We start from the raw sequence: 57,671 nt of genomic DNA, 5'->3' as shown, positions 1-57,671 counted from the left end.
AGTTGGTAGGGGTTCATGTCGGCGGTCGGCACGCCATTGTCGATGCCCGACCACATCGACATCATGATCTGGCCACCAAGCGCGCGGCTGCGGAAGATGTCGCGCTGCGAAGTCCGGATGAACAGGGCGATGCCGATCTTGCGCCAGTGATCGGTGATGAGCTCGAGCGCGTCCGTTTCCAGCGTGCTTTCGCCGGCCGTTTCCACTACGAGCTGCGCCGGGCGTCCGTCGGGGAGTATCCGCAGGCCGTCATCGTCACGCGCCTGAAGCCCGACCTCGTCGAGCAGGGCATTGGCCTGGTCGGGATCATGGGCGACCCAGGCTTTCGCGAATTCCGGCCGGTAGAGCGGGCTCTCCGGCAGGACCGTATCGGCACTTTCCTGCGCCAATCCGTAGAACACAGCCAAATTGATCTCGCGCCTGTCCACAGCGAGCGAAAGTGCGCGGCGCACGCGCACGTCACGAAAAAGGCCACGCCACACCTGGTCGGCACAATTCAGATTGGGCAGCAGCGCCAGCCGCGAACCTTGTGTGCGTTTCCAGAGATGCATCTTCACCGGGTAGCGCTTCTCCGCATCCTTCAGGAAGGAGTAATCGGTGAAGTCAATTCCCATGCCTTGCAGGTCGCTCTCGCCCGCACCGGTCTTGGCGGAAATGATCGCCGACGAGCTGACATTCATGACAATCCGGTCGACATAAGGCAGTTGCCGGCCATTCTCGTCTATTCGATGAAAGAACGGGTTCCGCTCGAAGACGAACTGCTCAGCCGGCGGCTTGGTCCGGTTCTGCCAGGGATCGAGCGTCGGCAGTTCCGGGTTCTCCGGGCGATACTGCCGCGACATGCGGATATGCAAGAGCGTCCATTTCTGGGCCCGGTTCTCCTTCATTAGGCCGGCGAGCCGGAATGGATCTTGGTATTTCTTGTGGAACTGCTTGAGATAGGCGGCCGGCAGAACAAGCGATAGGGGCGAAGCAGCGGCGAGCTTGGGCAGGAAGTCGGGATTGGGCGCATCCCAACTATAGCGGACCGTCAACGGATCGACGATCTCGAAGCGTGGCGGCTTGCCGTCCGCCAGCAGGGCCGGGGCGAGCCCGCCTTGCGAAAGCTCATCGTTAAGCCAGACATCTTCCCAGCAATAGCGAAAATCCTCCGACGTCAGCAGGCTACCGTCAGACCATTTATGTCCTTCTCGTATCTTGAAAGTGAAGACACGATCATCCGCTACATCGAAACTTTCGAGAATGTCGGCTTGCAGGTTAAGCTTTTCGTCATAGCCGACCAGGCGAGCGTACCCGTAGATTGTCATCATCCGGATGTCTTTCTGGCTGCCGATGATCGTGCGCAGCGTGCCGCCATATTGGCCGGGCTGCCGGCCCATCGCGGCGAGATTCAACGCGCGAGGGCGCTTGGGCAGGCGTTCGGCGAGTGCCGGCAGCGCTCTGGCCTTCAGCTGCGGCTCAAGAAATTCCGGCTCCAGATCGCCGGCGCGCAACGCGCCCGGCAGAAATGCCGAAGCCATGAGTCCAAGGACGGTGCGCCGGCTGATCAATGGCGTAGCTCGCTGACATCGGCCGAACGTCGGGCCAGCACCAGGTGGCCGCCGCCAAGATCGAGCGGCGACAGCATATCCTCGTCGCCCTCGTCGCGGAATTGCGGTCCCCATGCGCTGGTGTCGGAAGCGCCGCTGAGCTTCAGCGTCTTGAAATCCATCGGCCTGTCGAGATCGGGGAAAGGAACTGCGGCGACCAGTGAGCGCGTGTAGGGGTGGATAGGTTTCCTAAGCAGAATTTCGCGCGGCGCGAGCTCGACGATACGCCCGCCGCACATCACCGCGATGCGGTCTGCCATGTAGTCCACCACCGCCAGGTTGTGGGAAATGAACAGGTAGGTCAGGCCCAGTTCCTTCTGCAGGTCCTTAAGAAGGTTCAGGATCTGCGCCTGGACAGAGACGTCGAGTGCCGAAACCGGCTCGTCGCAGATCAGGAGTTCAGGTCCCAGCGCCAACGCGCGCGCGATGCCGATACGCTGACGCTGCCCGCCGGAGAAACTATGCGGATAACGCTTTATGAAGCGCGGGTCGAGCCCGATTGCCTGCATCAGGCTCTTGACCGTGGCGAGTCGGGACGCGGCATTGCCACGTCGATGGATTTCCAGCGGCTCGCTCAAAATGTTCTCCACCGTCATGCGGGGTGAAAGCGACGAAACCGGATCCTGGAATACCATCTGGATTTTCGCGCGCAGCATGCGCAGGGCGTCTCCCTCGGCTTCCAAGACGTCGATCGGACCATCGCGGCCATTGAAGATCACAGAGCCGCCGGTAGGGGTGACAGCCCGCATGAGGATCTTGCTGACGGTGGTTTTGCCGGAGCCGCTTTCGCCGACAAGACCCAGGCACTCACCCCGCCTGATATCAAAGCTCACGCCGTCCACGGCGCGAACAGAGGTTTGATGATCTCCGCCGAACCATCCGGACTTGCGGATCGTGAAGGTCTTTGTCAGATCGCTGACCGATAGCAGGAGGTCGTTCGGCCCCTTCGATGCCGGCGCCGTCTGCTTGCCGAGCAGGTTCCCGACATTCACCGGCACCTCGCGGAGCGCCTTTAGCCTTTCGCCGGGCTTCAGGTCGAAATGCGGAACGGCTGCCATCAGGCCCTTCAGGTAAGGGTGGCCCGGCCGGCGGAATATCGCCTCCACGGGTCCCGCTTCCATGATTTCGCCATGGTACATGACCACCACCTCGTCGGCGACATTGGCGACTACGCCAAGGTCGTGCGTGATCAGCAGCATCGCCATGTTCAGCTTCGTCTGAAGCTCGCGCAGCAATTGCAGGATTTGCGCCTGGATGGTCACGTCCAACGCCGTCGTCGGCTCGTCGGCGATCAACAGGGCGGGCCGGCAGATAAGCGCCATGGCGATCATGGCGCGTTGACGCAATCCTCCCGAAAGTTCAAAGGGATACATGTCATAGGCGCGCTTGGGGTTGGGAAAGCCGACAAGGCCGAGCATTTCCTCGGTCCGCGCCTTGCGCTCCACCCGGGCCATGGGCGTATGAATCTGCAGGGATTCGCTGACCTGGTTGCCGATCGTATGCAGCGGCGACAGCGATGTCATCGGCTCCTGAAATATCTTGCCGATGCGGCTGCCTCTCAACGCCCGGATTTCGGTTCCGTCACGCGGCATCTGCAGGATATCCTGCGTCGTACCGGGCTTTTTTGGATCGGAAAACAGGATACGGCCGCGAACATGGGCTGTGTTCGGCAAAATGCCCATCACTGCCTGGCTGAGAACCGATTTTCCGGAACCGGACTCGCCCACAAGCGCGGTAACCTTGCCGGGCAGGACGCGAAGATTTGCACGCCTGACAGCATGCAACGGTCCCCCTATAATGGCAAAAGAGATGCCAACATCCTCGATCCGCAGCAGATCAACGCCCAAATTCATTCTCACACCAGCCCCCACTCTGGCACGTCCAGAAGGCGAGACTAACGCATTGCCAGCCTAGAGCAACTTGGATTCGAACAGTCGCCAGTTCCCTGGCGGAACCGGCGACCGGACTGCATACCAAACGCGTTCGGATCAGATCGTGGCGGTTACTGGAGCTTCCTCGGGTCGCCCGCGGACGGCCGCGCGGCATTGCGATGAAGCAGCATGACCTGCTCGGCGTCCGATATGCGGTCGTAAATCGGCTCCAGCGCACCGTCTTCATCGAGTGCGAGAGCACCCGACAAATCGGGTGAAAGCACCGTTAGCTTCTGCCTGATGCCCGCCAGTTCCTCCATGCCGAGCGCCAGCCAGTTGTTGGCGCCGCAATAGCTGGCGAAGTCTTTGCTGGCGAGAACGCTGTGCGGATATTTCTTGGTCAGGGTCTGGAGGCGCTGGACCTCGTTTACAGCCGAGCCGAAGACAGAGAATGTGAGCCGGTCGGTAAGCCCGACATTGCCGAACATCACATTGCCGACATGCAGGCCGATACCATAGTTTATGTCGCTCAATCCCTGCTGCTTTCTGCGCAGATTGAGATCCATCATGCGCGCGGTGGCCTTGTGCGCTGCCGCAAGAGCAGCCTGGCAGGCGATCTCGGACTGTGAACGGTGCCTTGCGCAAGGGTAGACGGCAATGAAGCCATCACCTATGAAACTCATGATCTGCCCGCCCTTGCGATTGAACGGTGCAGCAGCGGCGTCGAAAAACTGGTTCAGCGTATCGATATAGACTTCGCGGCCGGAGGTTTCGGCAAGTCTTGACGACCCGCGCATGTCGCCCATGACCAGTGCCGCCCGGATTGTATCACCCTCGCCGCGCTTGATCTGGCCTTCGAGCACGCGCCTGCCGGCGTCGCCGCCGAGATAAGTGGTCATCATGTTGTCGGCAAGCTTGGTGAGCACCGCCATCTTGGTTGCGATAGCGAGATGGTTCTGGATACGCAGCAGCGCCGAAATCATGCTGTCGCTGAAGCCTGCAGCACTGTCGGTGGACCAAGACCCGATCATGCCCTGACTGGTGTTGCCGCTGAAGGGATGGACAAAAGCCATGTAATCGGTGACGCCCATCAGCTTGAGGTCATCGAAAACAGGAAATTCCGACGGCACCGACGGGTCGAGCCGGCGCCGCAGATGGTCGAGCTTATGGCTAAGCAGATGGTAGTATGGGCTGGTCAGGAATCTGTCGGAATGAACGCCGTTCTCCTTGCGGAAGCCTTCCACTTCCAGGCCCTGGCCGCGGAGCCAGGTGAAGCCGAGCGCGTCATAAAGCGGATGAAGCATCGAAAAGCTCAAATGCACCCGCTTCAACGGCAGGCCGGCAGCAGCCAGCCGTTCACAAAAGCCCCTTACCAATGTTTCCAGGTCGTTGCCCGCCAACGCCGATTGGGTCAGCCAATCGGCAACCTTATCCATGAGAATGGCAGAAATTTCTGCTTGCGCTGTGCTCATGCTATCTCGAAATCTCCCTGATCTGCCACAAATTCGCCGGCTCGGACGCCGTCAGGCCTTCACCACCGTCTCTCGGGCTAGCCCGAGGCGGCCAAAAACATTGCGTGTGTCGACGATCAGTAGAGCGTGATCCGCGATCGCCTGATAGTCGATCGCGTCGTGGTCGGTTGCAACGACGACAGCGTCGAAATCCTTCAAGGCCGCCTCGGTCAATTCGACCGAGCGACGCCCCTTGATCGCCATATGCTCCCGTGTGGCCGGGATTTCGGTAACATGCGGATCGTGGAATTCCGTCTTGCCGCCCCATTCCTCGATGAGTTCAATGAGCCGCAATGAGGGGCTTTCGCGGATGTCGGGCACATTCTTCTTATAGGCGAGCCCGATGATGAGAATGCGCGAGCGGCTGAGCGCCTTGCCGCAGCGCCGGTCCAGCGCCTTCGCCAGTTCATCGACCACATGACGCGGCATGGCCGTGTTGATCTCTGCCGCCAGCTCGATGAAGCGGGTCGGCAGTTCGTATTCGCGAGCCTTCCACGTCAGGTAGAAGGGATCGATCGGAACGCAGTGCCCGCCAAGTCCAGGGCCGGGATAGAAAGGCATGTAGCCGAAGGGCTTGGTCTTTGCCGCCTCGATCACCTCCCAGATGTCGATTCCCATCGCACCGAGCACGATCTTCAACTCGTTGACGAGGGCTACGTTGACCGAGCGGAAGATGTTTTCCGTCAGCTTGACCGCCTCGGCGGTCGCCGTGGTGGAAACCGGAACGACGGTCTTGACCACGCCATGGTAGAAAGCCTGCACGAGCGTCGCCGCTTCAATGCCGTCACCTGCCACGACCTTGGGGATCGTCGCGACTTCAAAGCTGCGGTTGCCGGGATCCTCGCGTTCGGGCGAGAAGCCGAGGAAGAAATCTATTCTCGACTGCAAGCCGGTTTTTTCCAGGATGGGCTTGATCACGTCGTCGGTGGTGCCGGGATAGGTGGTCGATTCCAGCACGATCAGCTGGCCGAGACGCAGATGCTTCGCGATGGTGCCTGCGGTGTTCCTGACAAAGGAGAGATCCGGCTCGCGGTGTTTCGTCAGTGGTGTCGGAACGCAGATGATGATGACATCGCAGACGGCCAGTTCGGCAAAATCCGCAGTGGCGCGGAACCGTCCGCTTGCCACCTGGCCGGCAAGAGCTGTCGACGTCACCGCCTCGATGTAGGATTGTCCGTTGTTCAGGCTCTCGACCTTCTGGCCTTCGATGTCGAAGCCGGAAACCGGGAAGCCGGCGCGTGCGATCGCAACCGCCAACGGCAACCCGACATAGCCCAGTCCGATCACGCCGACTTGCGCGGCGCGCGTCGAAATCCGGGTCAGAAGACGGTCATATATCGATCGTGAGGCGTCCAACAATCTGCTTTCTGTTAATTCGGACAGGCCGTCCGCTTCCATGGTGAGGTTCACCGCTCACAAGAGCCCCGAGGCATATTGCGGAAAATCGATGTCCGCAAGCGTCAGACCGGCACCTTCGCCTTAAGGCTTGCGGCAGCCATCGCATAGCCGCCGGCGGCGCCATCGATGAAATGAACGTGATCGCGCTGCAGCGGCGATGCGACGAGGCATGTCATCAAGGCCGATTTCTGGCGGTGCAGGCCATAGTTGCAGATGCCCGCCTCTTCCGCCTGTTTCAGCCGGTCCTCGATCCGTTGCAACACATCCGCGTCAACGTCGATGGTCATCTTCAAGCCATCGTCGAACTTCCGGAAATCCGAATTGCTGGCCACTTCGCGTTTGTAGATCTTCGGATCGAATCTGCCGATCGTCCAGCCATATCTATCCGTAACAGCCGTAAGCGTCATCAGGAACACTATCCACAGCTTCGACAGCCACCGCCGTCCTGCCGGCGCCGTGGCCCGCGCCTCGATATCGAGGCCGGCGGGCAGCAAACTGTAGTCCGGCCCGTTCACCGGCACCGGGTGGCCATCGCGTTCCTGCCTGCCGGCAAGGGCGATGATGTCGGAAACCAGAAACTGAAAACCGCGCAAGTCGCGCGACGCCCCCGGTATGGCTATGATCGAGACGATTTCGCCATGCCGGGCTTCGATCGGGTTCCAGCGACACGAGAGGCCGGTCAGGTCCGGCCGCGCGCCGGCCGGCGCAGGATCGATGCGGTAGCGCCCCGCTTTCATCTCGGCTTCCGCCCAACTGCCGCCACCTCCGGCGAACATGGCATAGAAGACCGCATCGGAGGCCTGGAATCTCGCCACGCGAACGTCGAGGCCTTGCGCTCTTATATCCTTTATCGGCACGATTGCGGCACGCAAGGTCAGGTCCAGTTCGTCCGCCACCCATCTCTGGACAGCCGCCAGCGCGTTGCGGGTGATCTCCAGCGCCGAGCCGGGAAACGCCACGAGCGCACCGTCGCCGCCGAAGACAAAGGGAAGATCTTGCCTACCCAGCGCATTGAGCAGCGCCGAAATGACGCTGGCACCGGCCATATTGACGGTTTTATAGCGCCCCGCCTCGATCGCCTTGGTCGAGCCGACGATGTCTGCGGTGGCCAGCGCCCAGCCATCGGGGAGAGGCCGATAGTTATCGATATCGGCAACGCTTTCGAACTTTGCGAAGACCGGCAGAGAAGCAACAAACGGATCGGACGCGGCAGCTGTTTCCATGAGCATCAGATAGCACATTCCAGTGCTTGAGGGTGAAGTCGATCATGCTTCGAAATTGACTTGCGCAGGCTTTCCGATGATAGGGTCCGGCGATGCGAATTGCCTTCTATGCGCCGCTGAAGTCGCCCAATCATCCCGTTGCCTCCGGCGACCGCCAGATGGCACGGATGCTGGTCAAGGCACTGGAGCATGGAAGGCATAGCGTCGAATTGGCATCCGAATTGCGCTTTTATCTACGCGAACCGGATTCGAAAAGTTTCGATGCGCTCAAGATCGAGGCCCGGGAGGAAGCCGCGCGGCTGGCAAGGCTTTGGGATCGTGACGGCAAGCCCGATCTGTGGTTCACCTATCATCCCTATTACAAGGCACCCGACCTGATCGGGCCCGAACTGGCGTTGGCCTTTGGTGTCCCCTATGTGACAGCGGAAGCCTCCTATTCGAGGCGGCGCAACACCGGTTTGTGGGCCGATACGCAAGCGTTGGTGGCGCGAGCCGTCGAACAGGCGGCGCTGAACATCTGCTTCACGCAAAGGGATCGTCAGGGACTGGCAGATGCGGTACCCGACGCCGCTTTCGGCATGCTTTCGCCCTTCATCGACACATCGCCATTCCGGGAAACGCCGGCACGGGGTTGTCCGTCGCGCCTCGTTACGGTCGCCATGATGCGCCCGGGCGACAAAGTCGAAAGCTATGGCATGCTGGCGCAGGCGCTCGGTTCGATCGGTCACCTGCCCTGGACGATGTCGGTCGTCGGGGACGGACCTGCCCGCGAGGAGATCAAAGCGCAATTCGCCAGCTTGCCCGCCGACCGTATCAAATGGCTTGGCGCGATTGAGCCAGCCGCCGTGCCGGATGTCCTCTACAGTGGGGGAATTTACGTCTGGCCGGGTTTCGGCGAGGCCTATGGCGTTGCCTATCTTGAAGCACAGGCCGCCGGCCTTCCGGTTGTGGCTCAGGACATCGCCGGCGTGCCGGAGGTCGTGCGGGATGGCCAGACCGGGTTTCTCACCCCGCCGGGCGATGTGGCGGCGTTCGCTTCTGCCATTGAAAGGCTTCTGGCCCGTAACGACGAAAGATCCATCATGGCCGCAGAAGCCAGACGTTTCATCCTCGAAGAACGTTCTATCGGTGCTGCGGCGGCGCGTCTGGCCGAACTTCTTGCAAAGATCCCGGTCTCATGACATCCGATCAGATCTGGCAACCCTTGGTGGAGGAACTGGCGAGCCGGCAACGGGCGGACCGTAAGGCAGAGTTCTGGCTGCGCGACGATGACGCCGTGGATCCGACGCCTGCGCTTGATCGGTTGCTCGACCTCACCGGTGAATTCGCGGTTCCGGTGACTCTGGCCGTCATTCCCGCCCTGACTGACGAGAAGCTTGTCGTTCGGCTTGACGAGGCGCCGCATGCCACGGTCGCCATCCATGGCTGGGCGCACCGAAATCATGCGCCCGAGGGCCAGAAGAAGCAGGAGCTCGGCGCGCATCGGCCACGCGAGGCGGTGCTCGATGATCTGGCTCGCGGGCTGGCGCACGTAACCGGCCTGCACGGCGCACGTGCCGTTCCGATGCTGGTGCCACCCTGGAACAGGATCGACGCCGGCTTGGTATCCGACCTTGGATCGATAGGATTTTCGGCATTGTCGGTCTATGGGCCGCCAACGCCGGCTTCACTTGCGGTCATCAACAGCAATGTCGACATCATGGATTGGCATGGCACGCGCGGCTGCCGCGATCATGGCCTATTGGTTCAGGCTATCATCGCGCAATTGCAGCATGCATTCGATGGGGGCGAACCGGTGGGCCTGCTCACCCACCATCTCGTACATGATGAATCGGCCTGGCTCTTCCTCGAACGGCTGTTCACAGTCACCGCAAAGACTGAAGCCTGCGCATGGCTTCCGATCAGGACATTGATCGGGCGCAGCGCCGGTGGAACAATTCCAGGAAAGTGTGAACGGTTTCCGTCCGGAATTGCGTCAAGACAAAGAGATAGAGGAAAATAGCTCAGCGCTTTTTGCGCAATGAGACTGGAATGTTGAGCGTCTGGCCATCCCGCGCGGCAAAAGCGCCGGTAAACCTGTACTTGGCCAGTTTCTGGATCTTGTCCAGTTCCTTGTCGGTGCGTGTCGGATCGTGGTGAAACAGCGCAAGCCTCCGCGCACCTGCCGCCTCACAGAGTTTGACGCCCTGTTGCCACGTCGAGTGCCCGTAACCGCGGCGGCGTTCCATTTCCTCCTCGGTGTAGGTGCAATCGTAGATGACAAGGTCGGCATCTTCGATCAGGCCGAGCACCGTCTGATCGAGTTTGTCCGGGTCGTGCTCAGTGTCTGTGATCACCGCCACGACGCCGCCACCCCATTCGACCCGGTAGCCTATGCAGCCGCCCGGATGCATAAGACTGCCGGTTCGGACCACCACCCCTTCGCGCGGGCGAAGCACGTCTCCGGATACGAAATCGCGATAGTCGAGGCTTGCCTTGCAGGCCTCCAGTTTCACCGGAAACCACGGCGGCCGCATGAACACATCGACCATCTGCCGGGTCGTCATGTGTCCTGCAAGATGCCCGGACCAAAGCGTAACCTTGGCGCCCCGATCATAGATCGGCGCAAAAGACGGCAGCCCGATGATGTGATCGTAATGGCAATGGGTGAAAAGCAGGTCGAAATCGGTCACGCCCAACGCCTGAAGCGCCGCGCCGGCAGGCCGTAGGCCAGAGCCTGCGTCGAACAGAAGCGTGTGCTTACCGCATCGCATCTCGACGCAGATTGAGTTGCCGCCATAGCGAGAGAATTCTGGGCCTGATACCGAAATGCTGCCGCGGACACCCCAAAACCTGACCAGGAAAACGTTGTCGTCCATGCTACCCCTTCGCCCATCATATCCAAACAACTGCTGCTAGGCGAGACAGACAGGCTTTCTCCGGGTGATCTTCTCAGCGAGAGGACAGTGCCGTCACGACGGCGAGGATCGAGCGCACGTCCTTCGTTATTTGGCGCTTCGTGCGTCGATCAGATCCGCGGTCGTATGGCTTAGGCGATCGGCAAGAACCCGCAATATCTCGATGGTCATTTCCGGGAACTCCCTCATAAGCCTCAGGAAATGATCCTTGCGGATTCTCAGGGCTTCCAGCGGACTTGCCGCTCTGACGGTGGCAGTGCGGGAGCTGTTGCACAATATGGCGATCTCGCCAACGATCGAATTTGGCTCCAGTTCGGCAACTTTTATCGGTCCGCTGTCGGAATCGACAAGAATATCCGCTCTGCCTGAAAGGATGACATAGGCGGCGTCTCCCTCGTCGCCCTGCCGGAAAAGGATCTGGCCGGCGCTGTAGCTCACACGATCGGATGTGAACGCAAGCAGCTTGAGCTTTGTCGGCTCGATGGCAGAGAACAAGGGAACGCGTTGCAGCATTCCAACTTCATCCTTGAGCAGCATTGTCGCAAACCTTCCAAAATTCGCGTTTGCCAGACTAGAGCAACGGACGCCCCGATGGAATCAATTCTCTTTCCGGGATGGCGAGACAAACCACGCGAAAGGTGGCGAGCCCGATGTCGTGCACCGGCAGAATGATCCCATCTGAATATCCGTTGCTCTATGACAACAGTTCCTTGAAGATACCGTTCCCTGCCAAAAGTGTCTCGTGTGTTCCGTCTTCCGCCAATTGACCCGAGTCGAAGACGATAACGCGATCGAACATCATCGCCATTGCCGGACTCGTCACGACCCACACAATTGCCGGCGAATGGCCGTCGCGCCTGGCTTCCTCGAGCACATTTCGCAGCACCTTATCCTGCATGCGCTGATCGAGCGCCGACAGCGGCCGGTTGAGAATGAGAAAATCGGGACGCTTGAGCAAGGCTCGGGCAACATCGAGCTTCTGTCGCTGTCCACCGGTCAGCCGCCTGCCGCCGGAGCCGACGTTGAAGTCCAGGCCGACATCCAGAAGTTCGCCATAAAGCCCCAGTTCGTCAAGAATGTCATAGACGATGGAGCGTATGCGGTCGGGCGCGTCGGGATGATTGTTGCCCACACGCCCGAACAGGACATTATCCATGACGGTGGCCGCGGCAATGTATTTGGCAGGATCATACCGTTCGACCGCATTGTGCAGCTCGGGCGGCAGGTCTTCATAGAACCGGTTGCGTGCAGCGACGATCTTGCTCATCAGCTCGTCGCTCAGCAGGCCGAAGCGGTGCCGGGGCTCGATGTAGGCAAAGCTCAAGGTAACGATCATGGCGCGATCGTTTTCCGAAACCGCCTCGTAGGGACGGTTCTTGAGCCGTTGCAGCAAGGTTTCGTAGGCGGGTATCTCCTCCGCGCTCATGAAGGCGAGCTGCTGGAAGAACTGGTGATCGGGCGGCAGGTCGGCAAACAGCTCGATCGCCTGTTTGGCGATCTCCAAGCCCATTTCGTAGAGCGTTCGGTCGAGGCCGGCTTGCCTCAGCACGGAAGCAAAATAGGGATTGGCCGCCAGGGCCCTGTCGGCCAGTTCAGGGCCGGCGGCAGCGCCGAAGAGCAGGTTTTGGCCGATCGTTGCTTCCTTGTTGTAGGCGCCCGGTTCGAAAGGAACCACCAGTCCGCTCAGCCCCTCTTGTTCCAGCCGGGTCCGCAGCGCCGCACGCAGTTCGACGATCCGCCTGGCAAGCTCCGTGTGACGCGTGAGGTCGGCCGAAGAGCGCAAGCCGAGATCCAGAATGTCACGCGACAGAACAACCGCGTCGAGCACCCGGCGCACGGCTTCAAAGAGGTCGTGCGGGCCGGTAGCGCCAGCGGAAGCATAGTTGATCCAGTCGCTGTGGATATCAAGATCCGGATTGCCCGACCGGCGCGCCTCGTGAATGTTCCAGCGTTGCTGATCTGCCGCAGCACCGTCATAAGGCACCGATGTCAGCGGCGCATGCTTCAACCCGTAGAGCAGGTTGTCGCGGAGGCTTGCCTGGAACAGGAAAACATCCGACGAGGCATAGGACATGCGCCGGCCGGTTACTGCTTCGGGGAGTTCAAGCAGGTCGTCGGTGCCCGAAGCGACCCTTCCGCTGTCCGGCCAGGTCAGCCGCGCGAAGGCTTCTGCAAGCGCCTCCGCTCCACCTGTTGCGGTACTGACCAGTGCCACCGTCTCACCCGGCTTGACCTGGAGGGAGATACGGTTGAGGAGCATTGCACCGCCATCGTCTGCTACGGACAGATTGATCGCCGACAGCGGCTTGGTCATCGGATCGGGATCGTCGATCGTCAATGCCCCGATTTTCGGCGCGATGAGACCTTCGACGGTGAACTGTTCAACGACCTGTTGATATTTGACCTGGACATCCTGCCGATCCTGATCCCAGTCGATCAGTTCCTTCATCGGTCCGGGCAGGTCCTTGTAGGCGCCGATCACAGCCACGAGCTGGCCGACGTCCAGCCGCCCCTCGAGGACCAGATACCCGCCGATCATGTAAAACAGAAAGGGCGTGAGCTGCGCGAGAAAATTGTTGAGGAACTTCACCATGAATTTCCATTGGTAAAGATCGAAGCGGATCTTGAAGATGAGCCCGAGCCGGGCAGCTATGTCGGCGCGCTCGTAGTTTGATGTATCGTGGACGTGAACCGCGCCGATGCCGTCGACGATTTCGCCAACCCGGCCCGAAAGCGCGCGCGCGGTCAACTGCCGTTGGCGCCCGAGCACGATCAGCCGCCGCCGCATTCGCGGGATGAGCACGATCTGGATCGCCACGATCACGACCGCTATCATTCCGAGCCAGACGTTCTGGATCATGATGAACAGCATGGCCGTCAGCGCTTGGCCGCCGAGCAGTACCGGCTGCAGGAAGGCGTCGCCGATGAAGCCGCCCAGCGGCTCCACCTCGTCCTTCACCATGGTCGCCACTTCGGCGGATTTCACCCGCTTGAAATAAACCGGCGGAAAACGCAGCACACGGTCGACCAGATCGAAGCGGATACGCCGCAGCATGCGTTCGCCGAGGCGGCCCTTGTAGGTGTTGATGTAGAATTTGAACAGGCCGTTGATGACGACTAGCAAGAGGAACACAAGGCTCAGGGCAAACAGGGTCTCCTTGCGGTCGAGCTGAAAACCGGAGAAGAACTGGACCTCTCCAACGAACGGCAGGTTATAGTGTAGCCTCATGAATGGCTGGGTCGCGCCCGGTTGCTCGAAGCCGCGACCTTGGATCGGTCCGTTGACGATCAGCTTCGGCAGGTCGAAGGACATGAAATACGGGATCATCGAAAGCACGACGATCATCAATATCCAGAGTTGCTGCTTCTTAGTGTGCGTCCAGATATAGCGGGCTAGGCTGGCTTCCATATGCGACTGTGGACCCTTCAGTTGGAAGGATGCAGGATGTAAAAGCACCTGCTGGCGAATGGCGTATCGGCAATTTCTTCATCGCCAACGACAAGCTCGAAGCTGCTGTGCACGGACATTGTCCTGCGCTCAACGATGCAAGAAACCTGCGAGGCGGCGCGATCCAGTTCCGACGCATGGTCGATGGCATCGACATGGGCATTGTTGATCGGCGAAGACAGCGGCTGGCCAAACGGTCCGCGGCTTTCGTAGGGCTTTGGCGAACAGCCGAGCGGCACGAGGCCGCAGCTGCGCGGCTGGTGCTGGCGGATGGACGCCGATGATCCGGACAGATGCAACAGGCTCTCTCCGGCACCGGGCAATAGCCAAGCGGCTTGCAGCATGATCACGTCCGCGGAATCAAACAGTCTTGCGGGAGGCAAGATTGCGTTGTGTCGCCCAAAATCCCAACATACAAGACGAATTATGATGGATGTCACGCAACCACGCAATGCCATGGACTGGCACGAGCAAGCCTTAGACCTCACGCGGGGAATTGCTGCTTATGTCAACTGCCCTCTCGTGGCAGGGCTGGCGCGGGTCGTCGCCAAGCATCCGAAGGCCGATATCGCCAACGCCTTCAACCCCAAGCAGGTCGCCTGCAAGATGTGGGCGCTCGACAGGCTGTTCGAAAGCGGCGGCGGCCGCTTCGGACGCATATGGGTTCTGGGTGGATGGTACGGCGTATTGCCGGCAATGCTTTTCAACGACGCCCGCTTCGACATCGCGGCGGTCGATAGTATCGACATCGATCCCGAAGTCGCGCCGGTCGCCCGGACCCTCAACCGGGAAGCCGGCGACCGGTTCCGGGCGCTGACGGCAGATATGTACGCACTCGACTATGCGGCCGGGCGGCCCGATCTGATGATCAATACGAGCTGCGAACACATAGCCGATCTGCGCGCCTGGCTTGCTCTGCTTCCGCCGGGCACGAATGTACTGCTGCAATCGAACGATTATTTCAGCGAGCCGACGCACATCAACTGCGTGGCTTCGCTTGCAGCCTTCGAGGAAATGGCGGCGCTACGGGAGGTGCGGTTCTCCGGCGAACTGCCGACAAAAAATTATACGCGCTTCATGCTGATTGGAACTGTTTAATGCATTTCGCCCAAAAGCGCGTAGCGGTTTGGGACAACGACACGCATAAAAACAGGACTTGAAGCGCGTCGCACGAATCTCACCAGGCGCGACGCGCGTTAGAGCATTTGCAGGAAAGTGTGGAAACGGCTTTCCGTCCGGAATTGCGTCAAAACAAAGAGACAGAGCGGTTCTGCGTGAAACGATGAACCGCTCTAGGATCTATCGTCTGTTTAATCATGAACTTTTCCGAAACCGGGCCCCACATTTAGGGACCATGTTCGATGCCGCTCACGCAGGATTTGCGCGGAGCGACGCGCGCCTTCCAGATCGAGACGATGCGCGGATGGCGTCGGTTCCACAAGCGCTTGTTCGATCGCTTGCGCCAAACCTTCAGGCGTCAGGTCCTCTTCCATAAGCACCGTTGCAAGACCGAGTTCTTCGAGCATCAGGGCGCGAACCGTCTGTTCGGTTTCCCCGCCGGCTGCAAATGGGACGAGCAGGGAGCGACAACGCGCGCGCAGGACATCGCAGACCGTGTTGTAACCCGCCTGCGAGACTGACAGGCGGGCGCCGGTCAGCAGGCTGGCGAAATCCTCGCGGAACCGGAAGATGGACAGGCCCGGCGTGGCATCGCGTGCGATCGCGTCAAACTCGTCTTTCGGCAGGTTTGGGCCGGTGATCAAACACCAATTCCAAGCGTTGTTGGTATTCCGCGCCGCTGCGATGGTGGATCTGACAAGGCTCTTTCCGGCAGCCCCGCCGCCAACCGACACCAGAACGTCGAAGCGCTCGGAGGCCGCGGGCGATGGCGGCGCGGCAACGAGCCCCGTGTAGGTGACCTCGGCCCTGATCGCCCCAGCCAGTGGAAATGTCTTGTCGATGGTTGCGAAAGCCGGATCGCCGTGGACCATAACAAGATCGAAATGCCTGTTGATGAGATCGACCGTTTCCTCGTTTCGGCCCAGCTTGACGCGCTCCTGGAGGATATCACGGACGGACGTCGCCAGCAGCGGTCTGGGCGACGTCGCGTCGATGGCCTTGATCAGCGGCAAGAGTTCGAAACGCATCTGCCGGCGTCCAAATGGAAACGCCTCGACAATGACGATATCAGGCCTGCAATCCCGGAATGCCTGCAGCAGCATCTCTGAACGCCATTTCTTGAAATCATCGTCGATCGGGTTGCCTTGCAGGTCGACAAGTCCCGAAAATCCTTCATCACCGGAGGTGACAGGTGGCAGGGTTACAGATTGTACACCCAGTCCCGGAAACCCGGCGATCGGCGCTCCGCCGGTCACGACGGTAACGTCAAACCCGTCATCGACCAGAGCCGCCGCAATGCGGCTGGCGCGCGCGAGATGGCCGATGCCGAGCAGGTGCTGGACATAGAAGAAAGCGCGCAGCCGCTTCATTCGGCGGCCCGCCACTCCCGCTCGAACAGTTCCTTGAGCTGTCCAATGCTTGCCATATGATCGAAATTGCCGCGCACGCGCCGCTCAGCGGCGTCGCCGAGGCGGTCGCGGAGCACGGGATCACGGATCAGGCGCTCCAGCGCCCGTGCCAGGGCAAGCGGGTTTTCCGTCGGAACCAGCAACCCGGTTTCATCCGACGATAAAAGCTCCGGCACGCCGGAAATATCGGTCGACACGCAGGCAAGCCGCTGGCTAGCCGCCTCCACCAGAACATTCGGCAGACCGTCGCGGTCGCCATTTGCGGTGATCCTGCAGGCCAGGGCGAAGATGTCGGCGCGGCGGTAGTGCTCAAGCACCTCCTCCTGCGCAAGCGCGCCTTTCCAAGAGACGCGACCATCCAGGCCGAGCTTTTGCGCCAGCGCCTTGAACCGTTCCAGTTCTTCGCCGCCGCCGATATGCTCGAAACGCCACGCCAAATCGCCGGGCAGCAGGGCAAGGGCCTCCAGCAACGTATCGTAACCTTTCTTTTCAACGGCGCGCCCGACACTCAGAACGACAACCGGTTCGTCCGGAGCCGAGCCGTCATGCTGCTTTCGCGCCTCGCCGAAACTGCCGAAGCGATCAAGGTCGAGCCCATGATAGCTCAGATGCACGGACGAGTTGCCGTTATCGAGTTTTTTCAGACGGTCGAAGCCGGTTTTCGTGCAAGTGACCGTCCAGCGCGCCGAGGAAAGCTTGCCGGCCAGATCCCAGTCCGCCGAAGTCCAGATGTCCTTGGCATGGGCCGAGCAGGTCCACGGCAGGCCACGAAGCTGGCTGGCATAGCGCGTCACCGATGCAGGCGTGTGCGCGAAATGTGCATGCAGCCAGCCCGCGTTTTCCGGCCATTCGGCCGCCAGCACGAGCGCTTGCCCGAAGCGCCGCGCGCGATTGCGCGTAAAGTCGCGGGGCATATCGGCAGCCAGCCATCCGAGCGCGCGCCAGAAGCCCGGACGCAGCAGACAGGCAAACAGCGAGCGAAGCACGCGCAGCGGCTCTTCATGCAGATATTCCGGCAGATAATGGACGGGTGCTTTGATCTCGTCATGCACGGGGTGGCGTTTTTCGTCGGTCGGCCGCCTGAGCGCGACGAGTATCAGGTCGAACCCCGCACGCTCAAGACCGAGCAGTTCCTGCGCGATGAAGGTTTCGGACAGCCGCGGATAACCCTTCAGAACCACGACGATCTTGCGATGTTGCAACTCAGGTCATTCCTTCAATGACCGAAAGGTGATGGCCGGCCCGCCGGTCGAGCAGTTCCGCGACGATTTCGGAAATATGAGGCAGCCCTTCGAGCGTCAGATGCGGATTGCTCTGCGATGGGCGGGGCCGGTCCGGCAGCACCTTCAGTGCATCGGCAAACCGCCGGGAGTCCTCGGCTTCTTCCGGCAAAAGCATCTCGATGAGGCCGAGTTCGGCTGCGCGCCGTGCGCGGATCAGTTGTTCCCGGCGGGGCTCGACGCGCGGCACGATCAGCGCCGGCTTGTCGAAAGACAGTATCTCGCAATAGGTGTTGTAGCCGCCCATCGCCACTACCGCCTTGGCGCCGGCAATCAGGTCTTCCATGCGGTTGTCGAACTCGATGATCTTGATGTAAGGGATCTTGGACCCCTTCTTGAGCAGCTTGTTGCGCTTGCGCGCCGGCATGTAAGGCCCAAGCACGATCAGGGCTCTATGCTGCAATTGCGGATCCTGCTGATAGGCATCGATGACGTCGTGGATCAGATCGGCGCCGTCACCGCCGCCACCGGTAGTAACGAGGATATAGTCGCCCTCGGGCCGGTGGCCGGGCAACTCGTTCCGCTGCAGGCTCCGTTGCAGGAACCCGACGAACCTCATCTTTGCCCTGACAGCCGGGGGCACATCCAAGCCCGTCAACGGATCGTAGAAATCCGGCGGACCATAGGCCCAGACCTTGTCGTAGAAGACGCCTATCTTGCGCATCACGTCTCTGCGTGCCCACTCTGCTTCGAGCAGATGCGGCGCATCCATCACCTCGCGCAGGCCAAGCACCAGCGTGGTGCCCCGCGTCTTGAGGTAGGACAGCGTGTCCTCAATCTCACCGCGCAGGCCGAGCGGTTCCTTGTCGACGATGAAGATATCGGGCCGGAAGGTCTCAGCTGTATGGCGGATGATCGACTGACGCATCCTTAGCGTCTCATGCAGATCGATGTCCTTTTCCAGCGAGGTGTATTCGCCGTTGCGCAGCTTGATGACGCTGGGGATCTTCACGAAGTCGACACGGGCGCGGTAATCGAAGGCGCCAGCGATAGTCGCACCCGAAATGATGAGCACCTGAAGTCCGCGGAAATCCTCGACCAGCGAATGCGCGATAGTCCGGCAGCGCTGCAAATGGCCGAGCCCGAACGTGTCGTGGCTGTACATGAGAATTCGAGCGTTTTCTGCGTGCTGGGTCATTGTTGAACGTCTCTTAGAATTCTCGCCTTGAGGACCGTGAGCGACCCGCAGGATTCGAAATCATCCTCGCGGGTCTACCGACCTGTTCTGAAACATGAGGGCGCAATTTTCAATTCGTATTACAAAGAGGGTCCATATGCTGAAACCAGGAAGCTACGTCTGCTCAGCGGCCTGCTTGCCACGTGGTCCAGAAGAACCTGCATCATTTCACTGGTATTGACCATCTCGGATTCTCGGCGGCCTTGACCGCTGCGAAAAACGTGGAAACTCCAGAATGGAATAAGGTATGGGCTGGGTACTTCACTTCGAGCGTCTAAGCCAAGCTCCTAAACCATGATGTGCCTTGGCGGTGGGAAGCCGGAGCGTTGACGGAGTAGGGGACACGTTCGAACCGCCTAGATCTTGACTTCTCAGACCAGAATCTAGGGGTCAGGAGTTCGACTCTTTTCGGGCGAGCCAATTGAACTCACTAGCTTTTTGGACGCCATGGGCACATGAACTCGCCGATTGCAGGCGTGTCAAAGCCGACCTGTTTGCCGCCAACGACAGCGCCGGCCTTCGGGCCAGTATCCGAGTCTTCGATCCCTTTTCCGGTTGTACCGCGCAGGTAATATTCGGCTTCTATATATATTCGAGATTGAGGGCGAACCGGAAAAAAATGTCTTCGTCTTTGACCTCATCCTGCGCATGGGCGCGGGAAACCGGGGCAAGGCCTGTGGCCGAAGCGAGCGTTGCTCCCAGGCCAAACTGCAACGCGCGGCGGCGCGAAACACGAAATGCAGGCGTGACGCGGATCATGGCTTCCTCCCAAAAGCCCGCCGGCATCAAACATTTTGGCACCTCAAAAGCGCACCTGCGCTCCCAACTTCAGGAGATGTGGAATGTTTCTCAATCGCCTTGAATGATCTCACCGATGGTCGAGCAACTAGGTTTCCTCGACCCTAGCCTGATGTCAGCCGACGCACACTGCGCTGTAGCGGCGCCGGATCTGCCGGCAGCAAAAATCCCGCCGCTGCGGTCGTCCGAAGTACGCTGTCGATAAAATCCAGGACTTTTGCGTATCGATTTCGGACCAAGGTCCGTCTTGTAGAATACTGTATTTGAACAAAGCTAGGTAACAGCCGACTTTCGGATTCGAAAGTCCTGACGTTTTTCATCTGAAACCCATCCTGGCGGGAGGGCGACTCGAAGGAGGAACTATGAAAACGCGCACCTGTCTATTCGCGACTGTAGCCGCTCTCACCCTTGTCGCATCTCCGGTACTCGCTGCCCCCGGGGGCAATGGCAATGGCAACGGCAATGGCGGCAGCAACGGTAACGGCGGAAACTCGGCCGGGGCCGGCTCGCAGGGACACGGAGCCGCCACTTCCGCCGCGGCCAAGGACAAGTCGACGACCGGCGTTGCTCATGCAATGGCGGTCGTTGCCACGACGCCGGCCTCACCGCAGGCTACGCTGGCCTTGCAGGCAGCGCTGGACAGGAAGGCCGCGAAAGACGCAGCAGACACTGCCGACGACACCTCTGACGAAACCGAGTAAGCATTCCAAAAACAGACCACTTGTCGCGTTGAAAGCCGTGGTTCGCCGCGGCTTTTTTCGTTTCCCGACGACGAACTCTCAAGGTGAACAGCGCTTCCAGAAAAAAGCTGCTCCACGGCGGCACTGAAGCTACGCTAAGGCCAAACGCCGCCGCATCGGCGTCGGATTCGAGTGCATTCGAGGAGATCCCATGACCGGCTTTGTCGACCGCGAGCGCGCAACTGACCTGATGCAGCGCGCCGGCATCGAGGCGCTGGTGCTTTGCGAGCCCGAGGCGTTCCAATATGCCACCGGTGCCTGGATCGGCCCGGCCGGCCTGTTCCGGCGGGCCGGCGCCGGTTTCGTCGTTATTCCCAAGCGAGGCGACCTGCCGCTCGGCGTCGTGGTGGCGGATTTCCAGGCTGCCCAGCTCCGGGCGGCGATGGCCGGCGCCGTGCTGCGCACGCATGCGATCTGGATCGACTCGGCGTCGCTCGAGCCGGCGACGGCCGACCGGCCTGTTGCGCAGCGCATCGAGGCCGGCCTGGTTGGCCGCGCCCCCGGTTTTTCACGTCCGGCGACCTTCGAGCTTGCCCGCTCCGTCCGCGAGCTAAAAACGATCCTCGCAGAATTCGGGCTGGAGCGTGCGACGCTCGGCATCGAGCTGGATTTCGTCTCGGCCAGCGATTTTTCCGCGATGCAGGCGATATTGCCGGGCACTGCCCTGGTCAACGGCTCGCCGGTTCTCGACAGGCTGCGGGCAATCAAATCGCAGAGCGAGATCGACCTTCTGCAGCGAGGCATCGCCCTGTCGGAAGCCGGCCTGTCGCGGCTGCAGCAGCATGCGACGACCGGCATGCGTCAGTCTGAGCTGGTCGCGCTTTACCGGCAAGGCGTCGCGGATGCAGCCGCCGGGTCGTCGCAGCAAATCTCGACGGCGGAATACGTCACGCTGGGCGCTCGCCCAAAAGGCGCCGACGCCGTCGCCGCCGCCGGCGATCCGCTGAAGGCCGACATGGTGTGCAGCGTGAACGGCTATGCCTCGGATATGTCGCGGAATTTCACCTTCGGGCCGCCGTCGCCCGAACAGGCCGAATTGCATGCGATAGCCGAACGCGCCTTCGCCGACGGGCTTGCCGCGCTTATGCCCGGAAAGCCGTTAGCCGCCGTGCATCGCGCCGCCAGCGAAAGCCTGGCGCGCCAGGGCCTGCGTTCCTATCGCCGCGGCCATTTCGGCCACGGCGTCGGCAATTCCGTTTTTTCCGAGCAATGGCCGTTCATCTCAGCCGACAGCAATGTCGTGATCGAGGCCGGCATGGTGCTGGCATTCGAAATCCCGCTCTACATCGACGGTCTCGCCAGCTTCAATCTCGAGGACCAGTTCCTGATCACCGCCAACGGGCCGTCGCCGATGAACCGCCTGCCGAGGCGCCTGGATATTATCGCTTGAATCCAGCCGTTATCTGGCGCCGGCCACGCCCCTGCGGAAATCCGACGGCGACATGCCGGAAAGCTTGCGGAACGACTTGTTGAAGGCACTGAGCGAGCCGAAGCCCGATTCCATGGCGACGCGCAGCACATTGGCATCCTGATGCATCAGCAGCGCCTGCGCGTAGCTGAGGCGCAGCAAGTTCACATATTCATTGAGCGTCATGCCGGTCGATTTCTTGAATATGCTCATGGCGTATTTGGGATGGATATCGGCCGCCGCGGCGATGTCGACGCAATCGATCTCGTAGAGGAAATTCTCGGCGATGAAGTCGCACATGCGCCCGACATTGCGCAGCGATTGCTGATCGAAGGGACTGCCTATCTCCTGTTCGACCGGGGTTTCGGGCACCAGCCGGTAAGGCTCGAAGCGCACCCGCTCCAGCCGCAGCAAAAGCTCGTTGACGGCATGCTCGGCCTTGACCGGGTCGCCGGAGCGGGCATAGCGATTCCAGCGCTCGAAATTGTGGTCGTCCGACCGGTCGGTGGCGTCGGTCACCAGCGTCGCGCCGGTCATCAGCCTGTTGCGGACATCGACGGGCAAATGCAGCCGGAAGAAATGCACCAGCGGCAAATGCGCGCCGGCATAGATGGCATCATCGGACGCTTCGTCCATCTGGTGCGGCAGGCCGCCCCAGAACAGGCACATGTCACCCGCAGAAAGTGAAAGCCCGTGCCCATCCATGCGGTAATGCACGGCGCCACGCACGATGAAATTCACCTCGACCTGGGCGTGCCAATGCGGCTTTAGCATCACCAGGGGCTGGGTGTGGAACATCTGCAGCAGCAGCGGCAGGCCCTCCACGCTGCTGGCGCCAGGCTGGTAAAACGGCCTTTCCGGCATCTTACTTTCCGCTCATTTCTTATTCCCTTTGTCGCGGACAAGGCTTTCCCGAGGCCTAGTCTAGCCACGCTCGCAAACAGAGAGCAACTGAAATGGGAGGATTTCAATGCGCATAAAATTGACCTGCGCCGCGCTCGCGCTTGCCTTGGGCTCCAGCCCGGCCTTTGCGCAGTCCGGTGAAATCACGATCTGGAGCTGGAATATCGCCGCTTCGTCGCTGAAGGCCACCATAGCGGGCTTCAACAAGCAGTATCCCGACATCAAGGTGACGGTCGAGGACCTTGGCAACCAGCCGACCTACGACAAATCAATCGCCGGCTGTGCCGCCGGCGGCGAGGGGCTGCCTGACATCGTTACGATCGAGAACGGCGAAGCCGAAAACTACTGGAGCCAGTTCCCGGATTGCTTCGTCGACCTGCATACGCTCGGCTACACCGCGGAAGACCAGGCAAAATTCCCCGACTTCAAGCGTACCGAGCTCGAGGTTGACGACAAGGCCTATGCGATGCCCTGGGATTCCGGTCCAGTGGCGATGTTCTACCGCCGCGACTTCTACGAGAAGGCTGGCGTCGATCCGTCCTCGATCAAGACCTGGGACGACTTCATCGCCGCCGCCAAGAAAATCCAGGCCGCCAATCCCGGCGTCACGATGACCAACGCCGATTTCAACGGCGATTCCGAATTCTTCCGCATGATCTCCAACGAGCAGGGTTGCGCCTACTTCTCCGCCGACGGGCAATCGATCACGGTCAACCAGCCCAAATGCGTCGATGCCATGACCAAGATCAAGGAGATGAAGGATGCCGGCATCATTTCCTCTGCCGACTGGAGCACCAAGATCACCAACAACACCGCCGGCAAGGTCGCCACGCAGATGTATGGCGGCTGGTATGAAGGCACCGTGCGCACCGAATCGCCCGATGGGGCAGGCAAATGGGGCGTCTATCTGATGCCGAGCCTGACCGCCGACGGTCCGCGCGCCGCCAATCTCGGCGGCTCCTCGCTCGCCATCACCTCGGTGTCGAAGAACAAGGAAGCCGCCTACGCCTATCTGAAATACACGCTTGCGACGAATGAGGGCCAGATCACCATGCTGAAAGGCTTCGGCCTGGTGCCGTCGCTGATCTCGGCGCTCAACGACCCTTATGTCTCCGAAGGCCTGCCCTATTGGGGTGGCCAAGCCGTGTGGAAGGACATCCTCGGCACCTTGCCCAAGGTCGTCCCCAGCCGCGGCACGCCGTTCCAGAGCGACGCCGAAATCATCATCCGCGCGGTGCAGACCAAATATCTGGCCGGCGGCTATCCCGACGCCAAGGCAGCGCTCGACGATGCCGCAAGCCAGATCGCCGCGGCGACCGGCCTGCCGGTCAAGTCGTGATCTAGACGAGGCGGCTCCGAGCGCGCGGCTCCCCTTCTCCCCTTGTGGGAGAAGGTATCGCCGAAGGCGACGGATGAGGGGTGCTCCAGCTTGGCGCCGGCGGCACTCCGGCCATCACCCCTCAACCGTCTCTGCGCTACGCGCCGATCCACCTTCTCCCACAAGGGGAGAAGGCAAGAACTTGAAAGCAGAAAGGAGGAAAACGATGCGCTACCAGAACGCCACGGCGTATCGCTTTCTCGCGCCGTATCTGCTGATTTTTTCGATCTTCTGGCTGTGGCCGATCATCGATTCCTTCCTGATCTCGTTCCAGGCGACGCGCACCGTGCCGTGGCGCTTCTCGCCGACCTTCAACTGGGGCCGGCTGATCGGCGATCCGGCCTTCTTCAATGCCTTGAAGAACACATTGCTGATCCTTGTCATCCAGGTCCCGGTGATGATTTCGCTGGCGATTGTGATGGCGGTGCTTTTGAATTCGCCACTGCTCAAGGCCCGTGGCCTGTTCCGCTTTGCCTTCTTCGCGCCGGTCGTGGTCGGCGAGGTCGCCTATTCGGCGGTTTTCCGGCTGATGTTCAATCTCGACTACGGCATCATCAACAAATTGCTGAACAGCATCGGCCTGCCCAGTGTCGACTGGTTTACCAATGTCACCCCGGCGATGGCGGTGATCATGATGGCGGTGACGTGGCGCTGGGCCGGCTACAACGCCATCATCCTGCTCGCCGGCCTGCAGTCGATTCCCGAGGATGTCTACGAGGCGGCGACCCTGGACCGGGTCAGCAAGGTCAAACAGTTCTTCTACATCACGCTGCCGCTGCTCAAGCCGATCATCGTGTTCTGCGCCGTGCTGTCGATCATTGGCACCATGCAGCTGTTCACCGAGCCCTTCCTGATCACCGAGCGCGGCGGGCCGGGCGGCGGCACCGAAACGCTCGGGCTGCTGCTTTACCGCCAGGGCTTCCGGTCGCTCAATTTCGGCTACGCTTCGGCCGTCGCCTACACCATGGCCGGGCTGGCGATCGCCATTTCGCTGGTGCAGATATGGCTGACGAGGGAACCGAAATGACCTCGCACTCAAGAGTCAGCCGCTCCCAGGCCAGATTGGGACGCAGCATCGCGCTGCATCTGTTCCTGACGCCGCTGGCACTGGTCTGGCTGTTTCCGCTATGGATGATGGTGGTTTTTTCGACGATGCCCGACAACGGCATCTTCAGCCCCGACATCGAGCTTTTGCCGCATGGCAATTTCCTCGACAATGTCAGCAATCTGCAGCGCGGCACCAATTTCATCGGCGCCATCGGCATCTCCGTCTCGGTGGCGGTGACCTATACCTTCCTGTCGGTGATGCTGACCTCGATGGCCGGCTGGGCGCTGGCGCGTTACAACTTCTTCGGCAAGGGCATGGTCGTCGCCATCATCTTCGGCACCATCACGCTGCCCTATGCGGTCGTGCTGATCCCGCAATTCATCATGGTGGCGCGCGACTTCAAGCTCGCCAACACTTGGGTGGCGCTGATCGTGCCGCCGCTGTTCAATTCACTGGGCGTGCTCTTCATGCGGCAGAGTTTTTCGATGATGCCGCACGAGCTGTTCGACGCCGCCAAGGTCGAGGGCGTCAAGGAATGGCGGATATTCCTGTTCGTCGCACTGCCTCTGGCGCGGCCGATGCTGGCGGCGCTCGCCATCATCCTCTTCCTTGCCTCCTGGAACAACTATCTCTGGCCGCTGCTGATCAATTCCAAGCCGGGCGCGATGACCGCGCCCGTGGCGCTCGGCACGCTGATCGGTCTCACCAAGGTGTCCTGGGGCGGCATCATGGCGGGCGCGGTGATGCTGACGGCGCCAATGCTCGTCGTGTTCGTGCTTCTGCAGCGCCATTTCGTTGCCGGCATCGCAGCCGGCGCCATCAAGTAAGGATCAGCATGGCGGCAGTCACACTCAAAAACGTCATCAAGCGCTTCGGCGTCTTCGAGATCGTCCACGGTGCCAATATCGACATCGATGACGGCGAATTCGTCGTCTTCGTCGGCCCTTCCGGCTGCGGCAAGTCCACGCTGCTTCGGATGATCGCCGGGCTCGAGGACATCAGCGACGGCGAGATCGCCATTGGCGGCAAGGTGGTGAACGACGTCGAGGCGGCCGATCGCGGCATCGCCATGGTGTTCCAGTCCTACGCGCTCTATCCGCACATGACGGTCGAGCAGAATCTGAGCTTCGGCCTGAGAATGACCGGCAACCCCAAGGGAGATACCGAGCGGCGGGTGAAGCGGGCTTCCGAAATCCTGCGCATCGCCGAGCTGATGAAGCGGCGGCCGCGGCAATTGTCGGGCGGCCAGCGCCAGCGCGTCGCCATCGGCCGCGCCATCGTGCGTGAGCCGCAAGTGTTCCTGTTCGACGAACCGCTCAGCAATCTCGATGCCGAGCTCCGGGTGCAGATGCGCGTCGAGATATCGCGCCTTCATAAGGAGCTCGGCGTTACCATGGTCTATGTGACGCACGACCAGACCGAGGCAATGACGCTGGCCGACAGGATCGTCGTGCTCAACGCCGGCAATATCGAGCAGATCGGCGCGCCGCTCGATCTCTACGACGACCCCGCCAACCGCTTCGTTGCCGGCTTCGTCGGCTCGCCGAAAATGAACTTCCTGGCGGCAAAAATGGTCGGGGCCGACAACGGTGCGGCGGTCGTCGAACTGGTCAATCATCGCGGCGCGCGACTGCGCAAGCCGCTTTCGGATGCCTTGCCTGCAACAGGCGGCGATGTTGTGCTTGGCGTGCGGCCGGAGCATTTCTTCGACGCCGGCCAGGGCGATTGCGACCTTACCCTCAAGGCCGACGTCGCCGAGCACTTGGGATCGGTGAGCTATGTCTATGCCAATTCCGGTACCGGGGGCGGACGCGAGGAACTGATCATCGAGCGCGAGGCCTCGCGGCATCGCGCGAACGGCGACGACCTGGTGGTGTCGATCAAAGCCGACCGCTCGCTTCTCTTCGACGCCACCGGCGCACGCGTTCGCTAACCCATCTTTCTTTTGTCCGATCGCGATTGCTCGCGGCCACCCCACGGAGATTTGACATGACGTCCAAACCAGAAAAAGTTCGCTGGGGCATTCTCGGGCCCGGCAACATCGCCAAGGCTTTTGCCGGGGGCGTCGCCCATTCGCGCACCGGCACATTGGTCGCCTTAGGGGCGCGCAATCCCGGCAAGGCGGGGCTCACCGAGGCTTTCCCCGGCGCCCGCATCCTGGACGGCTACGAGGCTTTGGTTGGCGATCCGGATGTCGACGCGATCTATATTTCGACGCCGCATCCGAGCCATGCCGAATGGGCGATCAAGGCGGCCGAGGCCGGAAAGCACGTGCTTTGCGAAAAGCCGCTTGGCCTGACCGCATTCGAAGCCGACGCCATGATCCATGCCGCGCGCAAGGCCGGCACCTTTCTCGGCGAAGCCTTCATGTACCGGCTGCATCCGCAGACGGCCAAGCTGGTCGAGCTGATCAGGGCCGGCGCGATCGGCGACATCAAGATGATCAAATCCAGCTTCGGCTTCGCCATGCCGGGCTTCATGCCGGAGCACCGGCTTTACGCCAAGGATCTCGCCGGCGGCGGCATTCTCGATGTCGGCGGTTATCCCGTCTCGATGGCGCGGCTGATTGCCGGCGCAGCAGTGGGAAAGCCCTTTGCCGAGCCGGACAAAGTCGTCGGCGCTGCGCATCTCGGCCAATCCGGCGTCGACGAATGGGCGTCGGCGCTGTTGCATTTTCCGGGCGGCATCGTCGCGGAAGTGTCCTGCAGCATCTCGCTCGCTCAGGACAATGTCTTGCGTATTGTCGGCAGCAAAGGCCGCATCGAGGTGGCGGATTTCTGGTATGCCGGCGGCCAGCAAGGCGGCACCGGCGAAATCCGCATCATCCGTCCGGGTGACACCGAGGTGGTCGAGGTCACGGAAGACGGCTGGCTGTACGCATTTGAGGTCGACGCCGCCGGCGAGGCCATTCTCGGCGGAAAGCAGGAGTTCGCCTGGCCCGGCATGGGCTGGGCCGACAGTCTCGGCAATCTGCGCGTGCTCGACAAATGGCGGGCCGCGATCGGGCTCGAATACGACATCGAGAAACCGGCAAAGCGCGTCAACACGATCTCCGGACGGAAGCTGCGCTCCGGCGGAACCGCCATCCCCAAGCGCAGCATTCCGGGCCTGCCGCGGCCGGCCTCGTGCCTGGCGCTCGGCTTCGAGGATTTCCGCACCTTTTCGTCGGGCGCCATCCTGCTCGATGCCTATTTCGAGGCCGGCGGCAATCTGTTCGACACCGCCTTCGTCTACGGTTCCGGCTATACCGAGACGCTGCTCGGCCAGTGGCTGAAGAACCGCGGCGTGCGCGAGCAGTCGGTGGTCATCGGCAAGGGCGCGCACTCGCCGCTCTGCTATCCCGACGTCATCGGCAAGCAGCTCACCCAGTCGCTCGAACGGCTGCAGACCGACCATATCGACGTCTATTTCATGCACCGCGACAATCCGGACGTGCCGGTCGACGAGTTCGTCGATGCGATGGACCGCGAGGTCAAGGCCGGCCGCATTCGCGGTCCGTTCGGCGGCTCGAACTGGACGATGGACCGCATGGACAAGGCGATTGCCTATGCCGAGCGCACCGGCAAGCAGAAGCCCGGCGCGCTTTCCAACAATTTCTCGCTGGCCGAGATGCTGGAGCCGATCTGGGCAGGCTGCGTCACCTCCTCCAGCGACGAATGGAAGGCCTGGCTCGCCGCCCGGCAGATGCCGAATTTCGCCTGGTCGAGCCAGGGCCGCGGCTTCTTCACCGACCGCGCCGGGCGCGACCGGCGCGATAATGAGGAGCTGGTCCGGGTCTGGTATTCGGAGAGGAATTTCGGCCGTCGCGACCGCGCCATCGAGCTCGCCAAACGGCTGGGCAAAAGCCCGATCCACGTCGCGCTCGCCTATGTGCTGGCGCAGCCGTTTCCGTCCGTCCCGCTGATCGGGCCGCGCACGCTCGACGAGTTGGAAGACAGCCTCCAGGCGCTCGACATCTCACTTTCGCCGGACGATCTTGCATGGCTGGATAGCGGTTCGGATCAGGCCCGCGCGCGGGCCTGACGGCAGCGGCAGTCGCTTCGGCCTACGCTGCGCCCTTAGCTTCCGGACTGTTTGCCCTGCCCTCACCCTCTCCCGCAAAGATCCGGGAAAGGGTAAGAATGAGGGCAGCGCAAAGGCCACTGGAAGTTAGGAAAGACAGATGCTCGACATCGCACCGACGAAACAGGCGGCCACCTGGCTCGATTCCTTTGCCCGGGCGCTCGAGGCCGGCGACGTCGAGGCGGCAACCAATTTGTTCGTCGAGGACTGCTACTGGCGCGATCTCTTGACCTTCACCTGGAACGTCAGGACGATGGAGGGCCGCGCCGCGATCCGCGACATGCTGGTGGCGACGCTGGCAACGACAAAACCTGCCCGGTGGCAGCTCAGCGGCGAAGCGACTTCGGACGAGGGCACGATCGAAGCCTGGTTTTCTTTCGAGACGTCATCGGCGTGGGGCCATGGCATCATGCGTCTCAGGGACGGCAAGTGCCGGACACTGTTTACCGCGATGAGCGATCTCAAGGGGTTTGAGGAGCGCAAGGGCCCGGCGCGGCCTCTGGGTGTCCGCCACAAGGCCGATCCGGAGCGCGAGACCTGGCTGGAGGCGAGGGCGCGCGAGACACGTGAACTCGGCGCCGGCCAGCAGCCTTATTGCCTGGTCATCGGCGGCGGCCAGGGCGGCATCATGCTCGGGGCGCGGCTCAGGCAATTGGGCGTGCCGGCCATAGTCATCGAGAAGAACGCCCAGGCCGGCGATTCCTGGCGCAATCGCTACCGCTCGCTCGTGCTGCACGACCCGGTCTGGTACGACCATCTGCCCTACATACCGTTTCCCGAGAACTGGCCCGTGTTCACGCCCAAGGACAAGATGGGCGACTGGCTGGAGATGTATACGCGCGTCATGGAGCTCAACTACTGGACCTCCACGACATGCGTGAGCGCGTCCTATGACGAGACCGAAAGGGTCTGGACGGTCGAGCTCGATCGCGCCGGCGAGCGCATCACGCTAAGGCCGAAGCATATCGTCTTTGCGACCGGCGCCTATGGCCCGCCCAGGCGCATCGACCTGCCGGGTGCCGATGTCTTCAACGGCGAGATCCTGCATTCCAACCAGTATTCCAGCGGCGAGAAATTCCGCGGCAAAAAGGTCGCCGTCATCGGCGCCGCAAGTTCCGGCCATGACGTCAGCGTCGACCTCTGGGAGAGCGGCGCCGAGGTGACGATGGTCCAGCGCTCGCCGACGACGGTGGTCAAGTCGGACACGCTGATGGAGATCGGTTTCGAGATCTTTTCGGAAAAGGCGCTGGCCCGCGGCATTACCACCGAGAAGGCCGACATGATCGTCGCCTCGACGCCGTTCGCGCTGCTGCCGCAAGGCCAGCGGGCGCTTTACGACATCATCAAGGCGCGCGACGCGGCCTTCTACGACCGCTTGCGCGGCGCCGGCTTCGCCATCGATTTCGGCGACGACGAGACCGGGCTCCTGATGAAGGCCTACCGCACCGGCTCGGGCTTCTACATCGATGTCGGCGCTTGCGACCTGATCATCGATGGCGAGATCGGCATCCGCAGCGGCGTCGGGATCAAGTCGCTGACGCCGACAGGCATCCTCTTCGACGACGGCACCGAACTGGCGGCCGACGCAATCATCGCCTGCACCGGCTATCTCTCGATGAACGAAACCGTGGCGGCGATCGTCTCGCGCGAAGTCGCCGACAAGGTCGGCCCGTGCTGGGGGATTGGCTCGGGCGTGAAAGGCGACCCGGGTCCGTGGCAAGGCGAATTGCGCAACATGTGGAAGCCGACGGCACAGGAAGCGCTGTGGTTCCACGGCGGCAATCTGGCGCTGTCGCGCTTCTATTCGAAGTACGTCGCGCTGCAGATCAAGGCGAGGATGGAAGGCATTGCGACGCCGGTTTATGGAGCGGCGGGGCGGTGAAGCTGTGATCTCCCCCCTCGAGGGGGAGATGGCCGGCAGGCCAGAGGGGGTCGCGGCGCGTCGAGCGCCAACCTCCGTCCGTTGCAGGAAGCGAGCCCAGTCGAACCGACCCCCTCTGTCGCCTTCTGCGACATCTCCCCCTCTAGGGGGGAGATCACCCACGCCCGAAATGCCGGCTCGCCACCTCGACATGCGTGTCGTGCGCATGCGCTTCGAAGCGTTCGGTCTCGCCGAGATCGTCCACCGCCTCGTTCGGCCACCAGCTGCCGCCGACCACGATTCCGTCCGAGACCAGCCTTTGCTCGGCGACCAGCGAGGCGCCGACCGAATCGACAAAGGTGAAGCGGCCCGGACGCAGCCGCAGCACCGCGATGTCGCCGACCGCACCCACCGCCAGCCTGCCGAGATCGGGCCTGGCGATCGCTTCGGCCGGCCGCTGTGTCGCGGCGCGCAGCACCTCGACCAGCGGCATGCCGAGCGCCAGCAGCTTCGACATGCACACCAGAATGTCGAAGGCCGGCCCGTCGACGCAGTAGAGATGCACGTCGCTGCTGATCACGTCCGGCGCCAGCCCCTCGCCGAGCATCGCCTTGGCCACTTCGAAATCGAACGAGCCCATGCCGTGGCCGATATCGAAGATGACGCCGCGCTCGCGCGCCAGCCGCATATCTGGCCGCACCGCCCCCGAGGCGAAGACCGGCGCGTTGGGAAACGGCCGGAAGCAGTGGGTGAGGATGTCGCCCTTGCGCAGCCGCGGCAGCACTTCCGAGCGGCCCGGCGGCGGCTCGTCTATGTGCGCCATCAGCGGCAGGCCGGCTTTGTCGGCGGCTTCGAGCGCGAGATCGACCGGCGCGATGCCGCTGGTGCCGCCGGCATGGCGACCCGAGCGGACCTTGACGCCGACAACCACGTCCGCGTGCTCGCGAGCCGCCGCTACGGTCTCGCGCGGTTCGCAGAGCCGGAGGTCGCTGCACTCGCCGACCGCCACGGTCTGCGAGAAGCCGAATATGCCGGCAAAGGAAATGTTGACATAGGCCAGGATGCGGACTTTCGAGCGCTCGATGACGTGGCGGCGAAAGCCGAGGAAATTGCCGGCGCCGGCGCTTCCGGCATCGATGAAGGTGGTGGTGCCGCTCTTTGCGGCGAGCCGGTCGGCATCGACGCCGAGCGACGTGCCGCCCCAATAAACATGGCTGTGCAGGTCGATCAGGCCCGGCGCGACGATCGAGCCCGTGGCATCGATGACGCGGGCGGCACGTTCGAAGGGGATTTCGGTGTCGATCGCGGCGATACGGCCGTCGGCAATCGCCAGATCGCGCTGCGCGTCGAGGCCGGACGCCGGATCGATGAGGCGGCCGCCTTTTATCAGGAGATCGAATTGCATCGCGCCTGTCTCCACTTTCCCGTCACGCCGGCCTGTAGGCAACGGCCTCGACCTCGATCTTGATGTCCATCATCAGCCGCGACTCCACTGTCGTGCGCGCCGGCGGGTCTTTCGGGAAATGCCTGGCATAGACGGTGTTGAAAATGCCGAAATCGCGGGCGTCTTCGAGCCAGACCGTCGTCTTGACTACGTCGTCCAGGGTACAGCCGGCCAGCGCCAGTGCCGCCTTGACGTTCGACAGCACCTGCTCGGTCTGTTCGGCGATGCCGCCCTTGACCACCAGCCCGTCTGTGCCGACCGGCACCTGGCCTGAGACATAGACGAAATCGCCGGCCCTGACCGCCGGCGACAACGGCACATGGGATTTTCCAAAACATTGCTTGGGCAAGGAGGCCTCCTCTGGAAATCGTTGCGTGACCGCGCGACTTGTCAGGTTGGCGCGAGAGGACGCGGCCCCTCTGCGAGTCTCATCCAACATCTTCGAAGCCTATATCGCTTTGCCGCGAGGGCGCCAGAACGATCACTGCGCTCGGTGATCCTTCGCGCCAGCGTCTGGACTCGCGTCGTCAGGCCCGCTCAGCGGTCGATCCGCGTCGACAGGATGATCGACGACGACGTGCGCTCGACTCCGTCCATGGCGCCGATCTGGTCGAGAAGCGTGTCGAGATCCCTGATCGAAGGCGCCTCGACGATGACGATCATGTCGAAATTGCCGCTGACCGAGTGCAGCGTGCGAACCGGTGCCAGCGCCTGCAGGCTGCGCACCACCTTGTCGGCAAGCTTGGGGGTGACGGTGAGCAGGACATGCGCCCTGACCAGCCCCTGCTCGTAATCCGGCGACAGCCTGACCCCGTAGCCGGCGATGATGCCGCGCTGTTCCAGCCGCTCGATCCGGCTTTGCACCGTCGTTCGTGAGACGCCGAGCCGCCGCGCCAGTTCGGCGGTCGAGGCGCGCGCATTGGTGCGCAGCAGAGAAAGCAGAGCTTGGTCGGCATCGCTGAGCATTTCGACGAACCTTACCGGCACACTGCCCAAAGAGAGGCTGCATTTCGTACAATCTCACGCTTCCTTTCGACAGGCAAGCTGCGATTCTAACCGTGAATTTAGCATTGGTGCGAGGGACCGGTCATGAAGGAAATCATCGTCGTCGGCGCCGGCAAGATCGGCTCGACCATTGCCGAGATGCTGGCTTCCACGGGCGACTACCAGGTCACGCTCGTCGACCGCTCGGCGGCGCAGTTCGGCGCGGCCGAACTGCCTGAAACGGTCGAGACGCTGGAACTCGACATCGAGGCCGCCGGCACCCTCGAAGCGGCCCTGGCCGGCAAATTCGCGGTGCTCAGCGCCGCGCCCTTCCATCTGACCACGCGCATCGCCGAGGCGGCGGCCAGCGCCGGCGTGCACTATCTCGATCTGACCGAGGACGTCGTCAGCACCAGGCGGGTCAAGGAACTGGCGCGCTCCGGCAACAGCGCCTTCATCCCGCAATGCGGTCTGGCGCCCGGCTTCATCTCGATCGTTGCCAACGATCTCGCCAGCCGCTTCGACACGCTGGAAAGCGTGCGCATGCGGGTCGGCGCGCTGCCGCAGTACCCGTCGAATGCGCTGAACTACAATCTGACCTGGAGCACCGACGGCGTCATCAACGAATATTGCGAGCCTTGCGAGGCGATCGTCGAAGGCGAGCTGATCGAAGTGCCGCCGCTGGAGGAGCGTGAAGAATTCTCGCTCGACGGCGTCACCTACGAGGCGTTCAACACCTCGGGTGGACTGGGCACGCTGGCCGAAACGCTGAAAGGCAAGGTGCGCACGCTGAACTATCGCACCATCCGCTATCCCGGCCATGCCGCGATCATGAAGGCGCTGCTCAACGACCTCGGCCTGCGCCACCGCCGCGACGTGCTGAAGGACATTTTCGAAAGCGCCCTGCCGGCAACGCTGCAGGACGTGGTTATCGTCTTCGTCACCGTCAGCGGCCGCAAGAACGGCCGTCTGCTGCAGGAGACCTACGCCAACAAGATCTACGCCAGGCGCGACGGCGAAACGGTGCGCAGCGCCATCCAGATCACCACCGCATCGGCCATCTGCGCGGTGCTCGACATGCTCGCCGACGGCACCTTGCCGGCCAGAGGTTTCATCAAGCAGGAGGACATCGCGCTCGACGCGTTCCTGGCCAACCGCTTCGGCCGCGCCTATGCGCAGCACGAGATGGTTAGCCGGCTTGCAGGGTGAGCTGCGTAATCTCCCCCCTCGAGGGGGAGATGTCGCCGAAGGCGACAGAGGGGGTCGCCTCGCGTAGAGCGCCAACCTCCATCTGTCGCAAGGGAGGTCGCATCCAGTCGAACCGACCCCCTCTGGCCTGCCGGCCATCTCCCCCTCAAGGGGGGAGAGCGCGAGCCATCAGACATGCAGTGCGTGCCCCAGCGCCTTCAGCGCCGCTTCCGGAAAACCCTCGCCCTGTGTCGGATGGGCATGGATCGTCCCGGCGATATCCTCCAGCGTCGCACCCATCTCCAGCGCCAGCCCAAACGCCGTCGACAGCTCCGACACGCCCTGGCCGACGGCCTGGATGCCAAGCACCAGATGGCTGTCCGCCCGCGCCACTACCCGGACGAATCCGTCCTCGCCCAACTTCGTCATCGCCCGGCCATTGGCGGTGAAGGGAAACTGTCCGACCTTGATCTCGCCACGGGTCTTGGCCTCCTCCGGCGACAGGCCTGCGGTGACCAGCTCCGGATCGGTGAAACAGACAGCCGGGATCGCTCGTCTGTCCCAGCTGCGCTTGTGGCCGGCAACGATCTCGGCGACCATTTCGCCTTGCGCCATGGCCCGATGCGCCAGCATCGGCTCGCCGGTGACGTCGCCAATGGCAAAGATGCCGCGCATCGAGCTGCGGCACTGGTCGTCGATGCGGATGAAGGGTCCGGCCATGTCGAGGTCGATCTGCTCCAACCCCCAGCCTTCGGTCACCGGCTTGCGACCGACCGTGACCAGCATCTTGTCGGCAGCGATCTTGCCGTTCTTGCCGCCATTCGTCTCGACCAGCAGCGCGTCGCGCTTAGTGGACAGCCCCTTGGCCTTGGCGTTCACGAGCACCTCGATGCCGAGTTCGGCCAGCCGCTTCACCACCGGCCGGGTCAGTTCCGCATCATATTGCGCCAGCACGCGCGGCAACGCCTCGACCACGGTCACCTTGGCGCCCAGCTTGGCAAAGGCGATGCCGAGTTCCAGCCCGATATAGCCGCCGCCGACCACCGCCAGCCTCTCCGGAACTTCGCTCAGCGCCAGCGCCTCGGTCGACGAAATGACCGGCCCGCCGAACGGCAGCGACGGCAGCTCGACCGGCGCCGAGCCGGTCGCTATCACCACCGTTTCGGCTCGGATCACCTGCATGCCGATCTCGGTCTCGACGGCAACGGTCTTGCCGTCGCGAAATGTCGCCCAGCCATGCACCGTCTTCACGCCAGCTTTCTTCAGCAGGCCGGCGACGCCGTTGTTCAGCCGGCTAACGATGCCGTCTTTCCAGGCAATGGTCGCGGCGAGATCAAGCGACGGTGCCGCGACCGTTATGCCGAGTGGACTTTTGCCGCCGGCCATGTGCGAGAGCTTTTCGAACTCTTCGGCTGCATGGATCAGCGCCTTTGACGGGATGCAGCCGACATTGAGGCAAGTGCCGCCCGGTTTGCCTGCCTCGACGATCACCGTGTCGATGCCAAGCTGCCCGGCGCGGATGGCACAGACATAGCCGCCCGGACCGGCGCCGATGACCAGCAGCTTGCAGGAGATTTCCTTCATCATTGCACCTTAGTTCGACGAGCCGGCGGGGCAGCACCCACCTCTGTCCTGCCGGACATCTCCCCCTCGAGGGGGGAGATTGGCAGCTTTCGCGTTCGGCTTAGTCCTGCAAGGCTGGAGATTGGCGAAAGGCGGGATGACGGCCGATCTCCCCCCTTGAGGGGGAGATGCCCAGTAGGGCAGAGGGGGGCGCGAAGGATCGCTACTGCTCTCATCTCACGCCCCTGCGATCCTCTGTTCATCTCCTCAGTCCACAAAAATCAGCGCCGGCGTCTCCAGTAGCGTCTTTATCCGCTGGATAAATACCGCCGCATCCCAGCCGTCGACGACGCGGTGGTCGAAGCTGGAGGACAGGTTCATCATCTTGCGCGGGATGAACTGGCTGCCGTCCCATACCGGCCGCACCATCATCTTGTTGACGCCGACGATCGCCACTTCCGGATGATTGATCACCGGCGTCGTCGCCACGCCGCCCATGGCGCCCAGCGAAGTGATGGTGATGGTCGAGCCCGAGAGCTCGTCGCGCGTCGCCGTGCCGGATTTTGCCGCCTCGGCCAGCCTGACAACCTCGGCTGCACAGTCCCAGATGTCGCGCGCCTCGGCGTGCTTGACCACCGGCACCATCAGCCCGGAAGCCGTCTGCGCGGCGATGCCGATGTGGACGCCGCCATGCTGGTGGACGATGCCGGCTTCGTCGTCGAACAGTGCGTTGACATTGGGCTGGTCGGCGATTGCCTTGACCATCGCCCGCATCAGGAACGGCAGCAGCGTCAGCTTCGGCCTGTCTGCGCCCGGCCGCTTCTCCTTGTTGAGCGCGGCGCGCAAATCCTCGAGTGCGGTGACGTCGATCTCCTCGACATAGGTGATATGCGGGATGCGCGACTTGGCCAGCGTCATCTTCTCGGCGATCCTTCGCCTGAGCCCGATTATCTTGATGTCCTCGACCGCCTCGTTGCGGGCGAGGCCAGGGGCCTTCGCGAGCTGCGGTCCGCGTGCCAGGAAGGCGTCGATGTCCTCGTGCCGGATGCGGCCGGCTGGGCCGGTTCCCGGGACCTGCCGAAGGTCGATGCCGGCCTCTTTCGCCCTGAGGCGGACGGCCGGCGAGGCCAGTGGCTTTTCTCCCTCGGGGCGCGGCGCACCGACCGGCGCTATACCCCCGAAAGCCGGCGCAGTACCCCCACCCCTAACCCCTCCCCACAAGGGGGAGGGGGACTCCGTATCCGCCGTTCGTGCGCCCTCGGTTCTTGGCACATGCCCGACCAAGGGCGAGCTGGACCTGGCTTCGGCTTTGGCGGCCGAAGCTCGTCCCCCTCCCCCTTGTGGGGAGGGGCTAGGGGTGGGGGTAGGTGCCGCCTCACCCTCCGCCGATTTCGCGCCTGCGTTCACATTGCCCTCGCCCGCCACCTTCAACCTGACAATCGGCGAGCCGATCGCCACCGTGTCGCCGATCTCGGCGCCCAACCAGACGATCTCGCCATCGACGGGCGACGGAATTTCGACTGTCGCCTTGTCGGTCATGACAGCGGCAAGCACGGCGTCCTCGCGCACGAGATCGCCGACCTTGACCTGCCATTCGACGAGCTCGGCCTCGGCGACGCCTTCGCCGACATCGGGCAGCTTGATGACATATTCGCCCATCGTTCCCCCTCAGGCTTCCATCGTTTCGACCAGCGCGCGGCCTAGCCGGGCAGGACCGGGAAAATAGTCCCACTCCTGCGCATGCGGATAGGGCGTGTCCCAGCCGGTGACCCGCGCCACAGGCGCTTCCAGATGATAGAAGCAGCTCTCCTGAACCAGCGCCGAAAGTTCGGCACCGAACCCCGATGTCAGCGTCGCCTCGTGCACGACCACGCAGCGCCCGGTCTTGTTGACCGAGGCGACGATCGTCTCGAGGTCGAGCGGCAGCAGTGTCCTCAGATCGATGATCTCGGCATCGATGCCGGTCTCCTCGGCCGCCGCCTGGGCGACATAGACCATCGTGCCGTAGGCAAGCACGGTGACCGCCGCACCCGGCCGTCGGATCACCGCCTTGCCGAGCGGCACCGTGTAATGGCCGTCGGCAACCTCGCCGAGCTCATGTTTCGACCATGGCGTTACCGGCCGCTCGTGATGACCGTCGAAGGGGCCGTTGTAAAGTCGCTTCGGCTCCAGGAAGATCACCGGGTCGGGATCCTCGATCGCCGCGATCAGCAGGCCTTTGGCGTCATACGGGTTCGAGGGCACCACGACTTTCAAGCCGGAGACGTGGGTGAACAGCGCCTCCGGGCTCTGGCTGTGGGTCTGGCCGCCGAAAATGCCGCCGCCGGTCGGCATTCTCACGACGATCGGGCAGGTGAAATCGCCGTTCGACCGGTAGCGCAGCCGCGCCGCTTCCGAGACAATCTGGTCGTAGGCTGGATAAACATAGTCGGCAAACTGCACCTCGACACAAGGCTTCAGCCCGTAGGCGGCCATGCCGATGGCCGCGCCGACAATGCCGGATTCGCTGATCGGCGCATCGAAGCAGCGGCCCTTGCCGTATTTCGCCTGCAGGCCTTGCGTGCAGCGGAAGACGCCGCCGAAGAAGCCGACATCCTCGCCGAACACGATGACTTGGCTGTCGCGCGCCATCGACACGTCCATGGCGTCGCGGATCGCCTCGATCATGGTCCGCCGCGGCATGGTCAGACCCCTGCCTGTTGGCGCTGGCGCCTGAGATGCGGCGGCATCTCGGCATAGACGCCCTCGAACATGTCGCGCGCCGAGGGCTTGCCGCCGGCATGCAGGGTGCCATGGCGCTCGGCCTCCCGCTGCGCCGAAATCACCGTGTCGAGGATTTCCGCCTCGGCCTGGGCGTGGCGTTCGTCCGACCAGACGCCGCGCTGGATGAGATGGTTCTTCAGCCTGACGATCGGGTCGCCGAGCGGCCAGGCATCGGACTCGGCCTTCGGCCGGTAGGCCGACGGGTCGTCGGAGCTCGAATGGGCGCCGACGCGGTAAGTGACGTATTCGACCAGCGTCGGCCCGAGATTGCTGCGCGCCCGTTCCGCCGCCCATTTGGCCACCGCATGGACGGCGAGATAGTCGTTGCCGTCGACGCGCAGTGACGGAATGCCGAAGCCGAGCCCACGGGCGGCAAAAGTACCGGAGCCGCCGCGGGCGATGCCCTGGAAGGTCGAGATCGCCCACTGGTTGTTGACGACGTTGAGCACGACCGGCGCCTTGTAGGTCGAGGCGAACACCAGCGCCGAATGGAAGTCGGACTCGGCGGTCGAACCGTCGCCGATCCACGCGGCGGCGATCTTTGAATCATTGCTGATTGCCGAGGCCATCGCCCAGCCGACCGCCTGGATGTACTGCGTCGCCAGATTGCCGGAGATCGAGAAGAAGCCGTGCTCCTTCGACGAATACATGATCGGCAATTGCCGCCCTTTCAGCGGATCGGCCTCGTTCGAATAGATCTGGTTCATCATCGTGACCATCGGGTAGCCGTCGGCGATGAGCAGGCCGGCCTGCCGATAGGTCGGAAAATTCATGTCGCCGCGCGCCAGCGCCTTGCGGAAGGCGCAGCTCACTGCCTCTTCGCCGAGATGCTGCATGTAGAAAGAGGTCTTGCCCTGGCGCTGCGCCATCTGCATGCGCGCATCGAAGCTGCGCAGCGTCATCATATGGCGCAGCCCCTCCAGCAACTCGTCGTCCGAAAGCAGCCCTGCCCACGGCCCGACCGCCTCGCCGGCGCGGTTGAGCACGCGGATGATCGAGAAGGCCAGATCGCGGATGTCGCGCGGGTCGACGTCGATCTTCGGGCGCGGCACCGAGCCAGCCTTTGGAATGCTCACATTAGAGAAATCCGGCGTCCCGCCCGGCCGCACTTCCGGTTCCGGAACATGGAAGCGCAGCATTCCGGCATCGGCCATGATCTCGGTCCTCCACTGTTGCCCGGCCAGGATACTTGCACACCGCCAGACCAGTGCCAATTCGTCGGGCGAGGCTTCGCTGCCGCTGGCTGCTGCCCGCGGCAGACAGGATGGAGATATGTCGGCGAAATTTCTTGTCGATCTTCCGCGCCGGCGCGCAATTTGGGAGATGATTGCGCCGGGTTTCCCGCCAGATAAGGCAATGCGTCGGGTTGGGCGGCACGAGCACCTCCTTCTCCCCTTGTGGGAGAAGGTGGCCGAGCGAAGCTCGGTCGGATGAGGGTGTTCCAGCTTGGCACCAACAGCGCTCCGGCCAGCACCCCTCAACCGTCTTGGCGCTGCGCGCCAATCCACCTTCTCCCACAAGGGGGAGAAGGAAAGGAGGGCGGCGCCGTTCACCCCGCGCCCGCGTCATGCTAATCAGCGCCCATGGCACAAAAGAAAGCATACGAGGTCGATGCATGGCTCGCGAAGCCGGATCCGCGCGTCTCGATCGTGCTGCTTTACGGTCCCGATCGCGGGCTGGTTGCCGAGCGGGCAAAGGCCTTTGCCGGCAAGACCGGCCTGCCGCTTGACGATCCGTTCTCGGTCGTCAGGCTGGACGGTTCGGAGGTCGATCGCGACGAGGGCCGTCTGCTCGACGAGGCGCGCACCGTGCCGATGTTTTCGGAGCGGCGCCTGCTATGGGTGCGCAACGCCGGCGCTCAGAAGGCGCTTGCCGATGACGTCAAGGCGCTGACGTCGGAGCCCGCGCGGGACGCCATCATCCTCATCGAGGCCGGCGACTTGAAGAAGGGCGTCGGCCTGCGCGCCGTGGTGGAGGCGGCGGACAATGCCATGGCTCTGCCTTGCTACGCCGATGAGGCCAGGGACATCGACACGGTCATCGACGACGAACTGCGCAAGGCCGGCATGTCGATGACGCTGGAGGCGCGGCAGGCGCTGCGCCGCAATCTCGGCGGCGACCGGCTGGCCTCGCGCGGCGAGATCGAAAAGCTTGTGCTTTATGCGCATGGCCAGGCCGAAATCGGCCTCGACGACGTCAAGGCGACGTCTGGCGATGTCTCGGGCCTCTCCTTCGACGCGGCGGTCGACGCCCTGCTCGAAGGCAGGATCGCCGATTTCGACACCGCCTTCACCCGCCATTGCCAGTCCGGCGGCCAGCCCTTTCTGGTACTTTCATCGGCGATGCGGCAGTTGCAGGCGATCCAGGCGATGCGCGGCCAGATGGACGCCGGCGGCCGCAATGCCGCTTCGGTCGTTGCCGCGGCGCGCCCGCCGGTGTTTTTCTCCAGGCGCAAGCTGGTCGAGAAAGCCCTCGAACGCTGGAGCAGCGAGGCGCTCGGGCGCGCCCTCAACCGCCTGCAGACGGCGGTCCTGCAGACACGCCGGCGGCCGGATCTGTCGGTCGCGCTGGCACGCCAGGCCCTGCTCGGCATCGCCGTGGAGAGCGCCAGGCTGGCGCAGCGCACCTGATCTCCCCCTTGAGGGGGAGATGTCGCCAAAGGCGACAGAGGGGGTCACAGCGCGTAAAACACCAGCCCCTTCCGCGAAGACAGAGGAGGTGGGCGCTTGAAATTTGACGACCCCTTCTGGCCTGTCGGCCATCTCCCCTCAAGGGGGGAGATTGACTACTTCGACGATTTCGCCAATCACCGCACGGCAGCAAAAATCTTATTTGCCGGCTAATTTTAGCAACCTACCTACTCCCGCTTCAGCCTTCGGCAAAGCTCGTCAAGCTGCTCCAGCGTCCGGTAGGCGACGCTGATCACGCCGCCGCGCTGGTTGTGCTCGATCGTGACGATCATGCCGATCGTGCTGGTCATCAGCCGCTCCAGCGCCAGCGTGTCGGCATCCTTTTGCGGCGGTGCGGCGGGCTGGCGTTTTGCCGACGGCGCGCCGACCGGCAGCTGCGCCAAGGCCTCGGCCTGGCGCACCGAAAGCCCCTCATCGATGATCCGCTTGGCAAGCCCGGCCGGGTCGTTGGCCGTCACCAGGGTACGGGCGTGGCCGGCCGAGAGCGCCCCGTCGACCAGCATGTCGCGGATGACGTCGGGCAGCTTGAGCAGTCTCAACGTGTTGGCGACATGGCTGCGGCTCTTGCCGATCACCTGGCCGAGATCGGCCTGGGTATAGCCATGGTCGTCGATCAGCTGCTGGTAGCCGAGCGCCTCCTCGACCGGGTTGAGGTCGGTGCGCTGGACGTTTTCGATGATCGCCAGTTCGAGCGCCGTGCGATCGTCGACGTCGCGCACGATAATCGGGATTTCGGTCAGCCCGGCGCGTTGCGCCGCACGCCAGCGTCGCTCGCCGGCGATGATCTCATAGCGGCCCGGCTGGGTTTTCGACGGCCGCGCCACCACCGGCTGCACCACGCCATGTTCGCGGATGGACTGGGCGAGGTCGGTCAGGTCGGCGTCGCCAAAATGCCGGCGCGGGTTTTTCGGGTTAGGGCTGAGGAACTCGATCGGCACCTTGCCGTCGGCCGCCAACCCGGGCTTTTCCGGTGCCGCCGGGCGATCGATTTCGCCGATCAGGGCCGCCAGTCCCCGTCCCAGTCTTTTCCTCGAAGGGTCTTCGTTCATCGTCCGTCCAGATCGTTTCGGTATCGAATCGCTTGTTGGTTACTGCTAGGCGGCACGCAATTTGCGCTCGCGGCGGATGACTTCCGAAGCAAGCTGCAGATAGGCCTGGCTGCCCGAACATTTGAGGTCGTAGAGAATCGCCGGCTTGCCGTAGGACGGCGCCTCGGAAACGCGGACATTGCGCGGGATGACGGTTTCATAGACCTTGTCGCCCATATGCGCCCGCACATCCTGCACCACCTGGTTGGCGAGATTGTTGCGCCCGTCGAACATGGTCAGCACGATGCCCTGGATCGTCAGGTCGGGGTTGATCGAGCGGCGCACCTGCTCGACCGTCTCCAAAAGCTGGCTCAGGCCCTCCAGCGCGAAAAACTCGCACTGCAGCGGCACCAGCACCGAATCGGCCGCAGCCATCGAATTCAGTGTCAGCAGGTTGAGCGACGGCGGGCAGTCGATCAGCACATAGCCGAAATTGGCCGAGCGCTCAGCCGAAGCCCGCAGAGCGTTGCGCAGCCGCAGCACTCGATCCGGCGCCGAGGCGATTTCCATCTCGATGCCGAGCAGGTCGAGCGTCGACGGTACGATCGACAGGCCAGGCACCGCCGTCGGGATCGCCGCCGCTTCGAGATCCAGCTCGCCGGTCAGCACATCATAGGACGAGACGGTGCGGTCGCGCCGGTCGATGCCAAGTCCGGTGCTGGCGTTGCCCTGCGGGTCGAGATCGACGATCAGCACCTGTTCGCCTATGGCCGCCAGCGCGGTGGCCAGATTGATGGCGGTCGTCGTCTTGCCGACGCCGCCCTTCTGGTTGGCGACGGTGATGATTCGGGGGCCGTTCTTCATCATGGGTCTATGCCAGAAATTCATTTGGGTCGCCGGTCACAAGCCAGGGTGCTGTCGCAAGTCGGATACTTCGAGAATGACGCCCTGTGCGTCGGTTGCACTGGCATGTTCTACCAGATCGAAAGACCATCGTTGAGCGCTTTCTGCCACTTCGGCGCGGTAATCCCGGCCTTTGTGAAACAGGCCGCGCGAACCCTTGGTCAGCCACGGTGCCGCCAGGTCGAGCAGGTCGGGCAGCGAGGCGAGTGCCCTGGCTGTGACGATTTGCGGTGCAGGAACAAGCGGATAGCTGTCGTCGATGCGGCGCGCGATAACCTTGGCGGGCAGGGTGAACTGTCCAATGACCGCTTGCAGGAACGATGCTTTTTTCCGGTTGCTTTCAACCAGGTCGATACCGGCGCCGTCCCGCTCGGCAAGCAAAAAGGCCAGCACAAGGCCGGGAAACCCACCGCCGGAGCCGAGATCGACCCAGCGCTTCGCCTCTGGTTTGATTCGCGCCAGCTGCGCGCTGTCAAGGATGTGGCGGCGCCAGACATCGTCCTGCGTCGATTGCGCGGCCAGATTGATCCGGCGGTTCCATTTCCGGAAGACGGCCTCGAACTCGACCAGGCGATCGAATGTTTCACGTGAAACCGGGCCCGCTGCCGCCTGCAGGTTTGCCCAGGACGCAGCGCTCACGCGACCTGCTTTCGCGCGGCCGCCTCGGCATTGCGGACATGGGCGACAATAATCGCCAGCGCCGCCGGCGTCATGCCTTCCATGCGTTGCGCATCGGCAATCGAGCGCGGCTGGCGTGCCAGCATCTTCTGCTTCAACTCGTTCGACAGGCCGGGAACAGAAGCAAAGTCGAGCAATTTGGGAATAAGCCTGCTCTCCTCATGCCTGATCTGCGAAACATCGGCCTGCTGCCGGTCGAGATAGACAGAATATTTGGCTTCCGTTTCAAGACGTTCGGCCGTTTTGCTGTCGATCGCCGCGAAAGCCGGCTCGATTCGCGCCAGCCAGGCGATATCGACGCCGGGATAGGCCAGCAGCTCATAGGCCGAGCGGCGGACGCCGTCCCGGTTGATTTCGAGCCCATGGCGCGCCGCCTCATTGGGGGTCATGGTGGTGCCGAGGGCGAGCTGTCGCGCCTTCTCAAGGTCTTGCATACTATTGTTGAACCGCTGCATCCGCTCCGGCGAGGCAATCCCCAGCCTTATCGCCAGTGGCGTCAGCCGCTCATCGGCGTTGTCGGCTCGCAGCGATAGCCGGAACTCGGCCCGCGAGGTGAACATGCGGTAGGGTTCGGCAATGCCGCGGCTGGTCAAATCGTCGACCATCACGCCGATATAGGCTTCGGTGCGGCTGAGCACGATTTCCTCGCTCGCCGACGCCTTGCGCGCTGCATTCAAGCCGGCAAGCAGCCCTTGCGCGCCGGCCTCCTCGTAGCCGGTGGTGCCGTTGATCTGGCCGGCGAGGAAAAGGCCGGCAATCCGCTTGGTTTCCAGCGTCGGCTTGAGCTCGCGTGGATCGACATGGTCATACTCGATGGCATAGCCCGGCTGCAGCATCGTTGCCCGCTCCAGCCCCGGAATGGTCTTCAGGATGTCGAGCTGCACGTCCTCGGGCAGCGAGGTCGAAATGCCGTTCGGGTACACCGTGTCGTCGTCCAGCCCTTCCGGCTCCAGAAAGATCTGGTGGCCTTCGCGGTCACCGAACTTGACGATCTTGTCTTCGATCGACGGGCAATAACGCGGCCCGACGCCTTCGATCGAGCCCGAATACATGGCCGAGCGGCCGAGATTGGCGCGAATCAGCTCGTGCGTCGCATTGGTCGTTCGGGTAATGCCGCAATGGATCTGCGGATTTTCGATGCGATCGGTCAGCAGTGAGAACGGCACGGGGTCCTCGTCCGCCGCCTGGCTCTCCAGTGACGCCCAATCGATCGTCCTGCCGTCCAGCCGCGGCGGCGTGCCGGTCTTCAGCCGCCCGAGCTTGAAGCCGGCGCGGCTCATCGTCGCCGACAGGCCGACGCTCGCCTGCTCGTTCATGCGGCCGGCGACGATCTTCTTCTCGCCGATATGGATCAGCCCGCGCAGAAAAGTGCCGGTCGTCAGCACCACGGCGCCGCAGGCGAGCCGGCTTCCATCCGCCAGCAGCACCGCCGCGATGCGTCCGTCGTCGATTTCCCCGTCGTTGATTTCGAAATCCAGCACCTCGCCTTCGATGACATCGAGGCCAGCCTGTTCGCGAATCGCCGCCTGCATGGCGAGCCGATAGAGTTTTCGGTCGGCCTGCGTCCGTGGCCCGCGCACCGCCGGTCCTTTGCGGCGGTTGAGCAAACGGAACTGGATGCCTGCGGCATCGGCGACGCGCCCCATCAGCCCGTCCATGGCGTCGATCTCGCGAACCAGATGGCCCTTGCCGAGGCCGCCGATCGCCGGATTGCAGGACATCACGCCGATCGTGTCGAAGCGCAGCGTCACCAGCGCCGTTCTGGCGCCAGCCCGCGCGGCCGCACTAGCCGCCTCGCAACCAGCATGACCGCCGCCCACCACCACCACATCATAGTGATTGGTCATTTCAGAATCCCGAATTTAAGTGGACCGACACATGTCCCTGGAGGCACGCGCTGTCAAGGATGCAGGGCGCTTCAGACGCATGACTGCTCCCGACAATGCAGACAGAGATTGCCTGGCGCCGCCCTGTCTTCCTTCTCCCCTTGTGGGAGAAGGTGGATTGGCGCGCAGCGCCAAGACGGTTGAGGGGTGCTGGACGAAGTGCGGTTTTGCCAAGCTGGAACACCCCTCATCCGACCGAGCTTCGCTCGGCCACCTTCTCCCACAAGGGGAGAAGGGGAGACGCTACGAGCGGGATCGTTTCACGTGAAACAATCCCCCTATTCCTGGGCCCGTGTTTCACGTGAATCACCCCGGTGTGGCCCTTCCCCTATGTTTCACGTGAGTCATTTGCCGATACAAAACTGCGAAAAAATAACATCGAGCATGTCCTCGACATCGACCGCACCGACGATTCGTCCAAGCCGATCCGCCGCCAGGCGCAGTTCCTCGGCCCGTAGCTCCTGCCCGCGATCACCACTGACCACTGCTGCGAGCAGGAAGCGTTTCGTCTCGTTGAGCAGCTCGACGTGCCGCAGCCGCGACGGCAGGACATCGCCGGCCTTGCCGATCTGGACTGCGGCACGACGCCCGATCTCGTCCAGCAGTTCGGCCAGACCCGTGCCGTCCCGCGTCGAGATAGCGAAATCATAGTGCGCCGCAGGCGAGGGCGATTTGCCCCCCAGCAGGTCAATTTTTGTTCCGACCCTCAGCGCCTGAATGTCGCCCGGCAGCATACCGATCGCGATTGGCTCCGCCAGATCCTCCAGCAGCAACAGCAGATCAGCGCTGTGCGCCTTGGTCCTGGCCTTCTCGATGCCGATCGCCTCGATCTTGCCGGGCGCCTCGCGCAGACCGGCGGTGTCGGTTACCCTGACCCGCACCCCCTCCAGGTCCAGTACCACCTCGAGCAGGTCGCGGGTCGTGCCGGGCTCGTCGGTGACGATGGCCGCTTCGCGCCGCGCCAAGGCGTTGAACAGGCTGGACTTGCCGGCATTCGGCGCGCCGAGGATTACCACTTCGAACCCATCGCGAATGATTTCGGCGGCACGAAAGCCGGCGACATGGCGCTCTATTTCCCCGATCATCGCCCGGACATCGGACCAGACTGTACCGGCGACCGAGCCCGGCACGTCATCCTCGTCGGCAAAGTCTATCTCGGCCTCGATCATCGCGCGGGCGTGGATCAGCCGTCGGCGCCAGCCCAGATAGAGTTCGCTCTGCACGCCTTGGGCGTTGTGAACGGCAAAGCGCCGCTGCGCCTCGGTTTCGGCGTTGATGAGATCGGCCAGCGCCTCGGTTTCGACCAGATCGAGCTTGCCGTTGAGAAAGGCGCGGCGGGTGAATTCGCCAGGCTCGGCATGCCTGACGCCGTCGAAGGAGGCGATCGTTTCCAGCATCCTCGCCACAACGGCGCGCCCGCCATGCACATGGAGCTCTGCAACGTCCTCGCCGGTAAAACTGTCGGGGCCAGCAAAGAAGACGACCAGGCCGCTGTCCAACACCGATCCGTCGGGCGCCCGGAACTTGCGATAGGTGGCAACACGGTTTGGCACAGTCGATCCGGAAATCGTTTCGACTACGAATCGACTCTGCGGCCCGGAAATGCGGATCACCGCAATGCCGGCCGGCAGGCGCCCACTCGACAGCGCCACGATGGAGTCTTTTGAAATCATTTGCCCGCTCTGCCGAAGCGCCCTAGCTATGCCTGTTCAATCCGCATCGAGTAGTGCCGTGACATTGCCTGCACAAAACCTGCTTGCCGAAGAGGCCAGCCCCTATCTGCAGCAGCACAGCGGCAATCCCGTGCACTGGCGGCCATGGTCGCCCGCCGCTCTGGCCGAAGCAAAGGTGCTGCAGCGTCCGATCCTGCTCTCTGTCGGCTACGCCGCGTGCCATTGGTGCCACGTCATGGCGCATGAGAGCTTCGAGAACGACGACGTCGCCGCCGTCATGAACCGTCTCTTCGTCAATATCAAGGTCGACCGCGAGGAGCGCCCCGACATCGACCAGATCTACATGGCGGCGCTGTCCTCGATGGGCGAGCAGGGCGGCTGGCCGCTGACCATGTTCCTGACCCCGGACGGCAAGCCGTTCTGGGGCGGCACTTACTTTCCGCGCGAAACCCGCTACGGCCGGCCGGGTTTCGTCCAGGTGCTGGAGGCGGTTGACAAGGCTTGGCGGGAGAAGAAAGAAAGCGTTAACCAGAGTGCCGACGGCCTGACCACGCATGTCGAGACGCGGCTGGCTGGCAGCCATGGCAAGGCCGTGCTCGACCGCGGCATGCTGGCGAACCTCGCCAATGGGATTGACGGCATGATCGACCGCGATTTGGGCGGTCTGCGCGGCGCGCCGAAATTCCCCAACGCGCCGTTCATGCAGAGCCTCTGGCTGACCTGGCTGCGCGACGGCACCGCATCGCACCGCGACGCCGTTCTCCTCAGCCTCGAAAAGATGCTGGCCGGTGGCATCTATGACCATATTGGCGGCGGACTCAGCCGCTACTCGACCGACGCCGAATGGCTGGTCCCGCATTTCGAAAAAATGCTCTACGACAATGCCCAGCTCATCCGCTTGTGCAATTGGGCCTATGCGTCAACCGGCGAGGAATTGTTCCGGCTGCGGATCGAAGAGACCATTGCCTGGCTGTTGCGCGAAATGCGAGTCGAGGGCGATGCCTTCGCCGCCAGCCTTGATGCCGATAGCGAGGGCGAGGAGGGGTTGTTCTACACCTGGAGCAGGGATGAGCTCGAGGCAGCCCGTGGCGACGATTCAGCATTGTTTTTCAAATACTTCACGCTTGCCGATCCGCATGGTTGGGAAGGCAAGCCGATCATTTGCCAGACTGATGCTCAACAGGCGCAGAGCGTCGTCGATCGTGACCTTCTGGTTCCGCTCAAGCAAAGGCTGCTGGCCGCGAGGGAACAGCGCGTGCGGCCCGGGCGTGACGGCAAGGCCCTGACCGACTGGAACGGCTTGATGATCGCAGCCCTTGCCGAGGCCGGACGGTCGCTTGGCCGATCCGACTGGATCGAAGCGGCGGCAGCGGCCTTTGCCGCAATTGCGGCTGCCGGACGTGACGGCCGCCTGCCGCATTCGATGCTCGGCGCAAAGAAGCTGTTTCCGGCTCTGTCGAGCGACTATGCCGCCATGGCCAACGCCGCCATCTCACTGTTCGAGGCGACCGGCAATCCCGGCTACATCGATCACGCCGGGAACTTCATTGAGCAACTCGATCTTTGGCACCGGGACAGCGACAAGACCGGCTATTATCTGACCGCGTCCGACAGCGCGGATGTGCCGATCCGCATCCGCGGCGATGTCGACGAAGCCATTCCTTCCGCTACCGGCCAGATCATCGAGGCTCTGGTCCGATTGTCGTCGCTTTCGGGCGATCTCGATCTCTGGGACAAAGCCTGGACAGTCGCAGAGCACGCGGGCGGGCGGGCGGAGCACCAGGGCTATGGCCAGGCGGGTATAGTCAATGCCTGCGCCTTGGCGCTTGAACCGCTGAAGCTGGTGATCGTGGATAGACCAGAGACTCCAAGGCTTGTTCCGGTTGCGAATCGAAATCCAGACCCGCGCCGGGTGGACATCGTCGTGCCTGTTGGCTCGGCGACAAATCTGCCGGCCTTGCCAGGCGGCGTCCTGCCGCCAACGGCCGAGCCCGGCGCCTGGCTCTGCACGGGGCAGGTCTGCCTGCCGGTGATAACCGACGCTGAGGAACTCGAGCGGCAGTTAAGCCGTCGATAGGTCGAGGTGCACAGAACCGGAACGCCGGCGGGACAGCGCCTTTGCCCCCTTTACGTATTCATCGAATCGAAGAAATCCGCGTTGGTCTTGGTCTGCTTGAGCTTGTCGATCAGGAACTCGATGGCGTCGGTCGTTCCCATCGGCGCCAGGATGCGGCGCAGCACGAAGATCTTCTGCAGGTCCTGGCGCGGAACCAGCAGGTCCTCCTTGCGGGTGCCGGATTTGAGGATGTCCATGGCCGGATAGATGCGCTTGTCCGCCACCTTGCGGTCGAGCACGATTTCCGAATTGCCGGTGCCCTTGAACTCTTCGAAGATGACCTCGTCCATGCGGCTGCCGGTATCGATCAACGCCGTGGCGATGATGGTCAGCGAGCCGCCTTCCTCGATGTTGCGGGCAGCACCGAAGAAGCGCTTCGGCCGCTGCAGCGCGTTGGCGTCGACACCACCGGTCAGCACCTTGCCGGATGACGGCACGACGGTGTTGTAGGCGCGGCCGAGGCGGGTGATCGAATCCAGCAGGATGACGACGTCACGGCCGTGCTCGACCAGGCGCTTGGCCTTCTCGATGACCATTTCGGCAACCTGGACGTGGCGCACCGCCGGCTCGTCGAAGGTCGAGGACACCACCTCGCCCTTCACCGAGCGCTGCATGTCGGTGACTTCCTCCGGCCGCTCGTCGATCAGAAGCACGATCAAATAGCATTCCGGATGGTTGGTGGTGATCGAATGGGCGATGTTCTGCAGCAGCACCGTCTTGCCGGTGCGCGGCTGCGCCACGATCAGGGCGCGCTGGCCCTTGCCGAGCGGCGCCACCAGGTCGATGACGCGCGCCGAAATGTCCTTCGAGGTCGGAACCTCCATCTCCATCTTCAGCCGCGAGGTCGGATAAAGCGGCGTCAGATTGTCGAAATGGATCTTGTGGCGGATTTTTTCCGGGTCGTCGAAATTGATCGTGTTGACCTTGAGCAGCGCGAAATAGCGCTCGCCCTCTTTCGGGCTGCGGATCGGCCCTTCGACCGTATCGCCGGTCTTCAGCGAGAACCGCCGGATCTGCGACGGTGAAATATAGATGTCGTCGGGACCCGGCAGATAGTTGGCATTGGCGGAGCGCAGGAAGCCAAAGCCGTCCTGCAGCACTTCGACGACGCCGTCGCCGATGATCTCAATATCCTGGGTCGCCAGCCTCTTCAGGATCGCGAACATCAGCTCCTGCTTGCGCATGACGCTGGCATTCTCGACTTCGAGCGATTCCGCATAAGCGATCAGCTCTGGCGGTTTCTTGTTCTTGAACTCTGTGAGCTTCATTTCTTGCATCATTAGACGGACTCTGAGTAAGCTTTGGGAAAAATATCGGCGGGATGCGACAAATGCCGGGCGCGGCCGAAGCGACAAATGGGCGGCGCATGACGGGAAGGAAGACCCGTCTTTTATCGTCGGTCGGTTGAAAGAGCAAGCCGCCTTTTGCGGGCAACCGAAGACGTCAGAACGGTTTCACGATTACCAGGACGACGATGACGATCATCAGCAATGTAGGGATCTCATTGACGATCCGCCAGTGCCTTGCCGATTTTTCATTGCGGTCTTCGGCAAATTTGCGGACGGCGCCGGCGAGATAGCCATGCACGGCCGACAGGCCCACCACCGCAGCGATCTTGGCATGCAGCCAGCCGCCTTGAAAACCAAAGCCTTTCCAGGCGAGCCACAGGCCGAATGCCCAGGTGATCACCATTGCCGGATTGATGATGCCGCGCAGCAGGCGGCGCTCCATCACCTTGAAAGTCTCCGACTGGACGGAGCCTTTTTCGGCATCGGCATGATAGACCAGCAAGCGCGGCAGATAGAGCATGCCAGCCATCCAGGAGATGACGGCAATCACATGGATCGCCTTCGCCCAAGGATAGAAATCATCGGGCCCGAAGAAAAACAGCAGCCCGGCCAGCACCAGGAAGATGGCGATCGCGATTGCCGCGCGGCGCATCGCGCCCTTACCGGTGTTGGTGCCGTTCGCATTGTCCGCGCCCATCATCGTCACGATGCGCTCCGCACCAGCTTGACCATCCGCTCGACATGAGCGAGCGGCGTCTCGGGCGTGATGCCGTGGCCGAGATTGAAGATCAGCGGCCCGTCGCCCAGCGCCTTCAGGATCGCCCCCACGCCGTCGTCAAGCGCCTTGTCGCCGGCTACAAGCCGCAGCGGATCGAGATTGCCCTGCACGGCTCCGTCACGCTGCAATTCCTTCGCGCTCGACAATGGCACGGTCCAGTCGAGGCCCAGCCCGGTCACGCCGGTCTTCTGGCGATAGCTTCGATAGTGATCTCCCGCGCCCTTGGGAAAGCCGATGATCGGAACATTGGGATGGGCAGCCTTCACTTGCCGGACGATCGAGGCCACCGGCTCGACGCAGAACAATTCGAAAGACGCTTCGTCGAGCACGCCTGACCACGAATCGAAGATCTGCACCACGTCGGCGCCGGCCTCGATCTGGCGGATCAGATAGGCAGCCGAATGATCGGCCAGCACCTTCAGTAGCCTAAGAAACGCCGTCGGCTCGCGATAGGCGAACAGCCTGGCCGGCGCCTGGTCGGGCGTACCGTGGCCGGCAATCATGTAGGTCGCCACCGTCCACGGCGCACCGCAGAAGCCGATCAGCGTCGTTTCATCAGGCAGTCTGGCGCGCAACCGCCGCACCGTCTCGTAGACCGGCTCGAGATTCACGTGAAACGTTTCGCCGTCGAGAGCCGCAATTTCCGCAGCCGTGATCGGCGTCAGCAGCGGGCCGCGTCCTTCCTCGAAGCGCACGTCGCGGCCGAGCGCATGCGGCACGACAAGAATATCGGAAAACAGGATCGATGCATCGAAGCCGAAGCGTTCGATCGGCTGCAGCGTCACTTCGACGGCGAGATCCGGGTCGTAGCAAAGATCGAGGAAGGATCCGGCCCGTCTCCTCGTCTCCCGGTATTCCGGCAGATAGCGGCCGGCCTGGCGCATCATCCAGAGCGGCGGCGGAAACGCCGCCTTGCCTCTCAACACGTCCAGCACGATCCGGTCTTGAGGCATTGAGCGCTCGCCTTTCCAGGCTTCCCTATAATTAAATATTCTATTTTTAGGAATCTTATGATTCTAAGAGTCTGTTGGTTGTGGTGGTTGTCTCCTGTCCCGCTTTGCCCTCGAAAAGACCAGCCAGCATATTGTCGCGCGCTTCTCCAACGGGATTGCAGGACTTTGTGGAAAGTCGGGAATTTACGACTGGAGTCAATGCGTTGCCGCCAGGCCAGGGAAATTGCCCCTGTGGATGAAGCGAAGGCAAAAAGCTCCGTCCCCGGACTTGTCCCCAACCGCCCGGAGAAGCCGACAGCACATCGAATTGTGGACAAACCGCCATCTGATACAGTCGCTTTGCGGTGGCCGAGTTTCCCGCCCGGCTTATCCACATCGGCCCACAGCCTGGAATGTATCCTGTGAACAAACCGCAGAGCTTCTTTCACCTTCACCTGATTTCCGACGCCACCGGCGAAACGCTGCTGGCCGCCGGCCGCGCGGCTTCCGCGCAATACAAGGACGCGCGCGCCATCGAACATATCTACCCGCTCATCCGCACCGAAAAGCAGGTGACGAAGGTGTTCGAGGATATCGAGGAGGAGCCGGGCATCATCCTCTATACGGTGGTCGACCAGAAGCTTGCCCGCGGCATCGACGAACGCTGCGCGGCCATGGGCCTGCCTTGCGTCTCGGTGCTGGAACCGGTGCTGACGGTGTTCCAGTCCTATCTCGGCACGCCGGCCGGCCGCCGCGTCGGTGCCCAGCATGTGCTGGACGCCGAATATTTCCGCCGCATCGACGCGCTCAACTTCACCATGGAGCATGACGATGGCCAGCTGCCGGCCAATATGGATGATGCCGACATCGTGCTCGTCGGCATCTCCCGCACCTCGAAGACGCCGACCAGCATCTATCTCGCCAATCGCGGCATCAAGACCGCCAACATCCCGATCGTGCTCGGCGTTCCGGTGCCCGAAAGCCTGGTCAATGCCACGAGGCCGCTGATCGTCGGCCTGGTCGCCACCGCCGAACGGATCTCGCAGGTCCGGCAGAACCGCATTCTCGGCACCAGCGCCTACGAACCGACCGACTATGTCGACCGCGCCGCGATCGCCGAAGAGCTCGCCTATGCCCGCCAGATATGCACGCGGCACGGCTGGCCGATGATCGACGTCAGCCGCCGTTCGATCGAGGAGACGGCGGCGGCCATCGTTGCCCTGCGCGGCAAGACGCGCTAGGGCGTGTGATATTCAGGTGATGCCGGCCTGCAAACGGCGGTTTCCTGCGCTTCCGGTGCTCACGTACGAAAAGTACGCTCCGCTCCGGTTCTCGGAAGCCGCCGTTTTCGGCTCGGCCTGACCTGAATCTCGACACACCCTAGTGTCAGGAACCGGGTGAAAAAATGGCTGAAAAAATCATCCTTGCCTCGGGCAGCCCGTTCCGCAAGGCGCTGCTCGTCAATGCCGGCGTCACTGTCGAAGCGGTTCCGGCCTCTGTCGATGAGCGCGCGCTCGAGGCGCCGCTGCAGAATACTGGCGTGTCGCCGGAGGACGTCGCCCTGGTGCTCGCCGAAGCCAAGGCCACCGACGTCAGTGAGCGCAAGCCCGGCGCCCTGGTGCTCGGCTGCGACCAGACGCTGTCGCTCGGCGACGAGCTGTTCCACAAGCCGGCCGACATGGAAGGGGCGCGCCGTCATCTGCTGGCGCTGTCGGGCAAGACGCATCATCTCAACAGCGCCGTCGTGCTCGGCCGTGACGGCCAGGTTCTGTGGCGGCATGTCGGCATCGCCAGCCTGACCATGCGCAAGCTCGATCCGGGCTTCATCGGCCGCCATCTGGCGCGCGTCGGCGCCAAAGCGTTGTCCAGCGTCGGCGCTTACCAGATCGAAGGCGAAGGCATCCAGCTGTTCGAAAAAATCGAAGGCGACTATTTTACTATTGTCGGCTTGCCACTTTTGCCGGTGCTGGCCAAGCTGCGTGAGTTCGGGGCGATCGATGGCTGAGGCCCCGAAAAAAGCCTTCGTCACCGGCCACCCGATCGCGCATTCCAGGTCTCCGAAGATCCACGGCCACTGGCTGGCGAAATACGGCATCGACGGCGTCTACGAGGCAATCGACGTTGCACCGGAGGCGTTTGCCGAATTCCTGCAGACGCTGCAGGCACAAGGCTATCGCGGCGGCAACGTCACCATCCCGCACAAGGAAGCCGCCTTCGCACTGGCGGCGCGCCGCGACGCCGACGCCGAACAGATAGGTGCGGTCAATACGCTGTGGTTCGAGAATGGCGAATTGTGCGGCGGCAACACCGATGCCCATGGCTTTGCCGCCAATCTGGACGAATATGCACCGGGCTGGGCGGCTAACGGCCCCGCCGTGGTGCTCGGTGCCGGCGGCGCCGCTCGCGCGGTCATCCATGCGCTGAAGCAGCGCGGCGTCAGCGACATCCGCATCGTCAACCGGACGCTTGCGAGGGCGCAGGAGCTGCGCGACGGCTTCGGTGCCGGCGTTTCCGCCCACAACCTCGCGGCGACCGGCGAATTGCTCGAAGATGCCGGCCTGCTGGTCAACACGACGGCGCTCGGCATGCATGGCAATGAAGGCCTGTCCGCGGATCCAGGCAGACTGCCGGACCGCGCCATCGTCACGGACATCGTCTACGTGCCGCTGGAGACGCCGCTGCTTGCTACCGCCAAAGCGCGCGGCCTGAGAACCGTCGATGGGCTCGGCATGCTGCTGCACCAGGCGGTGCCCGGCTTCGAGCGGTGGTTCGGCATCAGGCCAGAAGTCACCGCCGAACTGCGGCAAATAATTATTGCCGATATCGGCGCGATAAAATGATCGTGCTCGGCCTCACCGGATCGATCGGCATGGGCAAATCGACCGCGGCCAAGATGTTCGCCGAGGCCGGCGTGCCGGTCCATGATTCCGACGAGGCTGTGCATCGCCTTTATGCCGGCAAGGCCGCGCCCTTGGTCGAGGCGGCCTTTCCCGGCACCACCCGATCCGGTGCGGTCGACCGCGCGGCACTGGCGGAGCGGGTGCTCGGCGACGCCGCCGCGCTGAAACGGCTGGAAGCGATCATCCATCCGCTGGTCCGTGCCGACGCCGATGCCTTCCTGGCTGAACATCGTGCCGCCGGCGCGCCGCTTGCCGTGCTCGATATACCGCTGCTGTTCGAGACCGGCGGCCGCAACCGCGTCGACAAGGTCGTGGTCGTCACCGCGCCGCCCGAAGTCCAGCGCGCCCGCGTGCTGGCGCGGCCGGGCATGAACGAGGAGAAACTGGCGTCGATCCTGGCCAGGCAGGTTCCCGACACCGAAAAGCGCCGGCGCGCCGACTTTGTCATCGACACCGGTCAGGGCTTTGACGCCACTCGCGCGGCCGTCAAGGCCATCATCGCCGAACTAGTCGTGGATAAGGCAGCCAGGCCTGGTTAAGAGGCTTGCAGACCCACATTACTTGTTGCCATTTTGTTCCTGGTGTGATTCGGCTAGAATGATGCCGGCACCAGTGGACTGATTCGATGCGTGAGATCATCTTCGATACGGAAACCACCGGCCTCGACACGCGCGAGGACCGCGTCATCGAGCTTGGCGGCGTCGAGCTGGTCAACCGCTTCCCGACCGGCCGAACCTTCCACAAATACATCAACCCGCAAGGCCGCCAGATCCATCACGAGGCGCAGGCCGTGCACGGCATCAGCGCCGCCGATCTTCAGGGCAAGCCGACTTTCATGGAGATCGCCGAGGAGTTTCTGGCCTTCATCGACGGCGCCAAACTGGTCGCGCACAATGCCGGCTTCGACATCGGCTTCCTCAATCTCGAATTCGGCCGGCTTGGCCATCCGGCCATCGATCCGGGACGGATCGTCGACACGCTGGCGCTGGCGCGCCGCAAGCATCCGATGGGCCCCAATTCGCTCGACGCGCTCTGCCGCCGCTACGGCATCGACAACGGCCGCCGCACCAAGCACGGCGCGCTGCTCGATTCGGAATTGCTGGCCGAGGTCTATATCGAGCTCATCGGCGGCAAGCAGGCAAGCCTTATCCTCGACAGCATCCTGACTCCGGCGGGCGGCAGGCAGAATGTCGACGACATCGATATTTCGATCGGTGTGCGGCCGATCGCCTTGCCGTCGCGCCTGACCGATGCCGAGCGCGCAGCACACGCAGGCATGGTTGGCAGCCTCGGCGAAAAAGCGCTGTGGCTGCGCGTCCCCCCGGAAGCGAGTTCCGCGGCACAGTGATTTTGACCGGAGTGATCCTTCGCGCCCCCCTCTGTCCTGCCGGACATCTCCCCCTCAGGGGGGGAGATTGGCAGACCCAGCGGCTCGCTCATTCCTGCGGCGATGAAGGATGGCGAAGGCTGACGTGAAGTCCGATCTCCCCCCTTGAGGGCAGGGCTATCGCAGATGATAGTGTGTTGAAGGTTCTGCAAAAAGTTTTGGATGGAGAACGGCGCCTGCTCTGAGGGCGAGCGGCCATGGCACGGTGGTGACGTTGCGATCACCGATTCCCGTGGAAGGGGAAGTGCCATGACCAATCGAGAAGTTAGACTGAGCAGAGGCGAGTTGAAAGCGTTGCTGTTGTCGGATGAGGACGGCTTTCGCCAGGCATTGCAGAGTGTCGTGCAGG

Annotated in this window: 47 protein-coding genes and 1 pseudogene (1 of these 48 running past the window's edge); 19 read left to right on the top strand and 29 right to left on the bottom strand. The window is 62.7% G+C overall.

The annotated features are described in order from the left end of the window. The 5 genes from NKI41_RS18360 to NKI41_RS18340 all read right to left on the bottom strand — a co-directional run. On the bottom strand, positions 1-1,550 hold the 5' portion of the coding sequence (locus tag NKI41_RS18360; protein WP_352684413.1) for an ABC transporter substrate-binding protein. Its footprint begins 349 nt before the window's first position; the window shows 1,550 of its 1,899 coding nt (coding positions 1-1,550); its start codon is at positions 1,548-1,550; its stop codon lies off the left edge, out of view. Next, the gene (locus tag NKI41_RS18355; RefSeq protein ID WP_352684411.1) at positions 1,547-3,442 is read right to left on the bottom strand and encodes an ABC transporter ATP-binding protein; all 1,896 of its coding nucleotides are present in this window, start codon (positions 3,440-3,442) and stop codon (positions 1,547-1,549) included. The genes NKI41_RS18360 and NKI41_RS18355 overlap by 4 nt, the downstream gene beginning before the upstream one ends. A 149-nt stretch (positions 3,443-3,591) precedes the next feature. After that, a complete protein-coding gene (locus tag NKI41_RS18350) occupies positions 3,592-4,932 on the bottom strand; it encodes an adenylate/guanylate cyclase domain-containing protein (protein WP_352684409.1) in 1,341 nt (446 codons plus the stop codon). A 51-nt stretch (positions 4,933-4,983) separates the two neighbouring features. Continuing rightward, positions 4,984-6,327 carry a nucleotide sugar dehydrogenase gene (locus NKI41_RS18345; protein WP_352684407.1) on the bottom strand — a complete coding sequence of 448 codons (1,344 nt, stop codon included), beginning with the start codon at positions 6,325-6,327 and terminating at the stop codon, positions 4,984-4,986. A 104-nt stretch (positions 6,328-6,431) separates the two neighbouring features. After that, entirely contained in the window at positions 6,432-7,610 is a 1,179-nt protein-coding gene (locus NKI41_RS18340) for a DUF3095 domain-containing protein (RefSeq protein ID WP_352541934.1), read from the bottom strand. Between the two features lie 74 nt (positions 7,611-7,684). On the opposite strand from NKI41_RS18340, the gene NKI41_RS18335 reads away from it, so the two are divergent. Further along, complete coding sequence (locus NKI41_RS18335; RefSeq protein WP_352684405.1) at positions 7,685-8,773, top strand: glycosyltransferase family 4 protein; 1,089 nt, start codon at positions 7,685-7,687, stop codon at positions 8,771-8,773. Next, positions 8,770-9,594 (top strand): polysaccharide deacetylase family protein, encoded by an 825-nt coding sequence (locus NKI41_RS18330; RefSeq protein WP_352684403.1) that lies wholly within the window; start codon positions 8,770-8,772, stop codon positions 9,592-9,594. The genes NKI41_RS18335 and NKI41_RS18330 overlap by 4 nt, the downstream gene beginning before the upstream one ends. 1 nt (position 9,595) lies before the next feature. Here NKI41_RS18330 and NKI41_RS18325 read toward each other — a convergent pair whose 3' ends face one another. From NKI41_RS18325 to NKI41_RS18310, 4 genes are all read right to left on the bottom strand, one after another. Next, entirely contained in the window at positions 9,596-10,450 is an 855-nt protein-coding gene (locus tag NKI41_RS18325) for an MBL fold metallo-hydrolase (protein WP_352684400.1), read from the bottom strand. Between the two features lie 126 nt (positions 10,451-10,576). Next, a complete protein-coding gene (locus tag NKI41_RS18320; protein WP_023675957.1) occupies positions 10,577-11,026 on the bottom strand; it encodes a cyclic nucleotide-binding domain-containing protein in 450 nt (149 codons plus the stop codon). Between the two features lie 157 nt (positions 11,027-11,183). Beyond that, entirely contained in the window at positions 11,184-13,898 is a 2,715-nt protein-coding gene (locus NKI41_RS18315; RefSeq protein ID WP_352500819.1) for an ABC transporter transmembrane domain-containing protein, read from the bottom strand. A 17-nt stretch (positions 13,899-13,915) separates the two neighbouring features. Further along, a complete protein-coding gene (locus NKI41_RS18310; protein WP_352470896.1) occupies positions 13,916-14,281 on the bottom strand; it encodes a hypothetical protein in 366 nt (121 codons plus the stop codon). An 85-nt stretch (positions 14,282-14,366) separates the two neighbouring features. Here NKI41_RS18310 and NKI41_RS18305 point away from each other — a divergent pair, with 85 nt between their 5' ends. Further along, positions 14,367-15,035, top strand: a complete 669-nt coding sequence (locus NKI41_RS18305) for a class I SAM-dependent methyltransferase (RefSeq protein ID WP_352684450.1) — start codon at positions 14,367-14,369, stop codon at positions 15,033-15,035. A gap of 212 nt (positions 15,036-15,247) precedes the next feature. On the opposite strand, the gene NKI41_RS18300 is transcribed toward NKI41_RS18305, so the two are convergent. The 4 genes and pseudogenes from NKI41_RS18300 to NKI41_RS18285 form a co-directional block, all read right to left on the bottom strand. After that, on the bottom strand, positions 15,248-16,426 hold the full coding sequence (locus NKI41_RS18300) for a glycosyltransferase family protein (RefSeq protein WP_352684398.1): 1,179 nt from the start codon (positions 16,424-16,426) through the stop codon (positions 15,248-15,250). Beyond that, positions 16,423-17,667 (bottom strand): glycosyltransferase, encoded by a 1,245-nt coding sequence (locus NKI41_RS18295; RefSeq protein ID WP_352541931.1) that lies wholly within the window; start codon positions 17,665-17,667, stop codon positions 16,423-16,425. The genes NKI41_RS18300 and NKI41_RS18295 overlap by 4 nt, the downstream gene beginning before the upstream one ends. Before the next feature lies 1 nt (position 17,668). Further along, entirely contained in the window at positions 17,669-18,883 is a 1,215-nt protein-coding gene (locus tag NKI41_RS18290; RefSeq protein WP_352450264.1) for a glycosyltransferase family protein, read from the bottom strand. Positions 18,884-19,376: 493 nt separating this feature from the next. Further along, positions 19,377-19,681 (bottom strand): annotated as a pseudogene (locus NKI41_RS18285) (ferritin-like domain-containing protein); the annotation flags it as partial. A gap of 401 nt (positions 19,682-20,082) precedes the next feature. On the opposite strand from NKI41_RS18285, the gene NKI41_RS18280 reads away from it, so the two are divergent. Further along, complete coding sequence (locus NKI41_RS18280) at positions 20,083-20,421, top strand: hypothetical protein (RefSeq protein WP_023675950.1); 339 nt, start codon at positions 20,083-20,085, stop codon at positions 20,419-20,421. A gap of 190 nt (positions 20,422-20,611) precedes the next feature. Next, positions 20,612-21,850: a M24 family metallopeptidase gene (locus NKI41_RS18275; RefSeq protein ID WP_352684396.1), complete on the top strand. Its 1,239-nt coding sequence runs from the start codon at positions 20,612-20,614 to the stop codon at positions 21,848-21,850. A gap of 9 nt (positions 21,851-21,859) precedes the next feature. On the opposite strand, the gene NKI41_RS18270 is transcribed toward NKI41_RS18275, so the two are convergent. Next, entirely contained in the window at positions 21,860-22,732 is an 873-nt protein-coding gene (locus tag NKI41_RS18270; RefSeq protein WP_352541929.1) for a helix-turn-helix domain-containing protein, read from the bottom strand. A gap of 106 nt (positions 22,733-22,838) precedes the next feature. Between NKI41_RS18270 and NKI41_RS18265 the strand changes: the two genes are divergently transcribed. The 6 genes from NKI41_RS18265 (at position 22,839) to NKI41_RS18240 (ending at position 31,141) form a co-directional block, all read left to right on the top strand. Further along, positions 22,839-24,110 (top strand): extracellular solute-binding protein, encoded by a 1,272-nt coding sequence (locus NKI41_RS18265; protein WP_023675947.1) that lies wholly within the window; start codon positions 22,839-22,841, stop codon positions 24,108-24,110. A 205-nt stretch (positions 24,111-24,315) separates the two neighbouring features. Continuing rightward, positions 24,316-25,176, top strand: a complete 861-nt coding sequence (locus tag NKI41_RS18260; protein ID WP_352684394.1) for a carbohydrate ABC transporter permease — start codon at positions 24,316-24,318, stop codon at positions 25,174-25,176. Next, entirely contained in the window at positions 25,173-26,024 is an 852-nt protein-coding gene (locus NKI41_RS18255) for a carbohydrate ABC transporter permease (RefSeq protein WP_023675945.1), read from the top strand. Before NKI41_RS18260 ends, NKI41_RS18255 begins: the two co-directional genes overlap by 4 nt. Positions 26,025-26,032: 8 nt before the next feature. Then, a complete protein-coding gene (locus NKI41_RS18250) occupies positions 26,033-27,130 on the top strand; it encodes an ABC transporter ATP-binding protein (protein ID WP_352684392.1) in 1,098 nt (365 codons plus the stop codon). 56 nt (positions 27,131-27,186) lie between these two features. Next, a complete protein-coding gene (locus tag NKI41_RS18245) occupies positions 27,187-29,220 on the top strand; it encodes an aldo/keto reductase (RefSeq protein ID WP_352684390.1) in 2,034 nt (677 codons plus the stop codon). Positions 29,221-29,359: 139 nt separating this feature from the next. Then, positions 29,360-31,141 carry an NAD(P)-binding domain-containing protein gene (locus NKI41_RS18240; protein ID WP_352684388.1) on the top strand — a complete coding sequence of 594 codons (1,782 nt, stop codon included), beginning with the start codon at positions 29,360-29,362 and terminating at the stop codon, positions 31,139-31,141. Between the two features lie 154 nt (positions 31,142-31,295). Here NKI41_RS18240 and NKI41_RS18235 read toward each other — a convergent pair whose 3' ends face one another. From NKI41_RS18235 to NKI41_RS18225, 3 genes are all read right to left on the bottom strand, one after another. Continuing rightward, positions 31,296-32,525: an amidohydrolase/deacetylase family metallohydrolase gene (locus tag NKI41_RS18235; RefSeq protein ID WP_352541925.1), complete on the bottom strand. Its 1,230-nt coding sequence runs from the start codon at positions 32,523-32,525 to the stop codon at positions 31,296-31,298. A 22-nt stretch (positions 32,526-32,547) separates the two neighbouring features. After that, positions 32,548-32,913 (bottom strand): RidA family protein, encoded by a 366-nt coding sequence (locus tag NKI41_RS18230; RefSeq protein ID WP_352491263.1) that lies wholly within the window; start codon positions 32,911-32,913, stop codon positions 32,548-32,550. A gap of 188 nt (positions 32,914-33,101) precedes the next feature. Beyond that, complete coding sequence (locus NKI41_RS18225; RefSeq protein WP_352474012.1) at positions 33,102-33,530, bottom strand: Lrp/AsnC family transcriptional regulator; 429 nt, start codon at positions 33,528-33,530, stop codon at positions 33,102-33,104. Positions 33,531-33,653: 123 nt separating this feature from the next. On the opposite strand from NKI41_RS18225, the gene NKI41_RS18220 reads away from it, so the two are divergent. Continuing rightward, positions 33,654-34,757 carry a saccharopine dehydrogenase family protein gene (locus NKI41_RS18220; RefSeq protein ID WP_352684384.1) on the top strand — a complete coding sequence of 368 codons (1,104 nt, stop codon included), beginning with the start codon at positions 33,654-33,656 and terminating at the stop codon, positions 34,755-34,757. Between the two features lie 168 nt (positions 34,758-34,925). Here NKI41_RS18220 and lpdA read toward each other — a convergent pair whose 3' ends face one another. The 4 genes from lpdA to NKI41_RS18200 form a co-directional block, all read right to left on the bottom strand. Further along, positions 34,926-36,320 carry a dihydrolipoyl dehydrogenase gene (gene lpdA, locus NKI41_RS18215; protein WP_352684382.1) on the bottom strand — a complete coding sequence of 465 codons (1,395 nt, stop codon included), beginning with the start codon at positions 36,318-36,320 and terminating at the stop codon, positions 34,926-34,928. 246 nt (positions 36,321-36,566) lie between these two features. Beyond that, complete coding sequence (locus NKI41_RS18210) at positions 36,567-37,958, bottom strand: dihydrolipoamide acetyltransferase family protein (protein ID WP_352684380.1); 1,392 nt, start codon at positions 37,956-37,958, stop codon at positions 36,567-36,569. A gap of 9 nt (positions 37,959-37,967) precedes the next feature. Then, a complete protein-coding gene (locus NKI41_RS18205; protein ID WP_352684378.1) occupies positions 37,968-38,981 on the bottom strand; it encodes an alpha-ketoacid dehydrogenase subunit beta in 1,014 nt (337 codons plus the stop codon). A gap of 2 nt (positions 38,982-38,983) precedes the next feature. After that, the gene (locus NKI41_RS18200) at positions 38,984-40,216 is read right to left on the bottom strand and encodes a 3-methyl-2-oxobutanoate dehydrogenase (2-methylpropanoyl-transferring) subunit alpha (protein WP_352684376.1); all 1,233 of its coding nucleotides are present in this window, start codon (positions 40,214-40,216) and stop codon (positions 38,984-38,986) included. Positions 40,217-40,645: 429 nt separating this feature from the next. Between NKI41_RS18200 and holA the strand changes: the two genes are divergently transcribed. Next, positions 40,646-41,692 carry a DNA polymerase III subunit delta gene (gene holA, locus NKI41_RS18195; RefSeq protein WP_352500823.1) on the top strand — a complete coding sequence of 349 codons (1,047 nt, stop codon included), beginning with the start codon at positions 40,646-40,648 and terminating at the stop codon, positions 41,690-41,692. A 227-nt stretch (positions 41,693-41,919) separates the two neighbouring features. Here the strand turns inward: holA and NKI41_RS18190 are convergent, their stop codons facing one another. The 5 genes from NKI41_RS18190 to mnmE form a co-directional block, all read right to left on the bottom strand. Continuing rightward, positions 41,920-42,801 (bottom strand): ParB/RepB/Spo0J family partition protein, encoded by an 882-nt coding sequence (locus tag NKI41_RS18190; protein ID WP_352684374.1) that lies wholly within the window; start codon positions 42,799-42,801, stop codon positions 41,920-41,922. Positions 42,802-42,846: 45 nt separating this feature from the next. After that, positions 42,847-43,647 (bottom strand): ParA family protein, encoded by an 801-nt coding sequence (locus NKI41_RS18185; RefSeq protein WP_084642633.1) that lies wholly within the window; start codon positions 43,645-43,647, stop codon positions 42,847-42,849. A gap of 33 nt (positions 43,648-43,680) precedes the next feature. Then, a complete protein-coding gene (gene rsmG / locus NKI41_RS18180; protein WP_352684372.1) occupies positions 43,681-44,322 on the bottom strand; it encodes a 16S rRNA (guanine(527)-N(7))-methyltransferase RsmG in 642 nt (213 codons plus the stop codon). Next, positions 44,319-46,208, bottom strand: coding sequence for a tRNA uridine-5-carboxymethylaminomethyl(34) synthesis enzyme MnmG (gene mnmG, locus NKI41_RS18175; protein WP_352684370.1), 1,890 nt, complete (start codon positions 46,206-46,208; stop codon positions 44,319-44,321). The genes rsmG and mnmG overlap by 4 nt, the downstream gene beginning before the upstream one ends. Positions 46,209-46,591: 383 nt before the next feature. Then, the gene (gene mnmE / locus NKI41_RS18170) at positions 46,592-47,920 is read right to left on the bottom strand and encodes a tRNA uridine-5-carboxymethylaminomethyl(34) synthesis GTPase MnmE (protein WP_352684368.1); all 1,329 of its coding nucleotides are present in this window, start codon (positions 47,918-47,920) and stop codon (positions 46,592-46,594) included. A 58-nt stretch (positions 47,921-47,978) separates the two neighbouring features. Between mnmE and NKI41_RS18165 the strand changes: the two genes are divergently transcribed. Then, positions 47,979-49,997 (top strand): thioredoxin domain-containing protein, encoded by a 2,019-nt coding sequence (locus NKI41_RS18165; protein ID WP_352684366.1) that lies wholly within the window; start codon positions 47,979-47,981, stop codon positions 49,995-49,997. A 50-nt stretch (positions 49,998-50,047) separates the two neighbouring features. On the opposite strand, the gene rho is transcribed toward NKI41_RS18165, so the two are convergent. The 3 genes from rho to hemE all read right to left on the bottom strand — a co-directional run bounded on the left by rho (position 50,048) and on the right by hemE (position 53,056). Beyond that, positions 50,048-51,313, bottom strand: coding sequence for a transcription termination factor Rho (gene rho, locus NKI41_RS18160; protein WP_023675925.1), 1,266 nt, complete (start codon positions 51,311-51,313; stop codon positions 50,048-50,050). 166 nt (positions 51,314-51,479) lie between these two features. Further along, positions 51,480-52,025 carry a protoporphyrinogen oxidase HemJ gene (gene hemJ, locus NKI41_RS18155; RefSeq protein ID WP_502898648.1) on the bottom strand — a complete coding sequence of 182 codons (546 nt, stop codon included), beginning with the start codon at positions 52,023-52,025 and terminating at the stop codon, positions 51,480-51,482. A gap of 2 nt (positions 52,026-52,027) precedes the next feature. Further along, a complete protein-coding gene (hemE, locus tag NKI41_RS18150; protein WP_352684364.1) occupies positions 52,028-53,056 on the bottom strand; it encodes a uroporphyrinogen decarboxylase in 1,029 nt (342 codons plus the stop codon). A 401-nt stretch (positions 53,057-53,457) separates the two neighbouring features. Between hemE and NKI41_RS18145 the strand changes: the two genes are divergently transcribed. The 5 genes from NKI41_RS18145 to dnaQ all read left to right on the top strand — a co-directional run bounded on the left by NKI41_RS18145 (position 53,458) and on the right by dnaQ (position 57,283). Then, entirely contained in the window at positions 53,458-54,276 is an 819-nt protein-coding gene (locus NKI41_RS18145; protein WP_254817949.1) for a pyruvate, water dikinase regulatory protein, read from the top strand. A gap of 164 nt (positions 54,277-54,440) precedes the next feature. Continuing rightward, complete coding sequence (locus NKI41_RS18140) at positions 54,441-55,040, top strand: Maf-like protein (protein WP_352684362.1); 600 nt, start codon at positions 54,441-54,443, stop codon at positions 55,038-55,040. Next, complete coding sequence (locus NKI41_RS18135) at positions 55,033-55,875, top strand: shikimate dehydrogenase (protein ID WP_352491250.1); 843 nt, start codon at positions 55,033-55,035, stop codon at positions 55,873-55,875. Before NKI41_RS18140 ends, NKI41_RS18135 begins: the two co-directional genes overlap by 8 nt. Further along, a complete protein-coding gene (gene coaE / locus NKI41_RS18130; RefSeq protein WP_352473995.1) occupies positions 55,872-56,474 on the top strand; it encodes a dephospho-CoA kinase in 603 nt (200 codons plus the stop codon). The genes NKI41_RS18135 and coaE overlap by 4 nt, the downstream gene beginning before the upstream one ends. Before the next feature lie 86 nt (positions 56,475-56,560). Further along, the gene (dnaQ, locus tag NKI41_RS18125; protein WP_352473994.1) at positions 56,561-57,283 is read left to right on the top strand and encodes a DNA polymerase III subunit epsilon; all 723 of its coding nucleotides are present in this window, start codon (positions 56,561-56,563) and stop codon (positions 57,281-57,283) included. Positions 57,284-57,671 lie beyond the last annotated feature (388 nt).

The organism is Mesorhizobium sp. M0601 (genome assembly GCF_040320845.1).
GTDB lineage: Bacteria > Pseudomonadota > Alphaproteobacteria > Rhizobiales > Rhizobiaceae > Mesorhizobium.
Note: the sequence above shows the minus strand (reverse complement) of the source record. Positions and strands in the feature narration are given on the sequence as shown.

What these genes read in the sequence shown, in the direction of transcription:
- NKI41_RS18275 (WP_352684396.1), top strand. Translation starts at nt 20,612, where the DNA reads ATGACCGGCTTTGTCGACCGCGAGCGCGCAACTGACCTGATGCAGCGC.
- NKI41_RS18310 (WP_352470896.1), bottom strand. Translation starts at nt 14,281, where the DNA reads ATGCTGCAAGCCGCTTGGCTATTGCCCGGTGCCGGAGAGAGCCTGTTG.
- coaE (WP_352473995.1), top strand. Translation starts at nt 55,872, where the DNA reads ATGATCGTGCTCGGCCTCACCGGATCGATCGGCATGGGCAAATCGACC.
- hemJ (WP_502898648.1), bottom strand. Translation starts at nt 52,025, where the DNA reads ATGATGGGCGCGGACAATGCGAACGGCACCAACACCGGTAAGGGCGCG.
- mnmE (WP_352684368.1), bottom strand. Translation starts at nt 47,920, where the DNA reads ATGATTTCAAAAGACTCCATCGTGGCGCTGTCGAGTGGGCGCCTGCCG.
- NKI41_RS18225 (WP_352474012.1), bottom strand. Translation starts at nt 33,530, where the DNA reads ATGCTCAGCGATGCCGACCAAGCTCTGCTTTCTCTGCTGCGCACCAAT.
- NKI41_RS18350 (WP_352684409.1), bottom strand. Translation starts at nt 4,932, where the DNA reads ATGAGCACAGCGCAAGCAGAAATTTCTGCCATTCTCATGGATAAGGTT.
- NKI41_RS18255 (WP_023675945.1), top strand. Translation starts at nt 25,173, where the DNA reads ATGACCTCGCACTCAAGAGTCAGCCGCTCCCAGGCCAGATTGGGACGC.
- NKI41_RS18305 (WP_352684450.1), top strand. Translation starts at nt 14,367, where the DNA reads ATGGATGTCACGCAACCACGCAATGCCATGGACTGGCACGAGCAAGCC.
- NKI41_RS18235 (WP_352541925.1), bottom strand. Translation starts at nt 32,525, where the DNA reads ATGCAATTCGATCTCCTGATAAAAGGCGGCCGCCTCATCGATCCGGCG.
- NKI41_RS18245 (WP_352684390.1), top strand. Translation starts at nt 27,187, where the DNA reads ATGACGTCCAAACCAGAAAAAGTTCGCTGGGGCATTCTCGGGCCCGGC.
- NKI41_RS18315 (WP_352500819.1), bottom strand. Translation starts at nt 13,898, where the DNA reads ATGGAAGCCAGCCTAGCCCGCTATATCTGGACGCACACTAAGAAGCAG.
- NKI41_RS18265 (WP_023675947.1), top strand. Translation starts at nt 22,839, where the DNA reads ATGCGCATAAAATTGACCTGCGCCGCGCTCGCGCTTGCCTTGGGCTCC.
- NKI41_RS18205 (WP_352684378.1), bottom strand. Translation starts at nt 38,981, where the DNA reads ATGCCGCGGCGGACCATGATCGAGGCGATCCGCGACGCCATGGACGTG.
- NKI41_RS18210 (WP_352684380.1), bottom strand. Translation starts at nt 37,958, where the DNA reads ATGGGCGAATATGTCATCAAGCTGCCCGATGTCGGCGAAGGCGTCGCC.
- NKI41_RS18320 (WP_023675957.1), bottom strand. Translation starts at nt 11,026, where the DNA reads ATGCTGCTCAAGGATGAAGTTGGAATGCTGCAACGCGTTCCCTTGTTC.
- NKI41_RS18135 (WP_352491250.1), top strand. Translation starts at nt 55,033, where the DNA reads ATGGCTGAGGCCCCGAAAAAAGCCTTCGTCACCGGCCACCCGATCGCG.
- NKI41_RS18140 (WP_352684362.1), top strand. Translation starts at nt 54,441, where the DNA reads ATGGCTGAAAAAATCATCCTTGCCTCGGGCAGCCCGTTCCGCAAGGCG.
- NKI41_RS18260 (WP_352684394.1), top strand. Translation starts at nt 24,316, where the DNA reads ATGCGCTACCAGAACGCCACGGCGTATCGCTTTCTCGCGCCGTATCTG.
- NKI41_RS18335 (WP_352684405.1), top strand. Translation starts at nt 7,685, where the DNA reads ATGCGAATTGCCTTCTATGCGCCGCTGAAGTCGCCCAATCATCCCGTT.
- lpdA (WP_352684382.1), bottom strand. Translation starts at nt 36,320, where the DNA reads ATGAAGGAAATCTCCTGCAAGCTGCTGGTCATCGGCGCCGGTCCGGGC.
- NKI41_RS18200 (WP_352684376.1), bottom strand. Translation starts at nt 40,216, where the DNA reads ATGGCCGATGCCGGAATGCTGCGCTTCCATGTTCCGGAACCGGAAGTG.
- NKI41_RS18270 (WP_352541929.1), bottom strand. Translation starts at nt 22,732, where the DNA reads ATGCCGGAAAGGCCGTTTTACCAGCCTGGCGCCAGCAGCGTGGAGGGC.
- NKI41_RS18190 (WP_352684374.1), bottom strand. Translation starts at nt 42,801, where the DNA reads ATGAACGAAGACCCTTCGAGGAAAAGACTGGGACGGGGACTGGCGGCC.
- rho (WP_023675925.1), bottom strand. Translation starts at nt 51,313, where the DNA reads ATGCAAGAAATGAAGCTCACAGAGTTCAAGAACAAGAAACCGCCAGAG.
- NKI41_RS18220 (WP_352684384.1), top strand. Translation starts at nt 33,654, where the DNA reads ATGAAGGAAATCATCGTCGTCGGCGCCGGCAAGATCGGCTCGACCATT.
- NKI41_RS18325 (WP_352684400.1), bottom strand. Translation starts at nt 10,450, where the DNA reads ATGGACGACAACGTTTTCCTGGTCAGGTTTTGGGGTGTCCGCGGCAGC.
- NKI41_RS18280 (WP_023675950.1), top strand. Translation starts at nt 20,083, where the DNA reads ATGAAAACGCGCACCTGTCTATTCGCGACTGTAGCCGCTCTCACCCTT.
- NKI41_RS18240 (WP_352684388.1), top strand. Translation starts at nt 29,360, where the DNA reads ATGCTCGACATCGCACCGACGAAACAGGCGGCCACCTGGCTCGATTCC.
- NKI41_RS18330 (WP_352684403.1), top strand. Translation starts at nt 8,770, where the DNA reads ATGACATCCGATCAGATCTGGCAACCCTTGGTGGAGGAACTGGCGAGC.
- NKI41_RS18355 (WP_352684411.1), bottom strand. Translation starts at nt 3,442, where the DNA reads ATGAATTTGGGCGTTGATCTGCTGCGGATCGAGGATGTTGGCATCTCT.
- NKI41_RS18185 (WP_084642633.1), bottom strand. Translation starts at nt 43,647, where the DNA reads ATGATGAAGAACGGCCCCCGAATCATCACCGTCGCCAACCAGAAGGGC.
- dnaQ (WP_352473994.1), top strand. Translation starts at nt 56,561, where the DNA reads ATGCGTGAGATCATCTTCGATACGGAAACCACCGGCCTCGACACGCGC.
- NKI41_RS18290 (WP_352450264.1), bottom strand. Translation starts at nt 18,883, where the DNA reads ATGACCCAGCACGCAGAAAACGCTCGAATTCTCATGTACAGCCACGAC.
- NKI41_RS18250 (WP_352684392.1), top strand. Translation starts at nt 26,033, where the DNA reads ATGGCGGCAGTCACACTCAAAAACGTCATCAAGCGCTTCGGCGTCTTC.
- hemE (WP_352684364.1), bottom strand. Translation starts at nt 53,056, where the DNA reads ATGCCTCAAGACCGGATCGTGCTGGACGTGTTGAGAGGCAAGGCGGCG.
- holA (WP_352500823.1), top strand. Translation starts at nt 40,646, where the DNA reads ATGGCACAAAAGAAAGCATACGAGGTCGATGCATGGCTCGCGAAGCCG.
- mnmG (WP_352684370.1), bottom strand. Translation starts at nt 46,208, where the DNA reads ATGACCAATCACTATGATGTGGTGGTGGTGGGCGGCGGTCATGCTGGT.
- NKI41_RS18340 (WP_352541934.1), bottom strand. Translation starts at nt 7,610, where the DNA reads ATGTGCTATCTGATGCTCATGGAAACAGCTGCCGCGTCCGATCCGTTT.
- NKI41_RS18300 (WP_352684398.1), bottom strand. Translation starts at nt 16,426, where the DNA reads ATGAAGCGGCTGCGCGCTTTCTTCTATGTCCAGCACCTGCTCGGCATC.